Source organism: Pseudomonas sp. K8 (assembly GCF_014889455.1).
GTDB classification, from domain to species: Bacteria; Pseudomonadota; Gammaproteobacteria; order Pseudomonadales; family Pseudomonadaceae; genus Aquipseudomonas; species Aquipseudomonas veronii.
The window spans coordinates 1-55,127 of the sequence record NZ_VJWO01000041.1; the positions used below are offsets into that span (position 1 = coordinate 1).

53 protein-coding genes and 2 pseudogenes are annotated in these 55,127 nt (G+C 58.6%); 17 read left to right on the top strand and 38 right to left on the bottom strand.

Translation table 11 applies throughout. From position 1 onward, the window contains the following. The 20 genes and pseudogenes from INT12_RS22950 to mtnA all read right to left on the bottom strand — a co-directional run. Nucleotides 1-292, bottom strand: a pseudogene (locus tag INT12_RS22950) (oligosaccharide flippase family protein); the annotation flags it as partial. Further along, nucleotides 289-1,416: a DegT/DnrJ/EryC1/StrS family aminotransferase gene (locus tag INT12_RS22955; protein WP_193059028.1), complete on the bottom strand. Its 1,128-nt coding sequence runs from the start codon at nt 1,414-1,416 to the stop codon at nt 289-291. The gene INT12_RS22955 and the pseudogene INT12_RS22950, both read right to left, overlap by 4 nt. Beyond that, a complete protein-coding gene (locus INT12_RS22960; protein WP_102618373.1) occupies nt 1,413-1,877 on the bottom strand; it encodes an acyltransferase in 465 nt (154 codons plus the stop codon). Before INT12_RS22960 ends, INT12_RS22955 begins: the two co-directional genes overlap by 4 nt. Beyond that, nucleotides 1,870-2,274, bottom strand: coding sequence for a sugar 3,4-ketoisomerase (locus INT12_RS22965; protein WP_193059029.1), 405 nt, complete (start codon nt 2,272-2,274; stop codon nt 1,870-1,872). Before INT12_RS22965 ends, INT12_RS22960 begins: the two co-directional genes overlap by 8 nt. Beyond that, nucleotides 2,271-2,837 carry a dTDP-4-dehydrorhamnose 3,5-epimerase gene (gene rfbC / locus INT12_RS22970; RefSeq protein ID WP_193041238.1) on the bottom strand — a complete coding sequence of 189 codons (567 nt, stop codon included), beginning with the start codon at nt 2,835-2,837 and terminating at the stop codon, nt 2,271-2,273. Before rfbC ends, INT12_RS22965 begins: the two co-directional genes overlap by 4 nt. Then, nucleotides 2,834-3,727, bottom strand: coding sequence for a glucose-1-phosphate thymidylyltransferase RfbA (gene rfbA / locus INT12_RS22975; RefSeq protein WP_102618376.1), 894 nt, complete (start codon nt 3,725-3,727; stop codon nt 2,834-2,836). Before rfbA ends, rfbC begins: the two co-directional genes overlap by 4 nt. After that, nucleotides 3,724-4,617, bottom strand: a complete 894-nt coding sequence (gene rfbD / locus INT12_RS22980; RefSeq protein ID WP_193041201.1) for a dTDP-4-dehydrorhamnose reductase — start codon at nt 4,615-4,617, stop codon at nt 3,724-3,726. The genes rfbA and rfbD overlap by 4 nt, the downstream gene beginning before the upstream one ends. A 1-nt stretch (nt 4,618) precedes the next feature. Then, nucleotides 4,619-5,689, bottom strand: coding sequence for a dTDP-glucose 4,6-dehydratase (gene rfbB, locus INT12_RS22985; protein WP_193041202.1), 1,071 nt, complete (start codon nt 5,687-5,689; stop codon nt 4,619-4,621). Nucleotides 5,690-6,774: 1,085 nt separating this feature from the next. After that, nucleotides 6,775-8,121: a Wzz/FepE/Etk N-terminal domain-containing protein gene (locus INT12_RS22990; protein WP_193040896.1), complete on the bottom strand. Its 1,347-nt coding sequence runs from the start codon at nt 8,119-8,121 to the stop codon at nt 6,775-6,777. A gap of 426 nt (nt 8,122-8,547) precedes the next feature. Beyond that, complete coding sequence (locus INT12_RS22995) at nt 8,548-8,790, bottom strand: LapA family protein (RefSeq protein WP_046384278.1); 243 nt, start codon at nt 8,788-8,790, stop codon at nt 8,548-8,550. A gap of 24 nt (nt 8,791-8,814) precedes the next feature. After that, nucleotides 8,815-9,111, bottom strand: coding sequence for an integration host factor subunit beta (gene ihfB / locus INT12_RS23000; protein ID WP_017848846.1), 297 nt, complete (start codon nt 9,109-9,111; stop codon nt 8,815-8,817). Nucleotides 9,112-9,242: 131 nt separating this feature from the next. Next, nucleotides 9,243-9,527, bottom strand: a complete 285-nt coding sequence (locus tag INT12_RS23005) for a hypothetical protein (RefSeq protein WP_104903667.1) — start codon at nt 9,525-9,527, stop codon at nt 9,243-9,245. 162 nt (nt 9,528-9,689) lie between these two features. Further along, a complete protein-coding gene (gene rpsA / locus INT12_RS23010; RefSeq protein WP_003218806.1) occupies nt 9,690-11,384 on the bottom strand; it encodes a 30S ribosomal protein S1 in 1,695 nt (564 codons plus the stop codon). Between the two features lie 119 nt (nt 11,385-11,503). Next, on the bottom strand, nt 11,504-12,193 hold the full coding sequence (gene cmk / locus INT12_RS23015; RefSeq protein ID WP_017848848.1) for a (d)CMP kinase: 690 nt from the start codon (nt 12,191-12,193) through the stop codon (nt 11,504-11,506). Further along, the gene (locus INT12_RS23020; RefSeq protein WP_264294546.1) at nt 12,190-14,400 is read right to left on the bottom strand and encodes a bifunctional prephenate dehydrogenase/3-phosphoshikimate 1-carboxyvinyltransferase; all 2,211 of its coding nucleotides are present in this window, start codon (nt 14,398-14,400) and stop codon (nt 12,190-12,192) included. Before INT12_RS23020 ends, cmk begins: the two co-directional genes overlap by 4 nt. A gap of 28 nt (nt 14,401-14,428) precedes the next feature. After that, entirely contained in the window at nt 14,429-15,541 is a 1,113-nt protein-coding gene (gene hisC, locus INT12_RS23025) for a histidinol-phosphate transaminase (protein ID WP_017848850.1), read from the bottom strand. 9 nt (nt 15,542-15,550) lie between these two features. Further along, nucleotides 15,551-16,645, bottom strand: coding sequence for a prephenate dehydratase (gene pheA, locus INT12_RS23030; protein ID WP_017848851.1), 1,095 nt, complete (start codon nt 16,643-16,645; stop codon nt 15,551-15,553). Further along, nucleotides 16,645-17,730, bottom strand: a complete 1,086-nt coding sequence (gene serC, locus INT12_RS23035; RefSeq protein ID WP_026140261.1) for a 3-phosphoserine/phosphohydroxythreonine transaminase — start codon at nt 17,728-17,730, stop codon at nt 16,645-16,647. Before serC ends, pheA begins: the two co-directional genes overlap by 1 nt. A gap of 237 nt (nt 17,731-17,967) precedes the next feature. Continuing rightward, nucleotides 17,968-20,622 carry a DNA gyrase subunit A gene (gyrA, locus tag INT12_RS23040; protein WP_017848853.1) on the bottom strand — a complete coding sequence of 885 codons (2,655 nt, stop codon included), beginning with the start codon at nt 20,620-20,622 and terminating at the stop codon, nt 17,968-17,970. Nucleotides 20,623-21,045: 423 nt separating this feature from the next. Next, the gene (gene mtnA / locus INT12_RS23045; RefSeq protein WP_193059030.1) at nt 21,046-22,122 is read right to left on the bottom strand and encodes an S-methyl-5-thioribose-1-phosphate isomerase; all 1,077 of its coding nucleotides are present in this window, start codon (nt 22,120-22,122) and stop codon (nt 21,046-21,048) included. Nucleotides 22,123-22,231: 109 nt separating this feature from the next. Here mtnA and INT12_RS23050 point away from each other — a divergent pair, with 109 nt between their 5' ends. The 4 genes from INT12_RS23050 to INT12_RS23065 all read left to right on the top strand — a co-directional run bounded on the left by INT12_RS23050 (nt 22,232) and on the right by INT12_RS23065 (nt 25,928). Beyond that, complete coding sequence (locus tag INT12_RS23050) at nt 22,232-23,563, top strand: TRZ/ATZ family hydrolase (RefSeq protein WP_102618381.1); 1,332 nt, start codon at nt 22,232-22,234, stop codon at nt 23,561-23,563. Between the two features lie 62 nt (nt 23,564-23,625). Beyond that, the gene (gene ubiG / locus INT12_RS23055) at nt 23,626-24,324 is read left to right on the top strand and encodes a bifunctional 2-polyprenyl-6-hydroxyphenol methylase/3-demethylubiquinol 3-O-methyltransferase UbiG (protein WP_017848856.1); all 699 of its coding nucleotides are present in this window, start codon (nt 23,626-23,628) and stop codon (nt 24,322-24,324) included. Between the two features lie 4 nt (nt 24,325-24,328). Further along, a complete protein-coding gene (mupP, locus tag INT12_RS23060) occupies nt 24,329-25,000 on the top strand; it encodes an N-acetylmuramic acid 6-phosphate phosphatase MupP (protein ID WP_026140262.1) in 672 nt (223 codons plus the stop codon). A 187-nt stretch (nt 25,001-25,187) separates the two neighbouring features. After that, nucleotides 25,188-25,928, top strand: a complete 741-nt coding sequence (locus tag INT12_RS23065) for a YciK family oxidoreductase (RefSeq protein ID WP_017848858.1) — start codon at nt 25,188-25,190, stop codon at nt 25,926-25,928. A gap of 118 nt (nt 25,929-26,046) precedes the next feature. On the opposite strand, the gene INT12_RS23070 is transcribed toward INT12_RS23065, so the two are convergent. From INT12_RS23070 to INT12_RS23095, 6 genes are read right to left on the bottom strand one after another with little or no spacing between them, the layout of a single operon-like run. After that, entirely contained in the window at nt 26,047-27,561 is a 1,515-nt protein-coding gene (locus INT12_RS23070) for an ABC transporter substrate-binding protein (protein ID WP_017848859.1), read from the bottom strand. A 48-nt stretch (nt 27,562-27,609) separates the two neighbouring features. Continuing rightward, on the bottom strand, nt 27,610-28,581 hold the full coding sequence (locus tag INT12_RS23075) for an ABC transporter ATP-binding protein (protein ID WP_193059031.1): 972 nt from the start codon (nt 28,579-28,581) through the stop codon (nt 27,610-27,612). Further along, nucleotides 28,578-29,534: an ABC transporter ATP-binding protein gene (locus tag INT12_RS23080; protein WP_079443132.1), complete on the bottom strand. Its 957-nt coding sequence runs from the start codon at nt 29,532-29,534 to the stop codon at nt 28,578-28,580. Before INT12_RS23080 ends, INT12_RS23075 begins: the two co-directional genes overlap by 4 nt. Continuing rightward, a complete protein-coding gene (locus INT12_RS23085; RefSeq protein WP_017848862.1) occupies nt 29,531-30,388 on the bottom strand; it encodes an ABC transporter permease in 858 nt (285 codons plus the stop codon). Before INT12_RS23085 ends, INT12_RS23080 begins: the two co-directional genes overlap by 4 nt. Continuing rightward, nucleotides 30,385-31,332: an ABC transporter permease gene (locus tag INT12_RS23090; protein ID WP_046384288.1), complete on the bottom strand. Its 948-nt coding sequence runs from the start codon at nt 31,330-31,332 to the stop codon at nt 30,385-30,387. Before INT12_RS23090 ends, INT12_RS23085 begins: the two co-directional genes overlap by 4 nt. Nucleotides 31,333-31,335: 3 nt before the next feature. Next, the gene (locus INT12_RS23095) at nt 31,336-32,223 is read right to left on the bottom strand and encodes a proline iminopeptidase-family hydrolase (protein WP_193040511.1); all 888 of its coding nucleotides are present in this window, start codon (nt 32,221-32,223) and stop codon (nt 31,336-31,338) included. A 184-nt stretch (nt 32,224-32,407) separates the two neighbouring features. Here INT12_RS23095 and INT12_RS23100 point away from each other — a divergent pair, with 184 nt between their 5' ends. Both INT12_RS23100 and INT12_RS23105 read left to right on the top strand, forming a co-directional pair. Next, entirely contained in the window at nt 32,408-33,172 is a 765-nt protein-coding gene (locus tag INT12_RS23100; RefSeq protein WP_017848865.1) for a LuxR family transcriptional regulator, read from the top strand. A 94-nt stretch (nt 33,173-33,266) separates the two neighbouring features. Continuing rightward, a complete protein-coding gene (locus INT12_RS23105) occupies nt 33,267-34,199 on the top strand; it encodes a proline iminopeptidase-family hydrolase (RefSeq protein WP_017848866.1) in 933 nt (310 codons plus the stop codon). Between the two features lie 87 nt (nt 34,200-34,286). Here the strand turns inward: INT12_RS23105 and INT12_RS23110 are convergent, their stop codons facing one another. Continuing rightward, the gene (locus tag INT12_RS23110; RefSeq protein ID WP_193040510.1) at nt 34,287-35,789 is read right to left on the bottom strand and encodes a nucleobase:cation symporter-2 family protein; all 1,503 of its coding nucleotides are present in this window, start codon (nt 35,787-35,789) and stop codon (nt 34,287-34,289) included. A gap of 158 nt (nt 35,790-35,947) precedes the next feature. On the opposite strand from INT12_RS23110, the gene INT12_RS23115 reads away from it, so the two are divergent. Next, nucleotides 35,948-36,781, top strand: a complete 834-nt coding sequence (locus tag INT12_RS23115; protein WP_046384292.1) for a hypothetical protein — start codon at nt 35,948-35,950, stop codon at nt 36,779-36,781. A gap of 123 nt (nt 36,782-36,904) precedes the next feature. Here the strand turns inward: INT12_RS23115 and punC are convergent, their stop codons facing one another. Beyond that, nucleotides 36,905-38,089, bottom strand: coding sequence for a purine nucleoside transporter PunC (gene punC / locus INT12_RS23120; protein ID WP_017848869.1), 1,185 nt, complete (start codon nt 38,087-38,089; stop codon nt 36,905-36,907). Between the two features lie 122 nt (nt 38,090-38,211). On the opposite strand from punC, the gene punR reads away from it, so the two are divergent. Beyond that, the gene (punR, locus tag INT12_RS23125) at nt 38,212-39,126 is read left to right on the top strand and encodes a DNA-binding transcriptional activator PunR (RefSeq protein WP_193040509.1); all 915 of its coding nucleotides are present in this window, start codon (nt 38,212-38,214) and stop codon (nt 39,124-39,126) included. A 118-nt stretch (nt 39,127-39,244) separates the two neighbouring features. On the opposite strand, the gene INT12_RS23130 is transcribed toward punR, so the two are convergent. Continuing rightward, nucleotides 39,245-40,414 carry an aspartate aminotransferase family protein gene (locus tag INT12_RS23130; protein WP_193040508.1) on the bottom strand — a complete coding sequence of 390 codons (1,170 nt, stop codon included), beginning with the start codon at nt 40,412-40,414 and terminating at the stop codon, nt 39,245-39,247. Between the two features lie 103 nt (nt 40,415-40,517). On the opposite strand from INT12_RS23130, the gene INT12_RS23135 reads away from it, so the two are divergent. Then, nucleotides 40,518-41,423, top strand: coding sequence for a LysR family transcriptional regulator (locus INT12_RS23135; RefSeq protein ID WP_017848872.1), 906 nt, complete (start codon nt 40,518-40,520; stop codon nt 41,421-41,423). On the opposite strand, the gene INT12_RS23140 is transcribed toward INT12_RS23135, so the two are convergent. Together INT12_RS23140 and fabV are read right to left on the bottom strand one after the other, a co-directional pair. Then, nucleotides 41,420-42,043 (bottom strand): HAD family hydrolase, encoded by a 624-nt coding sequence (locus INT12_RS23140; RefSeq protein ID WP_104903676.1) that lies wholly within the window; start codon nt 42,041-42,043, stop codon nt 41,420-41,422. The two genes, INT12_RS23135 and INT12_RS23140, sit on opposite strands and share 4 nt — an antisense overlap. A gap of 176 nt (nt 42,044-42,219) precedes the next feature. Then, nucleotides 42,220-43,413, bottom strand: coding sequence for an enoyl-ACP reductase FabV (fabV, locus tag INT12_RS23145; protein ID WP_017848874.1), 1,194 nt, complete (start codon nt 43,411-43,413; stop codon nt 42,220-42,222). Between the two features lie 320 nt (nt 43,414-43,733). Here fabV and INT12_RS23150 point away from each other — a divergent pair, with 320 nt between their 5' ends. The 4 genes from INT12_RS23150 to INT12_RS23165 all read left to right on the top strand — a co-directional run bounded on the left by INT12_RS23150 (nt 43,734) and on the right by INT12_RS23165 (nt 46,896). Next, nucleotides 43,734-44,558, top strand: coding sequence for an aspartyl/asparaginyl beta-hydroxylase domain-containing protein (locus INT12_RS23150; protein WP_046490472.1), 825 nt, complete (start codon nt 43,734-43,736; stop codon nt 44,556-44,558). Between the two features lie 149 nt (nt 44,559-44,707). Further along, the gene (ppnN, locus tag INT12_RS23155; protein WP_046490470.1) at nt 44,708-46,081 is read left to right on the top strand and encodes a nucleotide 5'-monophosphate nucleosidase PpnN; all 1,374 of its coding nucleotides are present in this window, start codon (nt 44,708-44,710) and stop codon (nt 46,079-46,081) included. A 165-nt stretch (nt 46,082-46,246) separates the two neighbouring features. Next, nucleotides 46,247-46,504: an AbrB/MazE/SpoVT family DNA-binding domain-containing protein gene (locus tag INT12_RS23160; RefSeq protein ID WP_026140263.1), complete on the top strand. Its 258-nt coding sequence runs from the start codon at nt 46,247-46,249 to the stop codon at nt 46,502-46,504. Continuing rightward, entirely contained in the window at nt 46,501-46,896 is a 396-nt protein-coding gene (locus tag INT12_RS23165) for a PIN domain-containing protein (protein ID WP_017848878.1), read from the top strand. The genes INT12_RS23160 and INT12_RS23165 overlap by 4 nt, the downstream gene beginning before the upstream one ends. 7 nt (nt 46,897-46,903) lie before the next feature. On the opposite strand, the gene INT12_RS23170 is transcribed toward INT12_RS23165, so the two are convergent. Together INT12_RS23170 and INT12_RS23175 are read right to left on the bottom strand one after the other, a co-directional pair. After that, nucleotides 46,904-47,233 carry a YXWGXW repeat-containing protein gene (locus INT12_RS23170; RefSeq protein WP_046490468.1) on the bottom strand — a complete coding sequence of 110 codons (330 nt, stop codon included), beginning with the start codon at nt 47,231-47,233 and terminating at the stop codon, nt 46,904-46,906. A 176-nt stretch (nt 47,234-47,409) separates the two neighbouring features. Next, on the bottom strand, nt 47,410-48,306 hold the full coding sequence (locus INT12_RS23175) for a LysR family transcriptional regulator (protein WP_193040507.1): 897 nt from the start codon (nt 48,304-48,306) through the stop codon (nt 47,410-47,412). Nucleotides 48,307-48,405: 99 nt separating this feature from the next. Here INT12_RS23175 and INT12_RS23180 point away from each other — a divergent pair, with 99 nt between their 5' ends. Then, complete coding sequence (locus INT12_RS23180; RefSeq protein ID WP_046384302.1) at nt 48,406-49,077, top strand: NADPH-dependent F420 reductase; 672 nt, start codon at nt 48,406-48,408, stop codon at nt 49,075-49,077. Nucleotides 49,078-49,161: 84 nt separating this feature from the next. Here INT12_RS23180 and mqo read toward each other — a convergent pair whose 3' ends face one another. The 4 genes from mqo to INT12_RS23200 form a co-directional block, all read right to left on the bottom strand. Next, on the bottom strand, nt 49,162-50,808 hold the full coding sequence (gene mqo / locus INT12_RS23185) for a malate dehydrogenase (quinone) (RefSeq protein ID WP_046490462.1): 1,647 nt from the start codon (nt 50,806-50,808) through the stop codon (nt 49,162-49,164). Between the two features lie 451 nt (nt 50,809-51,259). Beyond that, complete coding sequence (locus INT12_RS23190; protein ID WP_046384304.1) at nt 51,260-51,481, bottom strand: lipoprotein; 222 nt, start codon at nt 51,479-51,481, stop codon at nt 51,260-51,262. Nucleotides 51,482-51,620: 139 nt separating this feature from the next. Beyond that, entirely contained in the window at nt 51,621-51,986 is a 366-nt protein-coding gene (locus INT12_RS23195) for a DUF6124 family protein (protein ID WP_104903680.1), read from the bottom strand. Then, complete coding sequence (locus tag INT12_RS23200; RefSeq protein WP_193040506.1) at nt 51,955-52,188, bottom strand: hypothetical protein; 234 nt, start codon at nt 52,186-52,188, stop codon at nt 51,955-51,957. Before INT12_RS23200 ends, INT12_RS23195 begins: the two co-directional genes overlap by 32 nt. A 286-nt stretch (nt 52,189-52,474) precedes the next feature. On the opposite strand from INT12_RS23200, the gene INT12_RS23205 reads away from it, so the two are divergent. Then, entirely contained in the window at nt 52,475-53,698 is a 1,224-nt protein-coding gene (locus INT12_RS23205; RefSeq protein ID WP_193059032.1) for a hypothetical protein, read from the top strand. Between the two features lie 148 nt (nt 53,699-53,846). On the opposite strand, the pseudogene INT12_RS32075 reads toward INT12_RS23205, so the two are convergent. Continuing rightward, nucleotides 53,847-53,987, bottom strand: a pseudogene (locus INT12_RS32075) (hypothetical protein); the annotation flags it as partial. A gap of 525 nt (nt 53,988-54,512) precedes the next feature. On the opposite strand from INT12_RS32075, the gene INT12_RS23210 reads away from it, so the two are divergent. Together INT12_RS23210 and INT12_RS23215 are read left to right on the top strand one after the other, a co-directional pair. After that, complete coding sequence (locus INT12_RS23210) at nt 54,513-54,755, top strand: CopG family ribbon-helix-helix protein (RefSeq protein ID WP_017848887.1); 243 nt, start codon at nt 54,513-54,515, stop codon at nt 54,753-54,755. Next, complete coding sequence (locus tag INT12_RS23215) at nt 54,745-55,029, top strand: type II toxin-antitoxin system RelE/ParE family toxin (protein WP_017848888.1); 285 nt, start codon at nt 54,745-54,747, stop codon at nt 55,027-55,029. The genes INT12_RS23210 and INT12_RS23215 overlap by 11 nt, the downstream gene beginning before the upstream one ends. Nucleotides 55,030-55,127: the final 98 nt, after the last annotated feature.

A 55,127-nucleotide genomic window follows, 5' to 3' on the forward strand; every position in this document is an offset into this window, starting at 1 on the left:
CTAGTATGGCAACAAGTACGCTACCGAACACTGTTATGGCGCCGGCAGTTTTCCAGAGTTTCAACTGTTGCGTCGGGCTTTCGTGATACTCTGCTGTATATTTTATAACTCCATTACTAATCGCGCCCCCTGTGAAGGTTGTGATCAACTGCAATGCATTTTGAAATTGCCCAATTGCAGCGTACCCAGCCGGCCCCACGTAAATAGCGAGAACCTTGTTAAGTCCCAACAAGGTCAACATTTTGATGCCTACAGCAAGACCATTTAATAGACTAGTCTTTACAAGATTCATATTATGTCTGACTGAAAACTGTTGCAAGCAGCCACAACCGCATCTGCCTGATCAAGCTCCAAGTCTGGTCCCATTGGTAGGCTCAATATTTGGCGATGAATTTGCTCGGATATTGGAAATGAGCGCATTGCCAGCTCTGAGTATGCGGGCTGTTGATGAGGCGGGATAGGATAATGAATTAAAGTTTGTATATTATTAGCGTGCAGATGCCTTTGTAGGGCGTCTCTATCTTTACAAAGAACTGTATATACGTGCCATACATGGCTTAAATCATTTAGGCAATCGAATGCCGCCCCCACCGGCAATGTAATCTGAGAATTGACAATACCCGTTGAGTAAACGTCAGCAATTTTTCTTCTATGAGATGTTTGCTGATCAAGATACTTTAACTTTACGGACAAACAAGCCGCCTGAATCTCATCTAGGCGGCTATTCATCCCACGGTACAAATTTTTGTATTTTTCGTGAGAGCCGTAATTACGTAAAGCCCTTAGCGTCGACGCTAGCACTTCATCATTTGTAGTAATTGCACCTGCATCGCCAAGCGCACCAAGATTCTTTCCAGGATAGAAGCTGAAACCGGAAGCATGACCCCAATTACCGGCCTTCCTTCCATCCGCGCTCGCCCCGTGAGATTGAGCAGAATCTTCCAGCACGAGTAAGCCAGAACGTTCAGCGAGTCTCATGATGGCCGACATGTCCGCAAGACGGCCATATAAATGCACGGGCAGAATCGCTTTGGTTCTGCTAGTAATAGCGTCTTCTGCCTTAAGGGGGCACATATTGAACGTCGCAGGGTCCGGCTCTACTAGAACAGGTACAAGTCCATTCTCTGATATAGCGAGAATACTCGCGATATAGGTATTTGAAGGAACAAGAATCTCATCCCCTTCGCTCAAGTAGCCCAGCTCTTTCCATGCCCGGATGACCAGTACCAGAGCGTCAAGCCCGTTTGCAACGCCAATACAATGCTTCGCTCCGCAATACTCAGCATAGCTCTGTTCAAACTGCTGCAGTTCGCTTCCGCCTATATACCAACCGGAATCGATGACTCGGGTACACGCGTCAATCAGTTCCTGGCGGCACATGTGATTGATTGACTTCAAATCGAGAAAATTTATCATTTGGCTAAGTACCTAATAACTTTAGCTGGATTACCAACAACGACTGCATGATCAGGAATATCGGAAACGACTACAGCGCCCGCACCTACCATCGCGTACTCGCCAATAGTCACTCCTGGCAAGATCGTCGCGTTGGCACCGATGCTGGCACCTCGCTTGATAGTAATCCCTGAAAAAATCTCCGGGTAAACTTTGGAACGGGGCAAAGCGTCATTCGTAAATGTGGCGTTGGGTCCGATGAACACGCCATCAGCAACTACCGTTCCTTCCCAGAGAAATACGCCCGACTTTATCGTTACATTGTTGCCTACCGATACACCGTTTTCTATCAGCGTATGCGCACAAACGTTGCAGTTTTCACCAATGACCGCACCGTCAAAAATCACTGCAAACTGCCACACCCGAGTGTCTTTTCCGATGCTTGTGCTTTTCACATCGGCGAGTGGATGAATTTTAGGCATGCTTTGTCAGCTCCAAAAATGCGTCGTAATTCCGAATATAGTCCTGTTCGTCGTAATAATCACTGGCTAACACTAACAATACACAATCCACGCTAAACTCATGCATTTCGTGCCAAATCATTTTATCAATGAAAATAGCTTTTTCAGATGAATCCAACCAAACTTCTTCTTTATTTACCCCATCGTCCATTTTCATCAGGCAACGTCCTGAAACACAGACAGCGACTTGGGTGAGTTCCTTATGAGCGTGAAACCCACGAGGCACACCGATTTGCGTATCGGCCAAATAATAGACACGCCTTATAGCGAATGGGATATTTTTGTTATTCTCAAGCACAATAAGGTGGCCACGATCATCACCCAATTTCTTGATATCTAAAAAATTTATCAAACTCATTCTACAGCTACCGATAAGCTTTCGACACCGAGGGCTTCATCGTCTTTAGCACTGACAATGTAATCTTCAGCTCCTGGCCATTCGATAGAAAGTCGCGGATCATTCCAATGAAGCGCTCCCTCAGACTCTTTATCGTAGTAATCAGTGGTCTTATAAAGGAAGTGCGTATCATCTTCTAACGCAACGAATCCGTGAGCAAAGCCTTCAGGAATCCACAGCATTAGATTGTTAACTGTGTTTAATTCAACGCCAACCCATTGCAGATAGGTTGGTGAACCGGGGCGGATATCAACTGCAACATCAAAAACCGCTCCCCTTACAACGCGGACCAATTTTCCTTGTGCGTGTGGCGCACGTTGAAAATGAAGTCCACGTAAAACCCCTTTAGCGGAATAAGAGTGATTATCTTGTACGAACACATTCGGGGCAGACAGGCCGAGATTCTTCAGAGCCGCATCAAATTTCGCTTGATTGAAACTTTCCATGAACCAGCCGCGTTCATCAGTGTGAACACCAGGTTCAATTATCACGACGTCCGGAATCGAGGTTTGGATCAATTTCATTTATCACAAGCCTCTTTAAGTAGCTTCTGCAGGTACTGCCCGTACCCTGTTTTTTTGAGTTTCTCAGCTTGTTCACTAAGTTGCTCTGGCGAGATCCAACCGCTGCTGAAGGCGATTTCTTCAAGGCAAGCTACTTTAAGCCCCTGACGGTGTTCGATGGTATGAACGAAGTGGCTCGCTTCAAGCAACGACTCGTGAGTACCTGTGTCAAGCCAGGCGAAGCCTCGACCTAACATTTCCACCGTTAATGATTTGTCGTCCAGGTAAGCCTTGTTTACATCTGTAATCTCGAGCTCACCACGCGGTGAAGGCTTGATGTTCTTTGCAATTTCAACAACACGGTTATCGTAGAAATACAAACCTGTAACTGCATAGTTTGACTTAGGCAGTGCTGGCTTTTCCTCGATGCTGAGCGCGCGGCCGCTGTGGTCAAATTCAACCACCCCAAAACGCTCAGGGTCCGAAACATGATAACCAAACACTGTCGCGCCGGAACTTTGAGACATCGCAGAGCGAAGATTATCGGAGAAATGCTGGCCATAGAAAATGTTGTCGCCCAGAATCAGACAGCAAGGATTATTACCAATAAACTCTTCGCCGATGATGAAAGCTTGTGCCAATCCGTCCGGGCTCGGCTGTTCTGCATAGGTGAGTTCGATACCGTATTGGCTACCGTCGCCCAGCAATTTTTTGAAGCACGGCAGGTCTTCTGGAGTAGAAATAATCAGGATTTCACGCATGCCAGCTAGCATCAGAACGGACAGCGGGTAAAAAATCATCGGCTTGTCAAAGATGGGCAACATCTGTTTGGACACGCCCAACGTCAAGGGGTGCAGGCGCGTACCGGAACCGCCTGCCAGGATAATGCCTTTGCGTTTAATAACCGTCATTTCTCTAAAACTTCCTTTAACATCCGAGTCACACCACCGCGCCATTCAGGCAGGTGGATGGAAAAAGTCTGACGCAGTTTCTCGGTATTGAGCCGTGAATTCAATGGTCGACGGGCAGGCGTTGGGAACCGCGATGTTGGAATAGGGTTTACAACCTTTACCTGCATCGGCAGTGCCATAGATTTGCCGTAATCGATGACCACCTGGGCGTACTCGTGCCAAGAGGTAAACCCTCCGGCCGCCAAATGATAAACCCCAGCTACAGATGGATCTATCAGTGCCTTCCTGACAGCAACTGCGCATACATCGGCGATAAGATCCGCGCCAGTAGGCGCGCCAATCTGGTCCGCAATGACGTTAAGTTCTTCGCGATCCACAGCAAGGCGCAGCATCGTCTTGGCAAAATTATTGCCTTTTACACCGTAAACCCAGCTTGTACGAAAAATCAGGTACATGCAGCCTGAGGCTGCAATGGCTTGCTCGCCCATCAGTTTCGTAGTGCCGTAATAATTGACTGGAGAGACCGCGTCGTTCTCCTGCCATGGCGTGTCGCCTTCGCCGTCAAATACATAATCCGTGGAAAAATGCACAAACCAGCACCCGAGCTTGTTCGCCTCTTCAGCGATTGCCGCCACCGCCGTCGCATTGATTTGCAACGCAAGATCTTTATCGGACTCAGCCTTGTCCACAGCAGTATAAGCGGCTGCATTGACGATTATGTCCGGAGCTATTTGCTGGATGGTGGCGCGCAAGGACTGGTCACTGGCAAGGTCGCCGTACAGACTATTGCTCACGTTGCGATCAAGCGCGACGACAGTGCCCAACGTCGCAAGGGAACGTTGAAGCTCCCAACCCACCTGGCCATTTTTACCTAGCAGCAAAACTTTCATGTCAGGCTTTACGCTCGGTATAGTTTTTTTCGATCCATTGCTGGTAGTTACCGCTTTTCACGTTCTCTACCCAAGCTTGATTGTGCAGATACCACTCAACCGTTTTGCGAATACCCGAATCGAATGTCTCCTCGGGCTTCCAGCCCAGCTCACGCTGAATTTTGCTTGCGTCGATCGCATAGCGCCGGTCGTGTCCTGGACGATCCTGAACGTAAGTAATCAGCTGCGCGTGCGGACGATGAGACGACTCAGGGCAAAGCTCATCCAACAGGGCGCACACGGTGTGTACCACTTCGAGATTCTTCTTCTCGTTGTGACCGCCAATATTGTAGGCCTCGCCGATTTCGCCCTCAGTCACCACTTTATAAAGAGCGCGGGCATGGTCTTCCACGTACAACCAGTCACGAACCTGATCACCCTTGCCATAAATAGGCAGGGGCTTGCCTTCGAGTGCATTCAAGATGACCAGGGGTATCAGCTTTTCAGGGAAGTGGCACGGACCGTAGTTATTCGAGCAGTTCGTTATGATTGCCGGTAAACCATAGGTTCGAGCCCACGCCCGAACCAAGTGGTCGGAACCTGCTTTGCTGGCCGAATAAGGAGAGCTGGGCTGGTAAGGCGTCTGCTCGGTAAACAGGTCTTCCGGACCATCAAGGTCACCATATACCTCATCAGTGGAGATATGATGGAAACGAAAGCGCTGTTTGGCGTCAGGATTCAGACCCATCCAGTAATGACGTACCGCTTCAAGGAGAGTGTAGGTACCGACGATATTAGTCTGAATAAAATCCGATGGGCCACTGATCGAGCGGTCCACATGGGATTCTGCAGCAAGGTGCATGACTGCATCCGGCTGATGCTTTTCAAACACTCGCTTGAGTTGGTCGGCATCGCAAATATCAACGCGCTCAAAGCTATATCGGCTACTCGTGGCGATTTCTCCCAGTGACTCTAGGTTGCCAGCATAGGTCAGTTTATCGAGATTGACCACCGAATCCTTGGTATTGGCGATGATATGGCGGACAACTGCCGAACCAATGAAACCAGCGCCACCGGTCACTAATATTTTCAAAACACTCTCCTTAAACTCAAACAGCGCTAGAAGCGCTCATTCGTCATTAAAGCTTTCGCATTTGACTCTGGAAAAATTATGAACTAGGGGGAAGCACCTTATCATGATGGCTTTTCGCGATCAGCCTCATCTGGCCTCGCTTGGTCGTTAACGCGGTCCCCCTTTGGAAGGTCTGAAGTACACACCATTTTTTACGCCTTTGCCTGAGGCTCAAAAAATGCACGCGCATAAAAAAGGCTTTTTTGCTCTCAATTAATGATTAATTCGTAGACCGCGCCTTTCAGAGCCGTTGGCCTATATCACCTACTCACGCTGCTTATGCCGATCGACGGATTTATAAGCATCTATAAATTCGACAGGACGGTCATCGAATCGCCTCACGTGCGTCAAACTAAGTACAATAGCCGTTTTAAGCATCGATCTCGACGTGTTCTTTCACACAAAAAATATCGTTCTCTTTTTTGATTCGATACATTTCGGAATTCCGTTCGCAGCTCGAGCTCTTGGTAGAGCTCAACGCGTAACGTTGGTTCAAACACGACACCGAAATGCCATGACCTATCACGAACCACCCTCAATCAGTTAATCAGCCGAAAAAATCCACACCAACATTCATGCCTTTCCAGCAAGCCACGGACTGGCACATCATATTCGTTTGATACAGCGACTCTTCCTAGCTGGATCATGCCGCTATGAAACAGTTTCGCGTCAAATGAGCGCGCAACACGACAATGGACCACCGCCCTGCGCGACCTTCTTCAGCTTTTGGATGATACCACTCGATAAAAGCAATCAATCCTAACACCTGCGCCCTCCCGAGCTGGGAGGGTCCGCGGCAAGTTTTTACCACATATACAAATCTTTTTCAGAGCTGCATAGCCGCGTTAAAACCAATTCGAAAGCCGAAAGGTTCAGCGTCGCTTATGGCTGCGGGCTTAGATTCAATACTCAGACTTACCAAAAATTTCACAGACAAGCGGGCACACGCCAGATAGCGGTGCCCTGGGGATCGAGAGCGATAAAAGCCATTCGAATAAAGACAGGTACGATCAATCACACAACGCCGCTCAGCTACTTTTGGACAGCTAAGGTTGAGCACCACTGATCGACTTAGCATCGCTAAGCGCACGAGAGAGCACGGTCGGGGTGCTACCGGTGGTAGAGGCGCCGCCGACGAGAACCATATGCCTGATGAGCGCGATGAAAACCGCCAATACAGCCCCTCCAAACAAACCAAGCACCACGATAAGTAGACGATTTGGGTTAGCCGGCGCTAGCGGCTCGAGGGCCTGCTGATCGATAGTGACTAATTTGATGTCCGCCATATCAGTATTCAAGTGCCTCAAACGGGTCATCTCTGCACGCAACGGCTGAACACCGGCGAGAAAAACATCCTCATTTTTCCGTGCGCTCAGCACTTCAATTTCGCGGTTGGCCGCCAGCAACTGAAGTTCCTTCGCGATCTGGGCGACGCGAGGATCGGTGAAGTCATCCGACCTACGCTGCCCCAACGCGGCAAGCTCAGCCTTAAGCGCCTCCACGCCCATAAAATAAAGAGGGATTTGCTGATTATTTACTTCGGTGCGAATCAAGCTGCCAGCGCCCGCACTGTCAGAATCACCGAATGAAGACGGCGTAGCCGGTTTTTGGATACCTAAGGTTCTGGCGATTCCGACAGCTTCATTCAGTTGAGAAATACGATCGCTGCGCAACGCTTTCAATTGCGAACGTAAGGCCGCCAACTCGTCCTGTAACTGCGCACGCCTTAATGAGTCGACTTCGCGCAGAGAAGCAATTTTGGCTTCTTTCTCAACGTTGTAGTTCGAGCGCGCCGAATCGAGTTTTCCTTTGAGTTCATTGAGCCGGTTTTGGACGATTACACTCACATCCGCACTGATCTGCTCACGCTCACGGCCAATGGCGTAGTCAACCAAACCATTCAGAATGGCAACGCCATCGATACCTCTTGGATAAGTCATTTCAAGCTTGACATAATTGCTCAGTGTATATTTTTTATCTGAATCCGGCAAAATCAAATGAATGGAATTGCGATTGAACGCCTCAAAACTCTGCTCCAGTGTCTCTCCCGGACGAACAAACCTTTCGAATAGATTCTGGTTGGCCCTAAAGAAAGCTAAGCGAGTATCGTAAGATTCCAGCGCCGCGCCAATCTTGAGAAGCGCATTGGCCGGTGGCAGTTGGTAAACCTCAGAGCGATTCAGTGCATCCAAATCATTGATGGCCGCAGGACGCAACACCACACTGACCTGGTATTGTGGAGTTGCCAGAAACGCATAACACGCCGCAATCAAGCCAACTGCCAGTGTTACTAGAAGCAGTAGCTTTTTTTGATGCCAGACAGATTTCAAAAGCTCGACGAGATCTATTTCGCCGGAAGAACGTACTGTGGGGGCACGGAAACTACTACTCACAACAAAAACCTGCCTTCAAAAAGAAACTGCGGGCTCGTTATGCAGACCAAATTGTGTCTTTTTTATTCTAATTAGATGACCGTCAAAACCCAGCGTCTCTGCCAAATTTCGAGCGCACAAAATGCCTGTTATCGAGAACAGATTTCATTTTGCCATCTCTCTGACATATTACAAGTCTTGACATGAGCGGTAGGCTTTTCCTACAGGTGTAGGGGTAGCCCTGATGCAGCACGTCCAAGGAGAGTGAAAACAGAAAGGATTTTCCGAATCTACGAGCTGAAACCCAATGAATCCGCGGATTTTTTACTTGAGGGCGGCCGCATCATTACAAGGCGGCGCTGAAATTGACGGGCTATTTTAGGGCAGTTTTCTGACGAGTGGTTGTCTCAGCATGCATGTGATTTTTGTGGAACGGGAGAGAGCTCCCTAGGCACGCCCTGCAGGAGTCGACTTATGACGCCGACTGCGCACCAATATGCCTAACAACGGCCCTATCAGCATGCCGACAATCAACGCCACGGTCACGAACACCGACACCGGCATCTGCCCGGTCGCCAGGCCAAGGAACGAGAGAGACACGCCCTGCTGGTTTTCGAGCACAAACGCTATAACCACCAGTGCGACCACCAGCACTGTCAGCAACACCACGGCGCGCTTAATCCCACGCATAATCTTCTCCTACCCTAAAGACACTCAGACGTTTTCTTCTTCGTCTTCGTTCACTCGATCACGCAATTCCTTGCCCGGCTTGAAGTGAGGCACGAACTTGCCGTCCAGGCTGACGGATTGCCCGGTCTTAGGGTTACGGCCTACGCGCGGGGCGCGGTAGTGTAGCGAGAAGCTGCCAAACCCTCGAATCTCAATCCGATCGCCGGTCGCCAGACATTGGGACATTTGTTCAAGCATGGTCTTGATGGCCAGCTCCACATCCTTGGATGAGAGCAGCCCTTGATGGGTGACAATTCGTTCGATCAACTCCGACTTCGTCATATTTTTCCCTTCTTTTTCAAGCAGCTAGGAAAAGCGCTTCAAAGGTTTTAGCATGACTTGATGAATTTGAACAGCCCATCCAATAACTTATCTACACGCCAGATCGACTTCACTATCAAGCGCTTACGCGCTCAGTTGCAGATCACCAGCATCGTGCGGGTAACGGCGCCTGCCGGGTTCCAGCCGAACAAGTAATCCCCTTCCTCGTCCTTGGCGTCACTGGACCTTGTGACGACCTTGTACCCCTGCATCTTGCACTCTCGAGCCGCGCGCTTCTCACACTTCTCCCAGTTGGAGCCCAAGCCTGAGCAGTCGATCTCGATGCCACTGACGCCATGCCGTGCGTGAGTCTTGGCATTGGTGGCGGCGCAACCTGCAAGCATGGCCATTGCGAACACTAAGATGAGCCTGTTCATTGAAAATCCTTACTGAATCAGCAGCACGGGAATAGCTTATCCAAAGACTATAATCAGTTCTGACACCGATCAGCTCTACGTGGTTCTAAGTTGTTGATTCAACAAATTTCAGGCACAAAAAAGGGCGACCGAAGTCGCCCTTTTTCTATGGTCTGACAGAACTCAGTTCTGTTTTTCCATTTGTGCACGCAGCAGGTCGCCCAGAGTGGTAGGACCAGCAGAAGGCTCAGAGGTAGCTGGCTTGTCGCGCAGGCTCTGGATGGCTTCTTTCTCTTCAGCATCGTCTTTCGACTTGATGGAGAGCTGGATTACGCGGCTCTTGCGGTCAACGCTGATGATCTTGGCTTCTACTTCTTCGCCTTCTTTCAGAACGTTGCGCGCGTCTTCAACGCGGTCACGGCTGATTTCGGAGGCTTTCAGAGTCGCTTCGATATCGTCGGCCAGGGTGATGATGGCGCCTTTAGCGTCAACTTCTTTCACGATGCCTTTAACGATTGCGCCTTTGTCGTTCTCTTGAACGTACTCGGAGAACGGATCGCTTTCCAGTTGCTTGATGCCCAGGGAGATGCGCTCGCGCTCTGGGTCAACCGACAGGATAACGGTGTCCAGCTCGTCGCCCTTCTTGAAGCGACGAACAGCTTCTTCGCCCACTTCGTTCCAGGAGATGTCGGACAGGTGAACCAGGCCGTCGATGCCGCCGTCCAGACCAATGAAGATACCGAAATCGGTGATCGACTTGATGGTGCCGGAGATTTTATCGCCCTTGTTGAACTGGCCAGAGAAATCTTCCCATGGGTTAGATTTGCACTGCTTGATGCCCAGGGAGATACGACGACGCTCTTCGTCGATGTCCAGAACCATAACTTCCACTTCGTCGCCGACTTGTACGACTTTCGAAGGGTGGATGTTTTTGTTGGTCCAGTCCATTTCGGAAACGTGTACCAGGCCTTCAACGCCTTCTTCCAGCTCAGCGAAGCAGCCGTAGTCGGTCAGGTTGGTAACACGCGCGGTCACGCGGGTGCTTTCTGGGTAACGGGCTTTGATAGCGACCCATGGATCTTCACCCAGTTGCTTCAGGCCCAGGGAAACACGGTTGCGTTCGCGATCGTATTTCAGAACCTTGACATCGATCTCGTCGCCAACGTTGACGATTTCGGAAGGATGCTTGATACGCTTCCAAGCCATGTCGGTAATGTGCAGCAGGCCATCGACGCCACCCAGATCGACGAATGCGCCGTAATCGGTGAGGTTCTTGACGATACCTTTGACTTGTTGGCCTTCCTGCAGGGATTCCAGCAGAGCTTCACGCTCGGCGGAGTTCTCTGCTTCCAGGACGCTGCGACGGGAAACGACAACGTTGTTGCGTTTCTGATCGAGCTTGATGACCTTGAATTCGAGTTCCTTGCCTTCCAGGTGCGTGGTGTCGCGCACTGGACGGACGTCGACCAAAGAACCTGGCAGGAACGCACGGATGCCGTTAACGTCGACAGTGAAGCCGCCTTTAACCTTACCGTTGATAACGCCCTTGACCACTTCTTCAGCTGCGAAGGCTGCTTCGAGAACAATCCAGCATTCAGCGCGCTTGGCTTTTTCACGGGACAGCTTGGTTTCACCGAAACCGTCTTCAACCGAGTCCAGAGCAACGTGAACTTCGTCACCGACATTGATAGTCAGATCGCCAGCGTCGTTGTAGAACTGCTCAAGCGGGATGAGTGCTTCAGACTTCAGACCAGCGTGAACGGTTACCCAGCGAGCTTGGTAATCGATATCAACGATAACACCGGTGATGATGGAGCCTGCCTGAAGGTTCAGGGTTTTTAGGCTTTCTTCAAAGAGTTCCGCAAAGCTTTCGCTCATTTTAATTCCTGTTGATAAGGGCGAAGAATACGCCCATCTCCACGCCCCAGACGGTGTGGGTTAGTTTCAATTAAAAGAAGCACCGCAGGACTATGACTGGTCCCCTGCAGACTTCTTGGTCACCCGGCGATATCGCGAATAGCGATTTCACTCAAGATGCGTTCCAGCACCTGCTCGATGGACAACTCCGTGGAATCCAGCTGTATGGCATCAGCCGCCGGCTTGAGCGGGGCTACTGCGCGCTGGGTATCACGCTCGTCGCGTGCACGGATCTCATCTAGCAGACTCGACAGACTAACACCATCCACTTTGCCCTTCAACTGCAAGTAGCGGCGACGCGCCCGCTCCTCGGCACTGGCGGTCAGGAAAATCTTCAGCGGCGCCTCGGGAAATACCACCGTGCCCATGTCGCGGCCATCGGCTACCAGGCCCGGCGGTTCCTGAAACGCCCGCTGGCGCTGCAGCAGCGCATCACGCACGGCCGGCAGCGCGGCAACCTGGGAGGCCCAGGAACCGACTTGTTCGTTACGCAGGTCATCGGTCACATCGTCCCCTTCCAGGATGATGCGCTGGGGATGACCTTCCGTCGCAGCGACGAACTGCACATCAAGGTGCGCCGCCAGCAGCTTCAGGGATTCTTCGTTGGTGAGGTCGACGCCGTGGTTGCGGGCGGCAAATGCCAGCAGGCGGTACAGCGCGCCGGAATCCAGCAGGCACCAGCCCAGGCGCTTGGCCAGGATGCCGGCGATCGTGCCTTTGCCCGAGCCGCTTGGCCCGTCGATGGTAATCACCGGTGCTTTGATATTCACAATTGAGCCTCTTGGGCAACACGGATGCCGACTTGGGCACACAGTGTAAGAAAGTTCGGAAAAGACGTAGCAACATTGGCGCAGTCACGGATACGAATCGGCGCCGTTGCCCGCAGCGAAGCCACGCTGAACGCCATGGCGATCCGGTGATCGCCATGGGCATGCACTTCGCCACCGCCCATCAGGCCACCGTCAATGATAATCCCATCGGGGGTGGGTTCACACTTCACGCCAAGGGCGAGCAGACCGTCGGCCATGACCTGGATACGGTCGGACTCCTTGACCCGCAATTCTTGAGCACCGCGCAGGACGGTTCGCCCTTCAGCGCAGGCAGCAGCCACAAACAGCACAGGAAATTCATCGATTGCCAACGGCACCAGCGCTTCGGGGATCTCGATCCCTTTCAACGCAGCCGCCCGCACCCGCAGGTCGGCCACCGGTTCGCCGCCCACTTCGCGCGGGTTTTCCAGGCGGATATCCGCGCCCATCAGCCGCAGGATATCGATCACCCCGGTGCGCGTCGGATTGATGCCGACATGCTCCAGCAACAGTTCGGAGCCTTCGGCGATTGACGCCGCCACCAGGAAAAACGCCGACGAGGAAATATCCCCCGGTACTTCAATATGGGTGGCGACCAGCGCATGGCCCGACTCGACCGTTGCCGTTGCGCCCACGACCTCTACCGGATAACCAAAACCGCGCAGCATGCGCTCGGTATGGTCACGGGTCGGTGCCGGCTCGGTGACGGACGTCTTGCCCTCGGCATACAGGCCCGCCAGCAGCAGGCAGGATTTAACCTGCGCACTGGCCATCGGCAGCACATACGTCAGGCCTTTCAACTTCTGGCCGCCACGGATGGTCAGCGGTGGGCGCCCTTCCGGCCCGGTTTCGATCACCGCGCCCATCTTCCGCAGCGGCTCGGCCACGCGGTTCATCGGGCGCTTGGACAACGAAGCATCACCGGTCAGCACGCTGTCGAAGGCCTGTGCGGCGAGCAAACCGGACAGCAGACGCATGGAGGTGCCGGAGTTACCGAGATAAATCGGCCCCGGCGCCGGCTTCAAACCATGAAGCCCGACACCATGAATGGTCACGCGCCCGTGGTGCGGCCCCTCGATCACCACGCCCATGTCGCGAAACGCCTGCAAGGTCGCCAGGGCATCTTCACCCTCAAGGAAACCTTCGACTTCGGTCACGCCCTCGGCCAACGAACCGAGCATGATCGACCGATGGGAGATCGACTTGTCGCCCGGCACCCGAATACGCCCGCTCAAGCGGCCGCCCGGGTTGGCGAGGAAAGTCAGGTCGTCGGCGTTCACTGCGGTTTCCATGTAGGCCCGGCGTGCCAGGATCTTGCTGAAATGTTCACGCGCCACCCGCGCACGGGTAAACACGCCCAATAATTGGTGGCCATCCCCGGCATCGACCGCGTCGCGCAAGGCGTCAAGGTCGCTGCGGAAGGTGTCCAGAGTGCGCAACACGGCCTCGCGGTTGGCGAGGAAGATGTCGTGCCACATCACCGGGTCGCTGCCGGCGATCCGCGTGAAATCGCGAAAGCCACCGGCGGCATAGCGGAAAATCTCGAGGTTTTCGTTGCGTTTGGCCAACGAATCCACCAATCCGAACGCCAGCAGATGGGGCAGATGACTGGTCGCCGCCAGCACTTCGTCGTGGCGCTCGACCTGCATATGCTCGACATCCGCGCCCAGCTCGCGCCACAGACGATCGACCACGGCCAAGGCCGCCGGATCGGTTTGCGCCAGCGGCGTCAGAATCACTTTATGCCGACGGAACAACTGCGCATTGGACGCTTCCACCCCGCTCTGCTCGGAACCGGCAATCGGATGGCCCGGCACAAAACGCGCGGGCATGCCGCCAAAGGCCTGCTGCGCCGCACGCACCACATTGCCCTTGGCGCTACCGACGTCCGTGAGGATCGCCTGGCCGAGGTCCATGCCGGCCAGCACCGTCAGCAACTTCTCCATGGCCAGGATCGGCACGGCGAGCTGGATCACATCGGCGCCCTGGCATGCGAGCGCCAGGTCGGTTTCACAGCGATCGACGACACCCAGCTCAACCGCCAACTTGCACGATTGCGGGTCCAGGTCCACGCCGACCACTTCGCCACACAACCCGCTCTCGCGCAGGCCCTTGGCGAAGGAACCACCGATCAACCCCAGACCGACCACCACCAGGCGACCGATCATAGGCACAGCAGGTTGCAATGCAGTGACATCAACCACGGGCCAGAACCTTGGCCAGCGCCTCCAGGAAGCGGCTGTTCTCAGCCGGCAGACCGACGGTGATGCGCAGGTGGTTCGGCATGCCGTAGTTGGCCACCGGACGCACGATCACGCCTTCGCGCAGCAAGCCCTGGAACACCGGGGCCGCCACTTGGCCGAGATCGACGCAGATGAAGTTGCCCTTGGACGGAATCCAGCCCAGGCCCAGCTCACGAAAGCCTGCCTGCAACTGCAGCATGCCGCTTTCGTTGATGCGACGCCCTTCTTCCAGGTACTCGGCATCCTGCAACGCTGCGCAGGCCGCCGCCAGGGCGAGGCTGTTGACGTTGAACGGCTGACGCACACGGTTGAGCACATCGGCCACCACCGCCGTCGACAGGCCGTAGCCGACGCGCAGCGACGCCAGGCCATAAGCCTTGGAGAATGTGCGCGAGACCAGCAGGTTCGGGTAGGCCGCGAGGAAATCCAGGCCGTCGGGCAGGTCGCTGCCTTCGGCGTACTCGATGTAGGCCTCGTCCAGCACCACCAGCACATGTTCCGGCACATCCTGTAGGAAGTCGTTCAGTGCCTGCGCATCGAACCAGGTGCCGGTCGGGTTGTTCGGGTTGGCGATAAACACGACGCGGGTCTGTGCATCGATCGCCGCCAGCATGGCCGGCAGGTCGTGACCCCAGTCCTTGGCCGGAATCACCCGCGCATCGGCACCGACGGCCTGGGTGACGATCGGGTAGACCGCAAACGCATGCTCGCTGAACACGGCGTTCAGGCCGGGCGCCAGATAGGCACGACCGACCAGTTCAAGAATGTCGTTGGAGCCGTTGCCCAGGGTCACCTGATTCAGCTCGACCCCGCACTTCTGCGCCAGCAGGGACTTGAGGGCAAAACCGTTGCCATCCGGATAACGGGTCAGCTCGGCCAGTTCTTCACGAATCGCCGCCAGCACCTTGGGGCTTGGACCCAGAGGGTTCTCGTTACTGGCCAGCTTGACGATCTTCGCCGGGTCCAGGTTCAACTCACGCGCCAGCTCGTCCACAGGCTTGCCTGGAACGTAAGGCGACAGTTGTTGCACGCCCGGCTGCGCCAGGGCGAGGAAGTTGCCACTCATGTTAACGCCTCACAAAACCGCTTTCGGGTAAGAGCCCAGCACCTTGAGTGCCACGGCTTCCTGACTGATTTTCTCGAGCACGCTTTTGACCAGCGGATCGCGGTGATGGCCGATGAAGTCGATAAAAAACACGTAGGTCCATTTACCGCTGCGCGAAGGACGAGTCTCGATGCGCGTCAGGTCAATCCCGTTGTCGTGGAACGGCACCAGCAGTTCATGCAGCGCGCCGGGCTTGTTGCTCATGGAGACGATAATCGAGGTCTTGTCGTCGCCAGTCGGCGGCACTTCCTGGCTGCCGATCATCAAAAAGCGCGTGGAGTTGTCCGGGCGGTCTTCGATTTTTTCGGCCAGGCGCGTCAGGCCGTACAGGCCCGCCGCCATATCGCCGGCAATCGCCGCCGAGTTCCACTCGCCCTTGACCCGCTTGGCCGCTTCGGCGTTGCTGGACACCGCCACGCGCTCGACATTCGGGTAATGGGCATCCAGCCACTTGCGGCACTGGGCCAGGGACTGGGCGTGGGAGTAGATGCGGCTGATGCTGTCGGTCTTGGTGTTTTCACCCACCAGCAAATGGTGGTGGATGCGCAGCTCGACTTCGCCGCAGATCACCATGTCGTGCTCAAGGAAGCTGTCCAGGGTGTGGTTGACCGCGCCTTCGGTGGAGTTTTCCACCGGCACCACGCCAAAATTCACCGCGCCGGCCGCCACTTCACGGAACACTTCGTCGATCGCTGCCATCGGCTTGCTGATCACCGCGTGGCCGAAGTGCTTCATCGCCGCCGCCTGGGTGAAGGTGCCTTCCGGGCCGAGGTAAGCCACTTTCAGCGGCTGCTCGAGCGCCAGGCAGGAAGACATGATTTCACGGAACAACCGCGCCATCTCTTCGTTACCCAACGGCCCCTTGTTGCGCTCCATCACGCGCTTGAGCACCTGGGCTTCACGTTCCGGACGGTAGAACACCGGCACTTCGCCTTCCGCCAGGGACGCCATCTTCACCCGCGCCACTTCCTGGGCACAGCGCGCGCGCTCGCTGATCAGCTCCAGGACTTTCTCGTCCAGGCTGTCAATGCGTACACGCAGGGCCTTGAGTTCTTGCTCAGACATTAGCCGTGTTCCTTTTCGAACTCTGCCATGTAGGCCACCAACGCGTTGATGGCATTGATATCGACAGCGTTATAGATGGAGGCGCGCATGCCGCCCACCGAACGGTGACCCTTGAGGTTCAGCAGGCCGCGCGCCTCGGCACCGGCCAGGAACGGCTTGTCCAGACGGTCGTCGGCCAGGCGGAACGGAACGTTCATCCACGAGCGGTCGGTCAGGTTGATCGGGTTGCTGTACAAACCGCTGGCGTCGATGAAGTCGTACAGGGTGCGCTTCTTCACTTCGTTGAGCTTGCCCATGGCGGCAACGCCGCCCTGCTCTTTGAGCCACTCGAACACCAGGCCCGAGAGGTACCAGGCAAACGCCGGCGGCGTGTTGTACATCGAGCCGTTGTCGGCCGCGACCTTGTAGTTGAGCATGGTCGGGCACAGCGAGCGGGCGCGACCGAGCAGGTCTTCACGGACGATGTTGACTAGGATGCCGCTCGGGCCGATGTTCTTCTGCGCGCCGGCGTAGATCATGCCGTACTTGGACACATCGATCGGCCGCGAGAGAATGTCCGAGGACATGTCGCACACCAGCGGCACGTCACCCACTTGCGGCACCCAGTCGAATTCCAGGCCGCCGATGGTTTCGTTGGCCACGTAGTGTACGTAGGCCGCGTCCTTCGACAGCTTCCACTCGTTCTGACCTGGAATCGCGAAGTAATCGTAAGGCTTGGCGGTACCGGCGACGTTGACGTTGCCGTAGCGCGCAGCTTCTTCGATGGCTTTCTGCGACCAGATACCGGTATCGATGTAATCGGCCGTGCCGTCTTCGGGCAGCAGGTTCAGCGGCACCTGGGCGAACTGCTGGCTCGCGCCGCCCTGCAGGAACAGCACTTTGTAGTCGGAGGGAATGTCCAGCAAGTCGCGCAGGTCCTGCTCGGCCTTGGTGGCGATGGACACGAACTCATCACTGCGATGGCTCATTTCCATCACAGAGAGGCCTTTTCCATGCCAATCGAGGAGTTCACCCTGCGCGCGCTGCAGGACTGCTTCAGGAAGCGCCGCGGGACCGGCACAGAAGTTATAGGCTCTCTTGCTCACATCCAATCTCACTCTGATCTGGTGGGGGTGGTGCAATAAATCGAATATTAACTGCTAACGCTGCCTGTAGGAGCGGGCTTGCCCGCGAAAAACGTCAACGATAACGCGTGCATCCTGGATAAACGCGGTGATCTTGCGTTTTTCGCGGGCAAGCCCGCTCCTACAGGGGGAGCATTGATATTTCAAAGGTGACAAACAACAAGGGGCGAATCTTCATCCGCCCCCCTGTTTGTCCGCTTATTCCTGCGGTTCTTCTTCGTCTGCGGCAGCGTCGAGGGTCGGCTCGTCGACGCTGTCATCGCCGGTTGCGATCACCTCGCCGTCAAATGCCTCGCCTTCCAGCTCTTCGCCTTCGACTTCCGACGGTTCCTGGACGCGTTCCAAGCCAACCAGCGTTTCGTCGTTGGCCAGCTTGATCAGCGTCACGCCCTGGGTGTTACGGCCCAGGCTCGATACTTCGGCGACACGGGTACGCACCAGGGTGCCCTGGTCGGAAATCAGCATGATCTCCTCGCCATCGAGCACCTGTACCGCGCCGACCAGACGGCCGTTGCGGTCGTTGCTGACCATGGCGATAACGCCCTGGCCGCCACGCTTGTACTCCGGGAACTCGCTGATGGCGGTGCGCTTGCCATAACCACGCGCCGAAGCGGTGAGGATCTGGCTGCCTTCTTCCGGGATCAACATGGAAATCAGCTTCTGCCCTTCCGGCAGGCGCATCCCACGCACACCGCGGGCGGTACGGCCCATGGCACGCACGTCGGATTCTTTGAAGCGCGTCACTTTGCCGCCATCGGAGAACAGCATGACTTCACGCTCGCCATCGGTGATGGCTGCGGAGATCAACACGTCGCCTTCATCCAGCTCCAGGGCGATCAGGCCCACGCTGCGTTGACGGCTGAAGGATTCCAGCGGGGTCTTCTTCACGGTGCCCTTGGCGGTGGCCATGAAGATGAAGTGACCTTCGGTGTATTCATCGACCGGCAGCATGGTGGTGATGTACTCATCACTGTCCAGCGGCAGCAGGTTGACCAGCGGACGCCCACGGGCGGCACGGGAGGCTTCCGGGATTTCGTAGGTTTTCAGCCAGTACACCTTGCCCTTGCTGGAGAACAGCAGCAGCGTGGTGTGGCTGTTGGCGACCAGCAGGTGAGCGATGTAGTCCTCATCCTTGACGCCGGTAGCCGATTTGCCTTTACCGCCACGACGCTGGGCCTGGTACGCAGCCAATGGCTGGGTCTTGGCATAGCCACCGTGGGAGATGGTCACGACGCGCTCTTCTTCCGGGATCATGTCACCCAGGGTCAGGTCGAGACGCGCATCGAGGATTTCGGTGCGGCGCACGTCGCCGTATTCGGCGCGGATCACTTCCAGTTCTTCGCGGATCACTTCCATCAGGCGCACGGCGCTGTTGAGAATGCGGATCAGCTCGCCGATCTGGTTGAGGATCTCCTGGTACTCGGCCAGCAGCTTCTCGTGCTCCAGACCGGTCAGGCGGTGCAGGCGCAGTTCGAGGATCGCCTGGGCCTGTTCCGGCGACAGGAAGTACTTGCCGTCGCGCAGACCGTATTGCGGGTCGAGGGTCTCGGGACGGCAGGAATCGGCGCCGGCGCGTTCAACCATCGCCACCACGGCGCTGGATTCCCACGGCATCTTGATCAGCGCTTCCTTGGCTTCCGACGGGGTCGGCGAAGCCTTGATCAGGGCGATGACCGGGTCGATGTTCGACAGCGCAACCGCCTGGCCTTCCAGGATGTGGCCGCGCTCGCGGGCCTTGCGCAGTTCGAACACGGTGCGGCGGGTCACGACTTCGCGACGGTGACGGACGAAGGCTTCCAGCAGATCCTTGAGGTTCAGGATGCGCGGGCGACCGTCGATCAGGGCCACGACGTTGATACCGAACACGCTTTGCAACTGGGTCTGGGCGTAGAGGTTGTTGAGGATCACCTCAGGCACTTCGCCACGACGCAGCTCGATCACGACGCGCATACCGTCCTTGTCGGACTCGTCGCGCAGCTCGGTGATGCCTTCGAGCTTCTTCTCCTTGACCAGCTCGGCGATCTTCTCGATCAGACGCGCCTTGTTCAACTGGTAAGGCAGCTCGGTGATGACGATCTGCTGGCGGCCACCGACCTTGTCGATGTCTTCGATGATCGAGCGGGCGCGCATGTAAATGCGGCCACGGCCGGTGCGATAGGCTTCGATGATGCCGGCGCGACCGTTGATGATCGCGGCGGTCGGGAAGTCCGGGCCCGGGATGTATTGCATCAGCTCATCGACGGTCAGCTCGGGGTTGTCGATGAGGGCCAGGCAACCGTCGATGACTTCACCGAGGTTGTGCGGCGGGATGTTGGTGGCCATGCCCACGGCGATACCGCTGGAGCCGTTGACCAGCAGGTTGGGAATACGGGTTGGCATGACCGCCGGGATCATTTCGGTGCCGTCGTAGTTCGGCACCCAGTCCACGGTTTCTTTGTGCAGGTCGGCCAGCAGCTCGTGCGCCAGCTTGGTCATGCGGACTTCGGTGTATCGCATGGCCGCGGCGTTGTCGCCGTCGACCGAACCGAAGTTGCCCTGGCCGTCTACCAGCAGGTAGCGCAGGGAAAACGGCTGGGCCATCCGAACGATGGTGTCGTACACCGCAGTGTCGCCGTGAGGGTGATACTTACCGATCACGTCACCGACAACACGGGCAGATTTCTTGTACGGCTTGTTCCAGTCGTTACCCAGCTCGCTCATCGCGAACAGCACACGCCGGTGCACGGGCTTCAAGCCATCGCGCGCATCAGGCAGTGCCCGACCGACAATTACGCTCATCGCGTAGTCGAGGTAGGACTGTTTCAGCTCGTCTTCGATATTGACCGGGAGGATTTCTTTGGCCAGTTCGCCCATGAGAAGCCTGATTCCTTTTTCGGGTGAAACCTCGTCACATCCATATGGGACGAACGAAGCTCGCCGCTGCCGGCATGGTGCCTGGCAACGACTTACGACAAATCAACGAGTTATGACACGGATCTGCACGTTAAAGGCAGCCCCTCGGGGCGACCCTGGAAACCGCCGGATGTTATCACAATCGCCGCCACGCACCTATCCCCCTGACGGGCATGGAGCATAGTAAGTTGACGGATGACAGGCTTGAGGGCGACGAGAGGGGCTTAGAGCCGGGGTGGTGCTGTTTTTGCGCGGCAGATCCGAAGAAACCATGGCCTTTCAAGGCCAATCGGGAGCAAGCCCCCTGCCACACTCAAATTGTGAACACAGTCAAATGTGGGAGGGAGCTTGCTCCCGATGGCAATCTAACAACCACCAAAGCCCTCAATGCAGGCGTTTACGGCACATCAACTTGGCGAGCTTGGCCGTGTCAGGCCGTTCGACAACACCCTTTTCGGTCACGATCACGTCGATCAAGTCGGCCGGGGTCACATCAAACACCGGATTGAAGGCATTCACATCCGCAGCAAAACGCTGCCCGGCGACGTCCAGCAACTCGCCCGCAGCGCGCTCTTCCAGGGCCACGTCGTCGCCGGAGGCCATCATCAGGTCCAGGGTCGAACTCGGCGCCACCACCATAAAACGCACGCCATGGTGCATGGCGCACACCGCCAATTGATAAGTGCCGATCTTGCCGATCACATCACCGTTGGCCGCAATGCAGTCGGCACCGACGATCACCCAGGTCACGCCTTTGGTCTTGAGGATATGCGCGCCCGCCGAGTCGGCATTGACCGTGACGGGCAGCCCCTCGCCAGCCAATTCCCACGCCGTCAGCCGCGAACCTTGCAACCATGGCCGGGTTTCGTTGACATAGACCTGCTCGACCAGACCCTCCAGGAAGGCCGCGCGGATCACGCCGAGGACCGTGCCGACGCCTCCCGTGGCCAGGGCGCCTGCGTTGCCATGGGTCAGGATCGCCTGGGCGTTGCCCTGGTGCTTGCGAATCCGCTCGACGCCCAACTGGGCCATGACGACGTTGGCTTCGCGGTCGCTCTCATGGATCGCGATGGCTTCGGCCTCCAGCACCGCCAGCGGGTCGGCGTGCTGTTTGAGACGGTCCAGGCGGTCGCGCATGCGTTTGAGGGCCCAGAGCAGGTTTGCGCCGGTCGGGCGGGTATCGGCCAAAAGTGCGTAGTCTTCTTCCCATCCAGCCTGCCAGTCATCGCCCTCGGCGATCCGTTCGCGGGCGGCGAGTACCAGGCCGTAGGCGGCACTGATGCCGATGGCTGCCGCGCCGCGCACGACCATCGAGCGTATGGCCGCGGCCACTTCATCGACCGTGGAGCAGGTCACCCAGCTTTCCCGGGACGGCAAAACACGCTGGTCGAGCAGGTGCAGTGCGCCATCGCGCCAATCGATGGCCTTCACTTTCTCCGCAGCCAACAGTCGATCGCGCATCCCTCACCCCGCACTCATGAACAAAAGCCGCCGATTATAGCGATCCGCCAGCCAGGACGCTCGGGTATACTTCGCCCTTCTTTTATTGCTGCCCGGGAAGAAGCCTGCGATGACCTCCACTGCCGCCCCGCTCGACTTATTGCTACTGCCGACGTGGCTGGTACCTGTCGAACCCGCCGGCGTGGTGCTCAAGGAGCATGGCCTGGGCATCCGCGACGGGCGCATTGCCTTTATCGGCCCGCGGGCCGCGGCACTGAAACTTTCCGCCAGTGAAGTGCGCGAGCTGCCGGGCATGCTGCTCAGCCCCGGCCTGATCAACGCCCACGGCCACGCGGCGATGACCCTGTTTCGCGGCCTGGCCGATGACCTGCCGCTGATGACCTGGCTGGAAAAACACATCTGGCCCGCCGAGACCAAGTGGGTCGATGAAGCCTTCGTGCGCGACGGCACCGACCTGGCCATCGCCGAACAGCTCAAGGGTGGCATTACTTGCTTCTCGGACATGTACTTCTTTCCCAAGGTCGCCAGTGATTGCGTCCACAACAGCGGGATGCGCGCGCAGATCGCGATTCCGATCCTCGACTTCCCGATTCCCGGCGCCAGCAGCGCCGACGAGGCGATTCGCCAGGGCATCGAGTTGTTCGGCGACCTCAAGCATCACCCGCGCATCAAGATCACCTTCGGCCCCCACGCGCCCTACACCGTAAGCGACGCCAACCTGGAAAAGATCCGGGTGATCGCCGAGGAGCTGGACGCGGCGATCCATATGCATGTGCACGAGAGCGCGTTCGAGGTACAACAGTCTGTCGAGCAGACCGGCGAACGCCCATTGGCGCGCCTCGGCCGGCTTGGCCTGCTGGGCCCGCGCTTTCAGGCCGTTCACATGACCCAAATCAGCGAGGACGACCTGGCTTTGCTGGTAGAAAGCAACACCAGCGTCATCCATTGCCCGGAATCGAACCTGAAACTGGCCAGCGGCTTCTGCCCGGTGGAGCGTCTGTGGCAGGCTGGCGTCAATGTGGCCATCGGTACCGACGGCGCCGCCAGCAACAATGACCTCGACCTGCTGGGCGAAACCCGTACCGCTGCGATGCTGGCCAAGGCCGTCTCCGGTTCGGTGACCGCCCTGGATGCCCATCGCGCCTTGCGCATGGCGACCCTCAACGGCGCCCGCGCCATGGGCCTGGAGGGCGAGATTGGCTCGCTGGAGGTCGGCAAGGCGGCGGATATCGTCGCCTTTGATCTTTCGGGGCTGGCGCAACAACCGATCTACGATCCGGTCTCACAGCTTATATATGCCACCGGACGCGATAGCGTGAAACACCTTTGGGTCGCCGGCAAGCAGTTGCTCGACAACCGGCAATTGACCCGCATGGATGAACCACAGTTGATCGCCATGGCCATTGCCTGGGGCCAGCGCATCAGCGGGCACCGCGAATAACGCCGGTCCTGAACCCGGGTTCAGGGCTGACAAACCGATTTATCCGATTTAGAGGAACCACCATGAGCAACGTCGACCACGCCGAAATCGCCAAATTCGAAGCCCTGGCCCACCGCTGGTGGGACCGCGAAAGCGAGTTCAAACCCCTGCACGACATCAACCCGCTGCGGGTCAACTGGATTGACGAACGCATCAACCTGGCCGGCAAGAAGGTGCTGGACGTCGGTTGCGGCGGCGGCATCCTCAGCGAAGCCATGGCCCAGCGCGGCGCCACCGTGCTGGGGATCGACATGGGCGAAGCGCCGTTGGCCGTGGCCCAGTTGCATCAGCTGGAATCCGGGGTGAACGTCGAATACCGCCAGATCACCGCCGAAGCCCTGGCCGAGGAAATGCCCGAGCAGTTCGACGTGATCACCTGCCTGGAAATGCTCGAACACGTACCGGACCCCTCCTCGGTGATCCGCGCCTGCTTCCGCATGGTCAAGCCCGGCGGCCAGGTGTTTTTCTCCACGATCAACCGCAACCCCAAGGCCTACCTGTTCGCGATCATCGGCGCCGAATACATCATGAAGCTGCTGCCGCGCGGCACCCACGACTTCAAGAAATTCATCCGCCCTTCCGAGCTGGGCGCCTGGAGCCGTCAGGCCGGGCTGAGCGTCAAAGACATCATCGGCCTGACCTACAACCCGCTGACCAAGCACTACAAGCTGGCCAGCGACGTCGACGTCAACTACATGATCCAGACCCTGCGCGAGGAGTAAGCCTGTGAAGTTGCGAGCGGTTCTCTTCGATATGGACGGTACCCTGCTGGACACTGCGCCGGACTTTATCGCCATCTGCCAGGCGATGCGCGCCGACCGTGACCTGGCGCCGATCAACGACCAGCATATCCGCGATGAAATCTCCGGCGGCGCGCGGGCGATGGTCGCCGTGACCTTCTCGATGGACCCGGAATCCCCGGGCTTTGAAGAACTGCGCCTGGAGTTCCTCGAGCGCTACCTCAAGGGCTGCGCGATCCACAGCGCGTTGTTCGACGGGATGGCCGAGCTGCTGGCAGACATCGAAAAGTCCAAGCTGATCTGGGGCGTGGTCACCAACAAACCGTTGCGGTTTGCCGAGCCGATCATGCAGCAACTGGGCCTGGCCGAGCGCTCGGCGCTGCTGATCTGCCCAGACCACGTGACGAACAGCAAGCCACACCCGGAGCCGTTGATCCTGGCGTGCCAGATGCTCAACCTGGACCCGGCCAGCGTGCTGTTCGTCGGCGATGACCTGCGCGACATCGAGTCCGGCCGCGACGCCGGCACCCGCACGGCGGCGGTCACCTATGGCTACATCCACCCGGACGACAACCCGCGCCACTGGGGCGCAGATGTGGTGGTGGATCACCCGCTGGAATTGCGCAAGGTGCTGGATAACGCGCTGTGCAGTTGCTGATGGTCTACCGGTCTTGCTGACCTATGAAGATCCAATGTGGGAGGGAGCTTGCTCCCGATTGCGGTGGTTCAGTCAATGAATGTGTTGAATGACACACTGCAATCGGGGGCAAGCCCCCTCCCACAGGGGATCTTCAGTGTTTTCCAGCTCGGTGTTGGTCACCTAGTGAATTTTGTCGAGGCTATTTATGTTTGATTACTCTGCACGTCCCGAACTGCTCAAAGGCCGCGTCATCCTGGTGACCGGTGCCGGTCGCGGGATTGGCGCGGCGGCGGCGAAAACCTATGCCGCCCATGGCGCGACCGTGCTGTTGCTGGGCAAGACCGAAGCCAACCTGGCCCAGGTGTACGACGAGATCGAAGCCGCCGGCCACCCGCAACCGGTGGTGATCCCGTTCAACCTGGAGACCGCCCTGCCCCATCAATACGATGAGCTGGCGGCGATGATCGAAAAGGAATTTGGCCACCTCGACGGCCTGCTGCACAACGCCTCGATCATCGGCCCACGCACGCCGATCGAGCAGTTGTCCGGTGAGAACTTCATGCGGGTGATGCACATCAACGTCAACGCGATGTTCATGCTGACCAGCACGCTGTTGCCGCTGCTCAAGCTGTCCCAGGACGCCTCGGTGGTGTTCACCTCCAGCAGCGTCGGGCGCAAGGGCCGGGCGTATTGGGGTGCCTATGGCGTATCGAAATTCGCCACCGAAGGCCTGATGCAAACCCTGGCCGACGAGCTCGACACCGTTGCGCCAGTACGGGCCAACAGCATCAACCCCGGCGCCACGCGCACCAGCATGCGGGCCCAGGCGTACCCGGGGGAAAACCCGGCCGACAACCCGGCGCCGGAAGACATCATGCCGGTGTACCTGTACCTGATGGGGCCGGACAGCAGCGGGATCAACGGGCAAGCGTTCGACGCGCAGTAACGGCCGACACATGTGGGAGGGGGCTTGCCCCCGATAGCGGTGGGTCAGTCACAGATGCAGTGACTGACACCCTGCTATCGGGGGCAAGCCCCCTCCCACATTTATTTAGCGGTGTTCTTTAGTTTTTCACGACTTCCTCGAGGGTGAAGCGACCCAGTGGGTTTTGCAGGAAGTTGCTCACATTCTTGCGTGAGATGTTGATGTACGGGCTGTAATACAGGTCGATCCAGTTCACATCCTGTTTCGCCAGTTTCTGCAGGTCGACATACATCTGCTCACGCTTGGCCGGGTCGGCCTCGATGCGTGCGGCGGCGACCAGTTCCTTGACCTTGTCGTTCCTGTAACGGGTCATGTAGTTCTGGTTGGTGTCGTGGCCCAGCACGAAGGTGGTCTTCTGGTCCGGGTCGAGGATGTCGTTGGTCCAGTACATCACCGAAATATCGTACTCACCGTCCACCAGCATCTGCCAGCTTTGGGTCGGGTCGACTTTCTGCAGGTTGGCCGTCACGCCGACCTTGGCCAACTGGTCCTTGATGATCACCGCGATCTGCTCGTCGGCTTCGTTGCCGGCGTTGACCACGTAGTTCAACTTCAAGTCCTTGGCACCGGCGTCGGCCAGCAGTTTCTTCGCCGCGGTAGGGTCATACGGGCGCTGCAGGTTGTTGGCGTAGTGGTACAGCGAACCTTTGGGGATGTAGGAATAAGCCACAGTGCCTTGACCGTAAGTGGCCGTCTTCACCAGCGATTGTTTATCGATGGCCATGTCCAGCGCCTGGCGTACTTCCGGCTTGGCCAGCAGGCCGTGCTCGTGGTTGATCAGCAGGTGATCTTCACGGGTGGACGGGTCGGAATGGATCACCACGTTTTTGTCTTTCTTCAGTTCTTCAACCCGGGAGAACGGTACGAAGATCGCCGTGTCCAGCTCGTTGTTCTGCACCATACGCATGCGCGTGTTGTCGTCGGTCACCGAGACCCACTCCACGCCATCCAGGCTGACGTTCCCGGCCTGCCAGAAGTTAGGGTTTTTCTTCAGGATCACCCGATCGCCCTTGCGCCACTCGCCCACGGTAAACGCGCCGGAGGTCACCGGGTTTTCCGCGTAGGCGTCTTCGCCCATTTTGCTCATGGCCTTTTCTGACAGGATCGACACCGTCGGCGACGCCAGTTGCGAGAGGAACGCGACCGCCGGGGTCTTCAGCGTCACCACCAGGGTTTGCGGGCCGGCGGCCTTGGCCGTGTCGATCAGGCTGAATGGGTCGCTCCACAGCGAAGCCTTGTTGTCGCGGATGCGCAACAGGCTGAACGCCGCATCCTCTGCGGTGATCGGCGAGCCATCCGAGAACTTCGCCGCACGCAGCTTGAACGTGTAGGTCAGACCGTCCTTGGAAATCTCCCAGCTTTCAGCCAGCCCCGGCTCCATCTTGGTGCCCAGGTTGTCCACGCGCACCAGGGTGTCGTAGACGTTGGCAAAGACCCAGGTGTCGCGGTTTTGCGCGCTTTTGATCGGATCAAACGTGGTGCTGTCTTCCCGGCAACCGATGGTGAGAACACCGGCGGCCTGGGCAAGACCGGCGGTCAGCGACCAGGCGGTCAATGTGGCGGCGGCGAGCAACTTCAAGTGGCGCGATTGCATGTCATAACTCCTTGTTTATAACGGCGGTTGTTCAAGAATGGCAGGGGGTCAAAGCAAAGGTTCTTCAAGCACGCAACTGTACCGATGCTCGTGCAGGAAATGGGTCGGCGGCAACACCACGGAACACATGGCCTGGGCATACCGGCAACGCGGGTGAAAAGCACAACCTGTAGGCAAATTCAGCGGGCTCGGCGGCTCGCCGGGCAAGGGTTCCGTGGGCAACGGCCGATGCGGATCGATCTCGGGAATCGCCTGGATCAACGCCGCCGTATACGGGTGACGCGGTGAAGTGAAGACCGCTTCCACCGGCCCCTCCTCGACGATCTGGCCCAGGTACATCACCGCCACGCGGTCGCACAGGCGGCGCACGATGGCCAGGTCATGGGCGATGAACAGGATCGCCAGGTTTATGCGCCGTTGCAGTTCCAGCAACAGGTTGATGATCTGCCCCTGGATCGAGACATCCAGTGCCGCCACGCATTCATCGGCAACGATCAAGCGCGGCTCCACCGCCAGCGCCCGGGCGATGCCCACCCGCTGGCACTGGCCGCCGCTGAGGGAGCCGGGCTTGCGAGCGGCCAATTCAGGGCGCAGGCCGACCAGCTCGAGCAATTCGTCGACACGCCGCGCGATCTGCTGCGGCGCGACTTTGCGCTGCACCCGCAACACTTCGGCAAGGGTTTCGCCGATGGTGTGGCGTGGGGTCAGCGCGGCATACGGGTCTTGGAAGATCATCGCGGTTTCATGGCGCAGGCGGGCGATATCGACGGCGCTGCCGTGGGCCATGTCGATGCCGTCGAACAACACCTGCCCGGCGCTGATCGGGTTGAGGTGCAGAATCGCCCGGCCGAGGGTACTTTTGCCGCTGCCGGATTCGCCCACCAGGCCCAGGGTCTCGCCCGCCGCCAGGTTCAGCGACACACCGTTGACCGCCCTCACCCACTGTTTGTGCAGGCCGAACATCCCGCTGCCGGACGCGGCAAACCGCACCTCCAGGTCCTTGATCTGCAACAGGCTCATGGGCGATCTCCCAACGGATAGTGACAGGCCACCCGCGCACCTTCCGGCAAGCGTTCGCGACACAGGCTGCCGACTTGCGGGCAACGCGGGTGGAAGCGGCACCCGACGGGCAACGCATCGAGCAACGGCGGCTGGCCAGCAATGGTGCGCAGCAAGGCGTGGCCGCTGCTGTGGGCCGGCTGGCAATCGATCAGCCCCGCGGTGTACGGGTGTCGGGGATGGGCGAGCAACTCGTATTTGCTGGCGTGCTCGCACAGGCGCCCGGCGTACATCACCGCGATGGTGTCGCAGGTTTGCGCCACCACGCCGAGGTCGTGAGTGATCATGATGATCGACAAGCCACGCTGGTCGCGCAGCTCCAGCAACAGCCGCAGGATTTGCGCCTGCACGGTCACATCGAGGGCCGTGGTGGGTTCGTCGGCAATCAGCACTGTCGGGTTGCAGCCCAATGCCACGGCGATCATGGCGCGCTGGCGCATGCCGCCGGAAAACTCGTGGGGGTAGTTGTCGACCCGTGCCTGGGGATCGGGAATGCCCACTTGGCGCAACACCTCGATGGCCTGCCGGCGCGCGTCTTTTTTCGACGCGCCTTGATGCAGGCGGATGCCCTCGGCGATCTGTTCGCCGATACGCATCAGCGGGTCGAGGTGGCTGCTGGGGTTCTGGAAGATCATGCCCAATTGCCCGCCACGGATTGCGCGCATGCCTGCGTCGTCCAGTGGCAGCAAGTCCTGGCCGGCCAGGCGCACCGCGCCGCCCTGCACGCGCAGGTTGGGCGACGGCAACAGGCGGATCAGCCCGCGACAGGCCATGGTCTTGCCCGAGCCGCTTTCGCCTACCAGGCCGAGGATCTCGCCTTCGGCCAGGTCGAAGGAGACGCGGTCGACCAGGGTCACGTCGCGCCCGGCATTGTTGGCGATCACGCTCAGGTCGCGCACTTGCAGCAGGCTCATGGGCGCTCTCCCAACACTTGCGCCACGCCATCGGCCAGCAGGCTGAAGCCCATGGCCAGGGTCACGATGGCCAGCCCCGGAAAGGTGCAGATCCACCAGGCGGTGGTAATGAAGGCCTGCCCTTCGGCGACCATCGTCCCCCACTCGGCGGTCGGCGGTTGCACGCCCAGGCCCAGGTAACTCACCGCTGCGCCGTTGAGCAGCACCAGTACCGCGTCAGACATGGAAAACACAATCGAGCCAAACATCGCATTCGGCAGCAAGTGCCGGAACAGAATGCGCCCATGGCCAAAGCCGAGGCTTTTGGCCGCCAGGGCGAAGTCACTTTCCTTGAGCACCAGGATCTGCGAGCGGATCAACCGCGCATACGACACCCAGCCCACCAGCGCCATGGCGATATAGAAACTCTTCAAGCCCGGACCGAGGATGGCCATGATTGCCAGCATCAACACCAGGAACGGGAACGCCAGGATCACGTCGATGACGCGCATGCAGACGCTGTCGAAACGCCCGCCGATATAGCCGGAGACTGCGCCGATAAAGGTACCGATCATGAACGGGAAGATCACCCCGACAATCGCCAATTGCAGGTCGATGCGTGCGCCCCAGATCACCCGCGAGAGAATATCGCGGCCATAATTATCCGTACCGAAGGGATGGCCCAGGCTCGGCCCGAGCAAGCTGAGATCGGTGTTCTGCGCGATCGGGTCGAACGGCGCGAGCCACGGCGCAAACAACGCCAGGCCCAGCCACGTCAACAGAATCAGCAAACCCCACGCGGCGGTCAGCCGCCCGTCGCGCAAGCCAAAGCGCAGGCGCAAGCGCCATGGCGCGATCAGTGGACGAGTGCTCATTGCATCTTCACCCGTGGGTCGAGGGCGACGGTCACCACATCCGCGACGAAGTTGACCACCACCGTCGCACAGGCCAGCACCATGGCCACGCCCTGCACCACCATGTAGTCACGGGTAAAGATGCCGCGCACCAGTAACTGGCCGATGCCGGGAATGGCGAACAGGCTTTCGATGACCACCGTGCCGCTGATCAGCCAACCAATATTCACCGCCAGCAGGTTGACCGTCGGCACCAGGGAATTGGGTAGCACATGCCGGCGAAACACCGCCGCTTCCGACAACCCGCGCGCCCGGGCGGCGGTGACATGGTCCGCCTGCAATTCCATCAACATGCTCGCCCGCAGGTTGCGCACCAGCACCGCCGACAGGGCCAGGGCGATGGTCAGGCACGGCAGGACCATATGGTGCGCCTTGTCCAGCCAGGTGCGACCGTAGCCGGACACCGGAAACAGGCCCCATTGCACGCTAAGCAGCAGGATCAGCATCAACCCCAGCCAAAATGCCGGCATGCCCAGGCCGACGGTGGTGAACACGCGGATCAGGTTGTCCGCCCAGCCGCCTTTGCGCCGCGCCGCGACGGTGGCCAGCGGCACTGCGATCAGCAGCGCCAGCAGCACACTGCCAAGCACCAGCACCAGGGTCGGCTCGATACGGGTGACGATCAGCTTCAACGCGTCGACCTTGTACAACAGCGATTGGCCGAGGTCGCCCTTGAGCAGGTTTTTCAAGAAGTAAAAATATTGCAGCCACAGCGGCTGGTCGAGCCCGAACTGTGCGCGGATCTTCAGCAACGCATCCGGCGTGCTGCGCGAGCCGAGCAGCGCGCGCGCCGGGTCACCGGGAATCGAGCGCACCAGCACGAAGGTGATCAGGCTGATGCCGAACAGCACCGGCAGCAATTGCAGCGGCCGGGTCAGCACGAAGCGGTAGCGCGCCAGGTTCATCCGTCAGCCTCGGTGACGAGCGAGGAAGTCCAGCAGTACCGGGAAGTACGCCTGGGGCTCTTCGTAAAATGGCATATGGCTGCTGTTGCGGAACACATGCAATTCGGCGTGCCGGGCGGCCAGTTTCATGCGCAGGGCGCAGGCCGGGGTGAGCTCGTCGTGCTGGCCGGTGGTGATCAGCATCGGCATGTTGAAATCGGCCATCTCGGCGATGCGGTTCCAGTCCTTGAGGTTGCCGATATACAGAAATTCGTTGGGGCCCTGCATGGTTGCGTAGGGCCCCATGTTCCAGTCGTCAAGGGAGCGCCGGAGCGGCGCCGGCCATTCGTCCAGGCGGCACACATGGCGATAATTGAGCAAGGTGATCGCGGCCTGGTACTGCGGATGATCCAGCGTCCCCATGGCTTCATGGCGCTGCATCATCGCCACGGTTTCACTGCCGAGGGCGCCGCGCAGGCGTTCGAGTTCCTGGGAGAGGTGCGGAATGTCGCCGACGGTGTTTTCCAGGATCAGGCTTTTCAGCGCATAGGGGTAATGGATGGCGTATTCGATGCCCAGCCAGCCGCCCCAGGAATGCCCGAGCAAATGCACACGACCCAGGCCCAGGGTTTGGCGCACGGTTTCGACTTCTTCGACATAACGGCCGATTTCCCACAGGGAAACATCGGTCGGTCTGGCTGAAGCACCGGTGCCAAGCTGGTCGAATGCAACCACTCGCAGGTCATGCTCTTTGAGCCAGCCATGGGCGTCGCGCAAATAGTCACACGGTAGCCCCGGCCCGCCGTTGAGGCACAACAGCACCTCATCGCCTTCGCCAAAGCTGTAGACCGCGAGGTCATGGCCATCGACTTGCACGGTGTACTGCTGGTCGGGGGCTATTTCACGCCACATGCATACGTTCCTTGTGTGGTATCGGCCTGGCGGGTTGCGGCGGCTTATGAGGCCATAAGCTACCGAGGATGCCGTGCATCCATAACCTAGTATTTCTTATAGGTTTGGCCTGGCAGTCCTTCGCCGGGGCGTGGCATTCTACTTGCAGTAAGTCGAGATTCATATGAATTCGGGAGCAGAACGGATGCTGGCCAAGCTAACTGCCTTCAATCACCGTCTCATGCCGGGCAGGAGCCTGGACGAGCAGATGGACAACGCGTTTATCCTAGCCCAACAGTTGGGTTTCGATGCACTGGTGTATGACTACTCGCCGGTGCCCATCGACCTCAACGGCACGTTGATCACACCTTCGGTGCTGCAACTGCGCAACACGCCTTCCGATTGGCATGCCTTGTGGTGCAGCGAAGGGTTCTACCAGATCGATCCGGTGCAGCACCTGGCCTTGAATACGGTGTCGCCGTTTGTCTGGTCCTACGAGGCCAAGGCGCAGACGGCGCTGCAGAAGATCATCGACCCGTGCCACGCCCCCGTCTCGTCTTACCTGCATGACCAGCAACTGACCTGCGGCGTCAGCGTGCCGATTCATCTGCCCCGGGGCGGCTTCGCATCGTTGACCGGCTTGCGCACCGGCAAGGCGCATACGGTGCTGGAGGACGCGCAACAGAGCTTGTCGGATTTCGGCCTGATTTCCCATGCGCTGCAGGAAGCGGCCTACCCACTGTTCAGCAATGAACTACGCACCTACCCGCATATCCGTCTGACCAAACGCGAGCGCGAGTGCCTGAAATGGGCCGCCGACGGCCTGACCGCCGCCGAAATCGCCACGCAGCTGAGCCGCTCGCTGGCGGTCGTTACCCTGCATCTTGCCTCGGCAATGCACAAACTGGGGGCGAAAAATCGCGTACAGGCCGTGGTGCGCGCCACTCATTACCGCCTGCTGGAAGATTGACCCTTCGGCAAAACCTAGCTGTTTTGCTAGTTACCTAAACGTCGCGCGCCGATTATCGTGTCCCTGATACTTTTTTTTCAAAGCAGGATACGAAATGGAATTCATCGAAAAAGTCCGCGAAGGGTTTGCGCCCTTCGGCCCCTATCAGACCTGGTATCGCGTCACCGGCGACCTGGCCTCGGGCCGTACACCGCTGGTGATCATCCACGGCGGTCCCGGCTGCACCCATGATTACGTCGATGCCTTCAAGGACGTCGCCGCCAGCGGTCACGCCGTCATCCACTACGACCAACTGGGCAACGGCCGCTCCACGCACTTGCCCGACAAAGCCCCGTCCTTCTGGACTGTCAGCCTGTTCCTCGACGAACTGAACAACCTGCTGGACCACCTGCAAATCAGCCAGGACTACGCGATTCTCGGGCAATCCTGGGGCGGCATGCTCGGCAGCGAACACGCGATTCTGCAACCCAAGGGCCTGCGTGCGTTTATCCCGGCCAACTCGCCCACCTGCATGCGTACCTGGGTCAGCGAAGCCAACCGCCTGCGTCAGCTGCTGCCCGAAGGCGTGCATGAAACCCTGCTCAAGCATGAAGCCGCCGGCACCTACCAGGACCCGGAATACCTCGCCGCCTCGCGGATTTTCTACGACCAGCACGTCTGCCGGGTCAACCCATGGCCGGACGAGGTTGCGCGCACGTTCGCCCAGGTCGATGCAGACCCGACCGTGTACCACGCCATGAGCGGCCCGACCGAGTTCCATGTGATCGGCAGTTTGAAGGACTGGAACGTGATTGGCCGTCTGTCGGCAATCAAGGTGCCGACCCTGGTGATCTCCGGCCGGCATGACGAAGCCACACCGTTGGTGGTCAAGCCGTTCCTGGATGAAATCGCGGATGTGCGCTGGGCGCTGTTTGAAGACTCCAGCCACATGCCCCATGTCGAAGAGCGCCAGGCGTGCATGGGGACAGTGGTGAAGTTTTTGGATGAGGCCTGTTCAGTGCCGCACAAGGCCCTCAAAGCAAGCTGACGAGCAATGTGGCAGCGGGCTTGCTCATGATGGCGGTGGTTCAGTCAGCGCCTGACCGCCATCGCGAGCAAACCCGCTGCCACCGTTTTAAACCTCGCTGGTCTCGGCCTTCGCGGTTTTTCTCGGCACCTCGGCCACCAGTGGAATCTCCTTGCCTTCGGCATCGAACAGCTTGCCGCCCCTGAAGTAATCGCCTTCGCGCAAGACGGCCACATCCTGGAAACACAGGCTGCGCTCAGTCCCGGCCACAAACACCGACTGCTGGTCCGAATTGCCGGCGGTGAAGTGGTTGAACGCCAGGTTCAGCAAGATCGCCATGATCGCCGACGAACTGATGCCCGAATGGAAAATGGTCGCGAACCAGTTGGGAAAATGATCGTAGAAGCTCGGCGCGGCAATCGGGATCATGCCGAAACCGATGGACGTGGCCACGATGATCAGGTTCATGTTGTTGCGATAATCCACCTTGGACAGTGTGCGAATACCGCTGGCCGCCACGGTGCCGAACAACACGATCCCGGCACCACCCAACACCGAGGTCGGCACTGCCGCAATCACCCGCCCCATGAACGGCAGCAGGCCGAGGACGACCAGGAACAACCCGCCTGTCGCGACCACAAAACGACTTTTCACCCCGGTGACCGCCACCAGGCCGACGTTCTGGGCGAACGCGCTCTGGATAAACGAACCAAAGATCGGCGCGAACAGGCTCGACAGCATGTCGGCACGCAAGCCATTGCCCAGGCGTTTGGAGTCGACTTTGGTGTCGATGATCTCACCCACGGCCAGGATGTCCGCCGAAGTCTCCACCAGCGTCACCATCACCACAATGCACATGGAAATGATCGCGGCCACATGGAAGGTCGGCATGCCGAAATGGAACGGCGTGGGGAAGCCGAACATCGGCCCCTGGGTCACGCCGGAAAAGTCCGCCATGCCCAGGAACACCGCAATCACGGTGCCGATCACCATCGCCAGCAGGATCGATAACCGCGAGATCGTCGCGCTGCCGATCTTGCTCAGCAACAACACCAGCAACAGGGTCAACGCGGCCAGGCCGACGTTCGCCATGCTGCCGAAATCCGCCGCACGGCTGTTGCCGCCCATGGCCCAGCGTGCGGCTACCGGCATCAGCGTCAGGCCGATGGTGGTGATCACAATGCCGGTCACCAACGGCGGGAAAAACTGGGTGATCCGCGAGAACACCGGCGTGATCAGCAGCCCGATAAACGACGCAGCCATCACCGCCCCGAGAATCGCCGGCACCCCACCGGCGCCATCACTGCCGACAATCGCCACCATCGTCGCCACGCCGGCAAACGACACGCCCTGCACCAGCGGCAACTGACAACCAAAGAACGGCAGGCCAAGGGTTTGCAACAACGTGGCCAGGCCGCCGGCAAACAGCGACGCGGCGATCAACAGGCCGATATCCGCCGGCGACAACCCGGCCGCCTGGCCGACGATCAACGGTACGGCAACGATGCCGCCGTACATGGTGAGCACATGCTGCAGGCCGTAAGCCATGTTGGCGGCGACGCCGAGATTCTCATCTTCGGGTCGTTGCGATGACGCCTTCGGGATAGTCATGGTGAGGGGTTCTCTATTTTTGTTGTGGCGCCACTGTATGCAATACAGAGACTAGATGTCCATAGAGTTGTATACAATCATTCGGACAAGATACCCTCCACCGGCGTTACAAAAACAATCCGGCCGTCATGAGCCAGAACGCCATAGGACCTAAAACAATGAAAAAGGCATTACAGGGCGCAACCGTTGCATTGACCCTCCTCGGCGGCGGGGAGGCTGTCGCGCTGGAATGGATGAACAACAGCGTAGGATTTCGCTACGGCCAGCAATTCACCAACCCGAACAACCCCGACGCATTCAGCAAGCGCATCTACAGCGTCACCCACGCCAGTGGCTACCAGTACGGCAGCAACTTTCTGAACCTCGATGTGTTTTTGTCCGACAGCCGCGACCCGCGCAAGGGCACCGACCACGGCGGCAGTGAGGTGTATGCGGTATACCGACACCAGTTGTATGCCTCTCGCGTTTTCGATACGCCGCTGGGCACCGGGCTGATCAAGGACTACGCCCTGACCCTGGGCTTCGATGCCAACCGCAACAACAACTTTGCCTCGGCGAAAAAACGCGCGCTGGTGCTCGGCCCGACCTTGAAGTTCAACACCGTCGGCGTGCTGGACCTGAGCCTGATGTATTACAAAGAACGCAATCACAGCGGGATTCCCGGCGCGAAAGAGTCGGACCATACCTTCGACGACACCTACATGCTCAACCTGACGTGGATGCGTCCGTTCGAGATCGGCAGCCACGCGGCCAAGTTCCAGGGGTTTATCAACCATGTCGGCAACAAGGGCGAGGACTTCCACGGCCGCGATACCGCAGCGGAAACGCTGATGCGTAGCGCGCTGATGGTCGCGGTGCGACCCGGCAAGCGCGTAACGCCGAACCTGTACCTCGGAGTGGGCTACGAGTACTGGCATAACAAGTTCGGTGTGGACGGCGGTCGGGGCAGTCGCACGTCGACACCCACGCTGAACATGGAAGTGACGTTCTAAGATTTACCGCTCAAGACACTGAAAAGGCCGCAATCAAGTGTGGGGGTTGGCTTGCCTGCGATCGCATCGGCTCGGTAAACCTGATGCAGCGCAGCGCAGGCAATCCAGCACCCACCTGTCAGATCAAGCATTCGCCAACTGCGAATCATCGGTTTTCGGCCGCGCCAACCAGTAACCCAGCACCGCCAGCGGCGCGGTCGCCAGCATCACGATCACGGTGATCAGCAGCGGCTGCTCGAGCATCGACGACACCAACAGGCTGCTGAGAAAACACAGGCCCAGTTGCAGGGTGTTTTGCAGCGCCGCTGCCTTGCCGGAGTTTTCCGCAAACGGCATCAGCGCATTCGCCACCACGATGGGATAACTGGCGCCGTTGACCAGCGCCATCAGGCAGAACGGGATCAGCAAGGTGGTCAGGGTCGGCACGCTCAAGGTGGCGACCAGGTACAACGCCAGCATGCTGATGCAGTAGGCCACCAGCAGCCAGGGCAACAGCGTCTTGCCCTGGAAACGCTGCAACGCGCTGCGGCAGCTGTAGCCTCCGATCAGGAACGCGAGGGTCGGCAGCACATAACTCAGACCAATGTCATTCGGGCTGTAGCCCATATCGCCGAGGATGAACGGCGAGGCGGTCAACCAGGCGAAGAAACTGGCGGAGCAGGCAGCAAAGATCATGACGTTGCCGGTGAACACGCGGGAGCCGAGCAATTGTCCATAACCGAGGCGCGTCGGTTCGCCTTCCTCCGCCAGCCGTTTCGGCGCGGTGCGCAGGAACAGAGTCGGCAGCAGCAACAGCAGCGACACGCCCAGCAACACCGCGAAAATCGCCTGCCAGCCGAAGTGATTCAGCACCATGGCCCCCAACAGCGGCGCCAGGGCCGGCGACAACGACATCAGCGGCATGATGCTGGCGAACACGCGGTGAGCCTTGTCGGCCGGGTAGCGGTCAATCACCAGTGCCTGCCAGCTCACGGCGGCGGAACACACGCCAATCGCCTGGATAAAACGCAGTGCCAGCAGTTGCGTGGCGGTCTCGACCCAGAACATGCCGACGCAACCCAGCACGAACAGGCTCAGGCCCGTGAGCAGGATCGGTTTGCGCCCCAATCGGTCAGACAACGGCCCCCACAACAACTGCCCCACGGCAAAGCCCGCGAGGAAAATACTCAAGCTGGCGCCCACCGCGCCCGCGCCGATGTGTAATTGCTCGCCCATGGCACCGAACGCCGGCAAGTACATGTCCATGGCGAGATAACCGAGCATGCTCAGCCCCGCCAGGTACCAGGTGAAACCAAAAGAATTTTTCATTGAAGCCTTGTTGAACCTGCCATCAAACTATTTGCTGACTGCTGCCCATTATGAAGCTGGCAGCCTCTCTGTGAAGCGATAATAATTGGATACTTCTATCAATTAATTTGAAGGCAACCACCATGTGGTCCGAATACTCCCTGGATGTGGTCGATGCCGTCGCACGCCATGGCAGCTTCAGCGCCGCCGCCCAGGAATTGCACCGTGTGCCGTCGGCCATCAGCTACACGGTGCGTCAGTTGGAAGAGTGGCTGGCCGTGCCCTTGTTCGTGCGGCGCCATCGCGACGTCGAGCTCACCGCGGCCGGCCGTCTATTTATAGACGAAGCCCGCGGCGTGATGAAAACCATGCTCGGTACACGGCGCCTGTGCCAGCAAGTGGCCAATGGCTGGAGCGGCCAGTTGAAGGTCGCGGTGGACTCCATCGTCAAACCCCAGCGCTGCCGGCAACTGGTGCTGGATTTCTATCGGCAGTTCCCTGACGTGGAATTGCTGCTGGAGTACGAGGTGTACAACGGCGTGTGGGACGCCCTCGCCGATGAGCGCACCGACATCGTGATCGGCGCCACCAGCGCGGTGCCGGTGGCGAGTCACTTCACATTTCGCGATATGGGCCTGTTGAACTGGTTGTGCGTGGTCAGCGCGAAACATCCGCTGGCGGCGCAGGATGGTTTGCTCAGTGACGATCAACTGCGCCCGTTCGCGTCCCTGTGCATGACCGACACCTCGCGCAACCTGCCCAAGCGCGATACCTGGACCCTGGATAACCAGCGTCGGCTGGTGGTACCGAACTGGGCCTCGGCCATTGACTGCCTGCGCGACGGCCTGTGCGTCGGCATGGCGCCGGCGCATCAGGTGTTGCCGTGGATCGAACGCGGTGAGCTGGTCGCGCTGCAACTACGCCGGCCGTTCCCGGCCAGCCCGTCATGCGTGGCCTGGGCACAGAACAAACTGTCCCCGCCGATGAGTTGGTTGCTGGACTACCTGGGGGATAGCGAGACGATGAACCAAGAGTGGTTGAATGGGAGTGACCACTGAAGATCACCGGAATCCCTTGTAGGAGGGGGCTTGCCCCCGATGGCGGTGTGTCAGTTGCAGATTGCTCGACTGATACACCGCCATCGGGAGCAAGCACCCTCCCACAGGGGATCTCATTTCAATCCAGCAAGCGGGTGATGGCCCGCACGATCATCTCGACCTCCTTGGCCTCCAGGGTCAGCGGCGGCAGCAGGCGAATCACCTTGCCCCGCGTCACGTTGATCAACAACCCATGTTCCTCGGCGGCGCGCAGGGCCAGCTCGCGACACGGGTCTGCCAGCTCGATGCCGATCATCAAGCCCTTGCCGCGAATCGCCAGGACCTGCGGGTGCTCATCCAACTCCACCCGTAAGCGGGCCAACAAGCGCTCGCCCTGTTGCGCGGCGTTCTGCAGCAGGCCTTGTTCTTCAATGATCTCCAGCACGGTGCAACCCACCCGGCAGGCCAATGGGTTACCGCCGAACGTGCTGCCGTGGCTGCCCGGGGTGAACAAGTCGGCCGCCACGTTCCTGGCCAGGCAGGCACCGATGGGCACGCCGTTGCCGAGGCCTTTGGCCAGGGTCATCACGTCCGGCACGATGCCCTCGTGCTGGAAGGCAAACCAGGCGCCGGTGCGGCCGATGCCGGTCTGGATTTCATCGAGCATCATCAGCCAGCCGTGGCGCGTGCAGTGAGCGCGCAGGGCTTTCAGGTAACCCGGCGGCGCCACTTGCACCCCGCTTTCGCCCTGGATCGGTTCCAGCAAGACCGCTGCGATGCGCGTGCCGAACGTTTGCGTGATCGCCTCCAGCGCCGCCAGGTCGCCGAAGCCGACCTTGAGAAAATCCCCCGGCAAGCGCTGGAACCCCAAGCGTACCGAAGGCCCGTCGCTGGCCGCCATGGTGCCCAGCGTGCGGCCGTGGAAGGCGTTTTCCATCACCACCACCAACGGCGCCTCGATGCCTTTTTTCCAGCCGTGCAGCCGCGCCAGTTTTAGCGCGGTCTCGTTGGCTTCGGCGCCGGAGTTGTTGAAAAACGCACGATCGAGGCCCGACAGTTGGGTCAGACGCAGGGCCAAGCGTTGTTGCCAATCGATGCTGTAGAGGTTGGAGGTGTGCAACAGCAACCCGGCCTGTTCGCTGATGGCTGTCACCAGTTTCGGATGGGAGTGTCCGACGTTGGTCACGGCCACGCCTGCCACGGCGTCCAGGTATTCGCGCCCCTGCTGGTCCCACAGGCGCGTGCCCAGGCCACGCGCAAAGCTCAAGGCCAAGGGTTGGTAAGTGGTCATCAGGCAAGCGGCGGTCATGGTGGCAAGCTCCAGTGCTGGGTTGGGATGGGTCCAGTATCGTTAGCCACCCAAGCTGGATAAACTGTGCTTTTCTGCAATGACTTTAAACCAGGGCTTGATAATGGATCTGTTCCAGGCGATGTCGGTGTATGTGAAAGTGGTCGAGACCGGCAGCATGACCGCCGCGGCCCATGCCAGTGGGATGTCGACCACCATGGTCGGCAACCACTTGCGCGCCCTGGAGCAACGCCTGGGGGTCAGCCTGCTCAAGCGCACCACGCGCAAGCAAAGCCTCACGGAATTCGGCGGGCAGTATTACCAGCGCTGCCTGGAAGTGCTGGGGCTGGTGGCCGACTCCGAGCAATTGGCCGAACAGGCCCACAGCGACGTGCCCAAGGGCACCCTGCGCATCACCGCCCCGCCCGCCTTCGGCACCGAACGCCTGGCGCCGGCCTTGAGCGAATTTTCCCAACGTTACCCGCTGATCAAGCTGTACGTGGTGCTCAGCAATCAACGCATGGACCTGGTCGACAGCGGCTTCGACGTGGCCATCCGCCTGGGCGAGCTGGAACCCTCAAGCCTGATCGCCCGGCCCCTGCAGGACTACACCATCACCCTGTGCGCCGCGCCGGATTACCTGGCGCGACGCGGCACGCCGCAAACGCCCGAGGATCTGCAACAACACGACTGCCTGGCCTTCGCCTACCCATCCGGCGACGATTGGCGTAACGCCGACAAACTGTGGCGCATGAGCGACGCGGACGGCGAAGTGGAGATTCCGGTGTCCGGCTCGCTGACCATCAACAGCTCGCAAGCCCTGCGCCAGGCGGCGGTGCAAGGCATGGGCATCGTCATGCTGCCCGATGCCCTGGTGCAGCCCGACCTGCAGAGCGGGAAGCTGGTGGCCTTGCTGACCGCCTATCAACTGCCCCGCCGCCCCATGCATTTGCTGTACGGCCAGGATCGTTACCGCCTGCCTAAACTGCGGGCGTTCGTGGATTTTGCCCTGGAGAAATGGGCGCGCTAAAAGCCCACGCCCAATTCACGCAGACGCTCAGCGGTGCGCTCGGCGCAAACGTGGTGAATGCCTTGCCAGCCCAGCGCGATAGCCGCGTCGATATTGCCCGCGACATCATCGATGAACACCACTTCGGCAGGCTGGATATCCGGCAGATGAGCGCGCACCTGGCCGAGGCTGGCGTGATAGATCGCGGCATCGGGCTTGATCAGCTTCAACTCGCCGGAGACCACGATATCGCGAAAACACTGCAGGAACGGGTAGTTGGCCCGCGCATAGGGGAACGTCTCGGCCGACCAATTGGTGAGCCCGAACAGCGGCACGTCGGCCTGATGCAGCGCCTTGAGAATGGCCACGCCCTCGGGCAACGGCCCGCGCAGCATTTCATGCCAGCGGTCGTAGTAGGCCGTGATCAAGGGTTCGTGCTGGGGATATTGCGCGACCAGGCTGCGCGTCGCCTCGGCCAGGGTGCGACCGGCGTCTTGCTCGGTGTTCCAGGCCTGGGTGCAGATGTTGTCGAGGAACCATTGCCGCTCCTCATCATCGGCGATCAGCTGGCGGTACAGGTGCTGCGGGCTCCAATCGAACAGGACACCGCCAAAATCAAAAACGACTGCACGAATCGTCATCAGATCCTCCGTTAGCGTGAGTTGATAGCGGATGGAGTCTGGCAGATCGCAATGGCTTTACACACAACGAATGTGGGAGCGGGCTTGCTCGCGATGGCGGTTTGTCAGTGCCGGAGGTTTCGGCTGACCCACTGCAATCGCGGGCAAGCCCGCTCCCACATGTTTTTCGAGGGTGTTTAGGCTTGGACCAGACCGTTGATCTTCACGGTCGGATTCACATCAGCCTCGTAGTCCACGCCGTCGATCTCAAAGCCGAACAAGCGCAGGAACTCAGCCTTGTAGCCGGCAAAATCGCTGATCTCGTTGACGTTGTCGTCGGTGACCTGATTCCACAGCGCAGCCACGGCGTCCTGGACTTTCGGTTGCAGCTCGGCCAGGTCGGCACGCAGGCGGCCGTCGGCGTCGAGCTTCGGCTCGCGGCCGTACAGGCTGTCCTTGAACAGGCCATAGACCTGCTCGATGCAACCTTCGTGAGTGCCCTGCTCTTTCATCACTTTGAACAGCAACGACAGGTACAGCGGCATGATCGGGATCGCCGAGCTGGCCTGGGTGACCACAGCCTTGAGCACCGACACGCGGGCGTCGCCCTTCAGTGCGGCCAGGTTGTTGCGCAGGGTCAGGACTTTCTTGTCCAGGTCCTTCTTGGCTTCGCCGATGGAGCCGTTCCAGTAGATATCCTGGGTCAGCTTCTCGCCGAGGTAGGTGAACGCTGTGGTCTTGGCGCCTTCGGCCAGCACGTCCGCTTCACGCAGGGCGTCGATCCACAGCTGCCAGTCTTCGCCGCCCATGACTTTCACGGTGCCGTCGATTTCTTCCTGGGTGGCCGGCTCAAGGGTGGTGTCGACGACAACGCCCTTGTCGGTGTTGATCCCGCGCAGGGTCACGGCCTTGCCGATCGGCTTGAGCGTGGAGTTGTGCACCACGCCCTGCGGGTCGGTGCGGCGTGGCGCGGCCAGGCTGTAGACCACCAGGTCGATCTTGCCCAGGTCTTTCTTGATGGTCTCGATGGTCAGGCGCTTGATCTCGTCAGAGAACGCGTCGCCGTTGATGCTCTTGGCGTACAGGCCTTTTTCGACGGCAAACTTCTCGAACGCGGCGCTGTTGTACCAGCCAGCGGAGCTCAGCTTGCCTTCTTCGCCTTCTTTCTCAAAAAACACGCCCAGGGTATCGGCGCCGCAGCCAAACGCAGCACTGATGCGCGCGGCCAGGCCGTAACCGGTGGAAGCACCGAGGACCAGCACCTTTTTCGGGCCGCCTTCGATGACGCCGTGTTGGGTGACGTAGTCGATCTGTTCCTTGACGTTCGCTTCACAGCCAACAGGGTGAGCGGTCACACAGATAAAGCCACGAACCCGCGGTTTGATGATCATAAAATTTCTGCCTCTTCCAAGGTGCCGAAGGCCAATGGTGGCCATTCAACGTAATCGTACCGGTCTATGACGTCCAAAAAACCGAAGCGTCACGATAGTCGCAAATCTTCTGTTTACAAAATCCAATCCAAAACGCGCCGCGCAAGCCGCGCCGAGGGTTAAAAACTGTGTCAGCTCTTCACAATTTCGTAATATTTAAAACGCCCATCGACCTGAGAACGCCTTATCATGACGAGGTTGTTTCAATATGTTTCGCAACCCCACCACTCGCAGCCACGCATATAGACCTGTCGAATGGCGTCCAGCTGGAGCTGAGTTTCATGAGTCAATCTGCGTTACGCAAAAAAGCCGTGTCGTTCGCCTGGGCATTCGGCATCCTGCTGATTATTTACCTCTTTCCCCTGACCACCGTGGTGTTCCTCGGCCTCGTGCTGGTCTGCGGTATTTATGATTTCCTGCGTAACGGCCTGTATGACCGCGACACCTTCAAGAAATACTTCATCGGCAGCGGCCGCAATACCTGGCTGCTGGCACCGTTCAACACCCTGTTCGACCTGCTGAGCAGCCGCAACCGCCACGTCTACACGATGCGCGACCTGCCGCCCGCCTGGCGTGAAGACCTGCAACAGGTGATCGACGACGCCATGGCCCACAAGGATGAAATCATCGGCTACCTGGACGAACGCATGGCCGAGAAGAAACGCGGCATGCTGTTTTTCCAATGGTACGGCCGGCCGATCGAAACCACCCTGGACATCCCGGAACTGCGCAAGAAATTGCCGTTCGTGAAGACCATCGGCGTGTCGGTGTTCAACGAAAACCGTTCGACCTCCTTCCACTTCGGCCCCCTGCGCATGATGTTCCGGGTGCTCTATAACATGGCGCCGGCGCCCCACCACGAGGGCGTTTACATCCAGGTGGGCAAGCACAAGCATTACTGGCACGATGACCCACTGTTTATCTTCGATGACACGCTGATGCATGCGTCCTTCAACAAGAACGATGCCAAGCGCTACTGCCTGTTCATTGATATCGTGCGGCCGACCGCGTTGCCCGCCGTCCTCAATGCCGTGATCACAGGGTTTGCCGGCCTGGTGTTCACGCTGCGTCGGGTTTTCTACAAAAACTGGAAGCTGATCCAGTAGGTTCTGCGGCATGATGGGGCTGGACAGTATTTGCGTAGCGCCTGCGGGCCAGCGAAAATAGCCGTCTCGTGCGACCGTATCCGGCGCCCATTCTTCTCAAGCCATCGCCCCCATGACGGGCGCGGTGGCTGTGCTTTCAAGGAATCAGAATGCCCCAACGTCAAGTCATCAATGCCTCCGTCAGCCCCAAGGGCAGCCTCGAAACACTCTCCCAGCGTGAAGTCCAGCAACTGAGCGAAGCCGGCTCCGGCAGCATCTATACCCTGTTCCGCCAGTGCGCCCTGGCCATCCTCAACACCGGCGCGCACATCGACAACGCCAAGACCATCCTCGACGCCTATAAAGACTTTGAAGTGCGTATCCACCAGCAGGATCGCGGCGTGCGCCTGGAACTGCTGAACGCCCCGGCCGACGCCTTCGTCGATGGCGAAATGATCGCCAGTACCCGCGAAATGCTGTTCAGCGCCCTGCGCGACATCGTCTACACCGAGAACGAACTGGACAGCCAGCGCATCGACCTGAGCAACTCCCAGGGCATCACCGACTACGTGTTCCACCTGTTGCGCAACGCGCGCACGCTGCGCCCGGGTGTCGAGCCGAAGATCGTGGTGTGCTGGGGCGGGCACTCGATCAACACCGAAGAATACAAATACACCAAGAAAGTCGGCCACGAACTGGGCCTGCGCAGCCTCGACGTCTGCACCGGTTGCGGCCCCGGCGTGATGAAAGGCCCGATGAAGGGCGCGACCATTTCCCACGCCAAGCAACGCATCAACGGCGGGCGCTACCTGGGCCTGACCGAGCCGGGCATCATCGCTGCGGAAGCACCGAACCCGATCGTCAATGAGCTGGTGATCCTGCCGGACATCGAGAAGCGCCTGGAAGCCTTCGTGCGCGTCGGCCACGGCATCATCATCTTCCCGGGCGGCGCCGGCACGGCGGAAGAGTTCCTCTACCTGCTGGGCATCCTGATGCACCCGGACAACCGCGGCCTGCCGTTCCCGGTCATCCTCACCGGGCCAAAGCACGCCGCACCGTACCTGCAACAGTTGCACGCATTCGTCGGCGCCACCCTCGGCGAGGCCGCGCAGGCGCACTACCAGATCATCATCGACGATCCGGCCGAAGTGGCCCGCCAGATGACCGCCGGGCTCAAGGCCGTCAAGCAGTTCCGCCGCGAGCGTAACGATGCGTTCCACTTCAACTGGCTGTTGAAGATCGACGAAGGCTTCCAGCGCCCGTTCGACCCGACCCACGAAAACATGGCCAGCCTGCAACTGAGCCACGCGCTGCCACCCCATGAACTGGCGGCCAACCTGCGTCGCGCGTTCTCGGGGATTGTGGCGGGCAACGTCAAGGACAAGGGCATTCGCCTGATCGAGCAGAACGGCCCTTACCAGATCCATGGCGACCCGGCCATCATGAAGCCGCTGGATGAACTGCTGCAGGCGTTCGTCGCCCAGCACCGCATGAAGTTGCCGGGTGGCGCGGCATATGTGCCGTGTTACCGCGTGGTGCAATAAGTCAGCACACATGCTGTAGCGCTTTAACCTTGTGTTCAGGCTTGTCGGCGGGAGACGTCGGGCTATCGTTTTTACGAAGCCCGACTGACCCACACCGAGGAGCGACCTATGGACCAACGGATCTTGTTCTCCCAGACGCCTTACCCTAATGTAAGGAGCATCTCGATGGAGACCTTCAATATGGCGACCGCCACGCTGACTTCAAAAGGACAAATCACCATCCCCGTCCAGGTCAGGACAGCCCTGGGCCTGGAAACGGGAGACCGGGTTGAATTCGTCGAAATGGAAGACGGCAAATTTTCCATTATTGCCGCGAGCAAAACCGTTCACGACCTCAAGGGGCTGATCCGCAAGCCTGCCCAGGCCATTTCCATTGAGGACATGAACCGCGCGATTGCGGCACAGGGAGCGAAAGCCCGATGATCGGCCTGGATACCAATGTGCTGGTGCGCTATGTCACCCAGGATGATCCGGTCCAATCTGCCAAGGCATCCGAGCTGATCGAATCCCTCACCACCCTGTCGCCAGGCTTTGTCAGCCTGGTGTCGGTGGTGGAGTTGGTATGGGTGCTACAAAGTTGCTACCAGTCAGCCAAGAGCGATGTGGTGGCGGTGCTGGAAACGCTGCTGCGAACCCGTGAATTGATCGTCGAGCATGCCGAGATCATCTGGCAGGCGCTCCGGCGGTTTTCGGCGAACAAAGCCGATTTCGCCGACTGTTTGATAGCGCGCTGCGCCCACGCAGCCGGCTGCGAGTACACCGCCACCTTTGACCTCGATGCGGCCAAGAGCGCGGGCATGAAGCGACTGGCCTGAGCGGGGTTCAGCGAACCCAGCCACCATGCTGCCAGTGGTAACCGTCATTTCGTTGCACCCAATGCGGATGCACATAACGGTAGCCCTCGCGCACCGGCTCCCAATGGCCGTGTACCGCCACATAACGTCCACCGTCCCAACGCCAGTACCCGCGTGACCATACATAACCTTCACGCACCGCCGGCTCGACTTCGATCACTTGCATCGGCGGCGGTTGTGGCGCGACCACTTCCACATACTCACGTTCTACCGGTCGACGCTCATGCACGACACGCTCTTGCACACACCCGGACGCCGCGACGACCATGGCCGCCAATGCTGCATAACGTAGCAACATACAAACCCCTCGGGCGCTAACGCCCCACACCTGCCTCAGTAAAAAATGCCCCCTTGTTCCAGCCGCGCTCCTGCAAGGCCTGGGTACTTTTTAACAGGTGGTGTCTGTCGGGTTGCTGAACCTGCCGACAGTGCATCCCGAGGAACAGACGGAAGGCCGGGTCGCGATTTGAACGCTCAAACCGGGCCAAAGCACTCCAGCACAGCCTCGACAAAACGCCGCAACTTGGCGGTACGCTGGCGGTTGGCGGTGTAGACCAAATGCATGGGCCGGCTCGGCGCGTCAAAGTCCGGCAGCACTCGCACCAACTCGCCCCTGGCCAGGGCCGGGCGCAGAAAATCTTCCGGGCCGAGCACAATGCCAAACCCATCCAGCGCGGCCGACATCAAGGCCCTGCTTTCGTTGATCTGCAAACGGCTGGCAACCTGCACGGTGTGCGGGACCGAGCCCTGGTAGAACACCCATTCGCGATCCGCCGGGCGTGACCAGAAGGCGTAGCCCAGGCATTCATGCTGTTGAAGGTCCGCCGGCCACAGCGGTGTGCCTCGTGCCGCCAGGTAGGCCGGCGCCGCACAGACCACCAGACGGTACGGCGCCAATGGCCTGGCGGTCAGCCCCGTGATCGCCGGGGGGCCAATGCGGAAGGCGGCTTCGTAACCTTCCTCCACCAGGTCGACGAAACGATCGGTGAGGTGCAGGTCGATGTTCACATCGGGGTTGTCACGCAAAAACGCGGTCACCAAGGGCATCAGGCTGTAGGAGCCGAAGGTCACCGGGGCGGTGATTTTCAGCGTGCCGCGTGGGGTGTCATTCATGATCTGCGCCAGGGAATCGGCGGCCTCAGCCTCCGTCAGGATATGCTTGCAGCGCTCGTAGTACGCGCTACCCAACTCCGTCAGGCTTTGTCGGCGCGTGGTGCGATTGAGCAAGCGCGCGCCCAGGCGCTGCTCCAGCGCCGTGACATGCTTGGCCACCATCTGCGCCGACATATTCAAACGCTCGGCGGCTCGCGCATACGAGCCCAACTCGGCGGCGACCACAAAGGCATTCATGCTCGAAAGACGGTCCATCATTCTCAACTCCCAGTAACGACACTCACGCCAACACGCTCGTTTATCACCCCGTGATTGTTAATCATCATAACCGCTCCCCTACTTTGCAGGAGCAAGGCCATGAAGATTGGCGTGATTGGAGCAGGTTTCATCGGACGCGCGGTGGCCCAACTGGCGCTGGCGGCCGGTCACGAAGTGATGTTGAGCAACTCCCGCGGCCCGCAGTCCATGAGCAGCGTACTCAGCGGCATCTGGGGCGTTAAAGTGGGCAGCGCGCAAGACGCAGCCAGATTTGGCGACGTGGTCCTCGTGGCGATCCCCCTGGAACATTACCGCAGCGTGCCCGCGCAGTGGCTGGAAGGCAAAACAGTGATGGACGCCAACAATTACTACCCCGAGCGCGATGGGCATATCCCTGAGTTGGACCGTTTTGAAACCACCACCAGCCGGCTGCTCGCCGAGCATTTGCCGCATTCCCATGTGGTGAAGGTATTCAACGCGATCTTTGCACCGGACCTGACGCGGGACGCCCGCCCTCACGGCGCCCCCGACCGCCGCGCACTGCCGGTGGCGGCAGATGACGCCGCGGCGAAAGCGCAAGTGATCGAGTTACTCGACGAACTCGGTTTCGACGCCGTGGATGCCGGTGGGCTGGATGAAAGCTGGCGCTTCGAGCGGGCCAAACCGGCCTATTGCGTTGTGCTGGACCGAGCCGGCTTGACGGCGGCGCTGGCGGCAGCCGAACGAACGGTTGAACTGCCTGCGGTGGAGCGCACCCACCCCCGCGCATAAACATGCGCCCACAAAAAGCCCGCTGAGCGTTATCGGCTCAGCGGGCTTTTTTTGACCGATCGGCCCCAGTCTCAGGGCCTGGTCTTACAGCGCCAGATCAGACGCCGGCTTGCTCGGCTCAGCCGCAGGCTTGGCAGCCTCGGTGGCCTTGGGAGCGGTCATCTGCGGAATTGCAGGTGGTGGAGTCAGTTGCAGGATACCGGCGGTGTAGGCCCATTCCTTGGCAACAGCCTCAGGATTGTCGTTCAGCTTGGTGCCGTAGCTTGGCACGATCTGATGCAGTTTTTCCTGCCAGGCCGGGGTCGCGACCTTGTCCTTGAACACTTTCTGCAGCACGGTCAGCATGATCGGCGCCGCGGTCGACGCGCCTGGCGATGCACCCAACAGGCCGGCGATGGTGTTGTCGGCGGAGCTGACCACTTCGGTGCCGAGTTTCAGCACGCCGCCCTGCTCTTCGTCACGCTTGATGATCTGCACACGCTGGCCGGCTTGCCACAGGCGCCAGTCGGACTGCTTGGCGTTCGGGAAGTACTCTTGCAGTGCCTTGAAGCGGTCGTCATCCGACAGCATCAGTTGGCCCGCGAGGTACTCGACCAGCGGGTATTCGCGAATACCGACTTTGGTCATCGGCCAGATGTTGTGGGTAGTGGTGCTGGTCAGCAGGTCCAGGTACGAGCCTTCTTTCAGGAACTTGGTGGAGAAGGTCGCGAACGGGCCAAACAGAATCACGCGCTTGCCATCCAGCACGCGGGTGTCCAGGTGCGGCACCGACATCGGCGGCGCGCCCACCGAAGCTTTACCGTAGGCCTTGGCCAGGTGTTGCTCGGCGATGGTTGGGTTATCGGTCACCAGGAACGAACCACCCACCGGGAAGCCCGCGTATTCCTTGGCTTCAGGAATGCCCGACTTTTGCAGCAGGTGCAGGGCACCGCCGCCGGCGCCGATGAACACGAACTTGGCGTCGGTTTCGGTCTTGCTGCCATCTTTCAGGTTTTTGTAGCTGACACGCCACGAACCGTCAGCGTTCTTGGTGATGTCCTGCACTTCGCTCGACAGTTTCAGGTCGAACTTAGGCGTGGTTTGCAGGTGAGCGACGAACTGGCGGGTGATCTCGCCGAAGTTCATGTCCGTACCCAGCGGGCTCCAGGTGGCCGCGATTTTCTGGTTCGGGTCACGCCCTTCCATCATCAGCGGAACCCACTTGGCGATCTGCGCCGGGTCTTCGGAATACTGCATGCCAGCGAACAGCGGGCTCGCTTGCAAGGCTTCGTAACGCTTTTTCAGGAACTTGATGTTGTCATCGCCCCACACAAAGCTCATGTGCGGAGTGGAGTTGATGAACGAACGCGGGTTCTTCAGCACGCCCTGCTGGACCTGCCAGGACCAGAACTGGCGGGAGATCTGGAACGCTTCGTTGATTTCGACCGCTTTCGGGATCTCAACGTTGCCGTTCTTGTCTTCCGGGGTGTAGTTCAGCTCGGCGAGGGCCGAGTGACCGGTACCGGCGTTGTTCCAGCCGTTGGAGCTTTCTTCGGCGACGCCGTCGAGGCGCTCGACCATTTCCATCGACCAGCCCGGCTCCAGCTCGTTGAGCCAGACACCCAGGGTCGCACTCATGATGCCGCCGCCGATCAGCAGTACATCGACTTTCTTTGTCTCTTCCGCATGAACGGACGTGATCCCCATCGACAAAGCCAGCCCCAGCAGGGCCGTGTTTACTTTCTTAAACATCAGTAGCACCTATGATAAAACGCCATCCGCCCCACTGCCCCTGAGCCCGGGCAACCCTCGATCACGCGGCGTCAAGCAACGCAGCGCCGGGTTTGCACATTCACTCAAGGACCGCAGGGTGGGCACACAAGGCCGACGTATCGACCTCACTTTTATGTCCCTTCTGCGCTGACTTCTTATCATTATTGGCTTCAGCTACCTGGGCGACAGCCAGCCGCCGGGACGTATACGGGTGTACGTTCCGGAGAAAGACTAGACCGAGATGGCGCGCAGAATATCACGCCAACCGGCGATCATGCGCTGTTTGGCTAATTGACAGCTCTAAAATAGGCGTTTTGGCAAGGCTGATCGGGGTGAGTGTCAAGCCTGACAGACGCGACGTGACGTCACAGACATGGCTATTTGATAGCGGCGGTTCAATCAACACATCCCTGACTGCCCCACCACCCCATCAGTCATCCTGCAACAACCCAGAACCATACTCACCATAACTACTACCCAGCCCACTGCCGCCAAAATTCATCTTGGCGGCCTTGTTGGGGCTGTGGTCACCAAACGCCTGGCATCCCCCTGCAAAACAAGGGTCGCGACTCACGCCCGACGAATCCGACGAACAAGCGCTCAACAGCAACGCGCCGGCGATCATCACGACTTTGACAAGGTTCGAGATCATTTTTTCAGTTCCCTGTGGGTTCGGGGGTTTCCCATAGAGATGATCGTAGGCCTCAACGGCACAGGGAATGATGAAACTTCGCCGGAAGACAGAATGGGTTCAGGTTGCCGCCTTGGGCTAAGGCGGCGGAGGTCGATTGTCAGGCTGTAGCCGGGCTGATGACACGAGCGACTTGGTCATGGGCCCGGTCAACGAGTAGAGCGCTCAGGTCGATCAGTTGTTGAATGCCCAAGACAATGGAGCGCTGGGACTCGTCGAGGTTGAAAGCCACGGTAGCGGCCATTTCGCTGGCGGACGCAAGGTTTTCGGAAGCGTTGGCCAGGAGGGTTTCGGTGTCTATGTCGGGGCTGACGAGGAATAGGTTGTGGGTTGGGTGTTCGTCAGGCGCATTGTCGGTGGATTGAGGCAAGTCACGAGCAATGGCACGTTGAGCTGTGGCGTGAAGCTTGGTATCGACGGGCGAAGGGTCGCGATCAATAGAGAGACTGGGCGTGTTGCTGTGCATGGGCGAAGCTCCAAATAGTGACGGGAGTTAAAACGCCTTTAGCGATACGGACTTCCACCTCCGGCCGCTGGATTGGCAGCGGCTTGAGGAGGTTAGCGGCGGGAGGTTTGAGGAGCAAGTCGAGAAGAATGCGGGATATTTCACCGACATTCCCGGCATATTCCACACATGGCAACGCCCCGCTCGAAGTGGTGAAGAGCACGGTATACACCTCCCCGACACCTAAGAAACATCCCCGATAAACTACGCCATTCGCCTCGTTGACTCAGATTGCCAATGTCCCTACAGACAGGTCCACTTTCCCGCCGTTTCTCTGTCGCGCCGATGATGGATTGGAACTGCTAAACCCCAGAGCCTTTAAAACCGAGACCTGCAGCATTCCTTGGTGCCGCCTGTACCAATTATGTACCACTGAGATCTGTCAGGAACGAGCTGCAATCGACCAGCGATATGTATAATTGATGTTTTAACTAACCTCAGGCAGAAGAATGGACGAATCAACCGTAAATAAATTGCTTTCTGCCATTCCAGGAGCTAAACGCGCTGCACAAGGTGTGATCGTCCCAGGTGACGACGGGATGTTTTTTCATATATTTGATGTAATTGATGAGAAATCGCTTGAGGGGCTTACCCAGGATGAATCATTTTTTATTGCATTCTGCTCCAAGAGTGAAATTTTACGACTCAGAGAGCTTCGCGGAGCGCATGATTATTTGCTGCGATTAAGAGCAATGGCAATTGTTGACGCCCCCAGAGCTATACGCGTGATGAGGTCAAGAAGAAAAAAATTCGAAAGCACCGGGCGACCGTGGTCTCTAACTCACTACTACCACTCAAAAGATAGTTATCACAAATCCTACATAAGCCTACTCAATCGATCTGATGCAAAAGCCGTTAAAAACATTCCTGCTGGCCTGGCATTCGTTCCCGAAGTCAATGCCTTGTGCATTCGTTCTATTGCAGGAGACGTTGTTATTACCTCGGAAAGCCTAGAATATCTCTACTACTTCATGACCATCGCTTTCTATGGAGAACAACTCGGAATCAAAATTATCGATCAAGTGGATGCTCTAGTAATTGCCATTAGAATCATGAATGGCTCAGAGGCCTTGGATTTTGACATTGATCCTCGCGGCAACCTTGGACATGAACTTGAGCGCACACTAGTCAACCTTGTGAAAGCCCAAATGCAGTTTACTTTTGGACACGAATACGCACACCTACTTTGCGGTCATCTGTCCACAGATAATACTCCAAATGAAGCAAAATTAACTGACAACAGCTCTGGTTTGCTACGAGATCTGAAAATTTACAATCACGAGTTGGAGTATCAGGCTGACCTCTTTGCACTGAAGAACATTGAGCGCAATCAAGACGCCTTCCTTACAATTTCTCAGGGGGCATTCTCAGTTCTGCTTTACTTACATTTCCTAGAAACAGTTCGCAAGTCATGTGGTTTGAAAGAGCTTTCCGTTTCCAGTACGCACCCAACATCGCTAGACAGAATCACCAACCTTCACAAAAACCTTGGCAAGCGTTCCCCCATCACAGAAAAAAAACTTGACAGCCAGTTAGCGAAATCGGACGAACTATCGGAACTGCTTGACCTGCGGCTAAAGGGTGCCGACAGAACAGATCTTCTTACGTTTTACGGCTCGATCTACCTATCGAGTTATATATCCAGAGCAAAACTCGATCGCTATGAGTTCTAGGTTCTGTAAGAAAAGTGCATGCGCTCGATCATACTGCGTTAAAAACAGACTCGGAATGCTCATTTACAACTCGTAAACTCTGCTTCCTCACATGTTTTTGCCTTGCCTGATCATCGCTCGGCGACTTTTCGCACAGAACCTAGGTCGCTTACTGCTGCGATGGATTGGAAGCATTAAATTCCAGAGCCCCTCCGACAGAGGCTTGCAGGAGCCATTTTTTTCCGCGTACCATTTTCGTACCACCAAGGAAACTCCAATAGCAAAAATACTTTCGCTCGCAACTTCGGTACTTTGGTGTGGCTCACAGTAGCTGACTTCCACTGCTATACTTGTTTTCCGATCAAAGGAATTCACTCAATGCCAAACTTATCTGCTGAAGAAATAGAAAAGCTTTGCGATAAATGGTGTACCACATCTGTCCACCCCGAAGGAGGTTTAGTGGTCGGAGAAACGGAAAAATACCGATTACTGTCAAACGGGGTCAGGTTCCATGAACTAGACCTGCAGGGGATTTTCGCGGCATTGATAGGTCTTTCTAAAGTCCTTCTTCACCCAGGACTCAACACAGTAGTGAGGGCGAAAAGAGGACAGATTTATTTATAACATCGCTGAAAAAAAGCTAATCACCAGACAGCAAAAAGCCGCCTCATCACCTGCTAATTATTTTGCCGATATCGAAGTCAGACTACGATACCCGGCACCCGGCTTCGAGCTGGCAGAGTAAAAGCCCAGCCACACCTCACGACGACCTGCTGATTCAACCCAGCGTTCCACGGTGTAAGATGCTCCATAACCTTCCACCTTCGAGGCTGTCATGACCGGGATATCCCTAAACCTGCCGGAAGACCTGTCCAACTCTCTTGCCGACCTGGCCAAAACCAACGGCCAGACTGCGACCTACCTGGCGATGGACGTCCTCCGCGACTACATCGAGCACGAAAAAACGCTAACCGCTCAAATCGAGCTGGCGGTGAAAGAAGCCGACCAGGGCAAATTTGCCACCGATGACCAGGTAGCAGCCATGCGCGCCAGGCGCTGGAGCCGGAATGCGGGTTGAGTGGCTTGAAAAAGCACTCAAAAATCTGGAAGACGAAGCAAACTATATAGCTCTCGAAAACCCAAAAGCAGCTGACGACTTCTCCGATGCCATTTTCGCCAGCGTCGACAAACTGGCGCAGTTTCCCTCTATGGGCCGTGAAGGTCGGGTCACAAACACGCGCGAATGGGCAGTACCCAATTGGTCTTATCTGATCCCCTATCGCATACGCGGTGATCGTCTGCAGATCCTCGGCGTATTCCACACACGGCAACGTCCCCGTTCGAAGTGGTGAATGCCGCGGAACACACCTCCAGCACACCCAAGATCCATCCCTGATAAACTACGCCCCATTCGCCCCGCAAACTCAGATCCCCCCATGCCCCTACAAAC

What these genes read in the sequence shown, in the direction of transcription:
- ubiG (WP_017848856.1), top strand. Translation starts at nt 23,626, where the DNA reads ATGAGCAACGTCGACCACGCCGAAATCGCCAAATTCGAAGCCCTGGCC.
- INT12_RS23135 (WP_017848872.1), top strand. Translation starts at nt 40,518, where the DNA reads ATGGATCTGTTCCAGGCGATGTCGGTGTATGTGAAAGTGGTCGAGACC.
- INT12_RS22960 (WP_102618373.1), bottom strand. Translation starts at nt 1,877, where the DNA reads ATGCCTAAAATTCATCCACTCGCCGATGTGAAAAGCACAAGCATCGGA.
- INT12_RS23175 (WP_193040507.1), bottom strand. Translation starts at nt 48,306, where the DNA reads ATGATGGACCGTCTTTCGAGCATGAATGCCTTTGTGGTCGCCGCCGAG.
- rpsA (WP_003218806.1), bottom strand. Translation starts at nt 11,384, where the DNA reads ATGAGCGAAAGCTTTGCGGAACTCTTTGAAGAAAGCCTAAAAACCCTG.
- INT12_RS23070 (WP_017848859.1), bottom strand. Translation starts at nt 27,561, where the DNA reads ATGCAATCGCGCCACTTGAAGTTGCTCGCCGCCGCCACATTGACCGCC.
- INT12_RS23075 (WP_193059031.1), bottom strand. Translation starts at nt 28,581, where the DNA reads ATGAGCCTGTTGCAGATCAAGGACCTGGAGGTGCGGTTTGCCGCGTCC.
- INT12_RS23215 (WP_017848888.1), top strand. Translation starts at nt 54,745, where the DNA reads ATGCGGGTTGAGTGGCTTGAAAAAGCACTCAAAAATCTGGAAGACGAA.
- punR (WP_193040509.1), top strand. Translation starts at nt 38,212, where the DNA reads ATGTGGTCCGAATACTCCCTGGATGTGGTCGATGCCGTCGCACGCCAT.
- INT12_RS23115 (WP_046384292.1), top strand. Translation starts at nt 35,948, where the DNA reads ATGAAAAAGGCATTACAGGGCGCAACCGTTGCATTGACCCTCCTCGGC.
- gyrA (WP_017848853.1), bottom strand. Translation starts at nt 20,622, where the DNA reads ATGGGCGAACTGGCCAAAGAAATCCTCCCGGTCAATATCGAAGACGAG.
- INT12_RS23150 (WP_046490472.1), top strand. Translation starts at nt 43,734, where the DNA reads ATGAGTCAATCTGCGTTACGCAAAAAAGCCGTGTCGTTCGCCTGGGCA.
- fabV (WP_017848874.1), bottom strand. Translation starts at nt 43,413, where the DNA reads ATGATCATCAAACCGCGGGTTCGTGGCTTTATCTGTGTGACCGCTCAC.
- INT12_RS23065 (WP_017848858.1), top strand. Translation starts at nt 25,188, where the DNA reads ATGTTTGATTACTCTGCACGTCCCGAACTGCTCAAAGGCCGCGTCATC.
- INT12_RS23090 (WP_046384288.1), bottom strand. Translation starts at nt 31,332, where the DNA reads ATGAACCTGGCGCGCTACCGCTTCGTGCTGACCCGGCCGCTGCAATTG.
- ihfB (WP_017848846.1), bottom strand. Translation starts at nt 9,111, where the DNA reads ATGACGAAGTCGGAGTTGATCGAACGAATTGTCACCCATCAAGGGCTG.
- INT12_RS22995 (WP_046384278.1), bottom strand. Translation starts at nt 8,790, where the DNA reads ATGCGTGGGATTAAGCGCGCCGTGGTGTTGCTGACAGTGCTGGTGGTC.
- INT12_RS22965 (WP_193059029.1), bottom strand. Translation starts at nt 2,274, where the DNA reads ATGAGTTTGATAAATTTTTTAGATATCAAGAAATTGGGTGATGATCGT.
- mqo (WP_046490462.1), bottom strand. Translation starts at nt 50,808, where the DNA reads ATGTTTAAGAAAGTAAACACGGCCCTGCTGGGGCTGGCTTTGTCGATG.
- INT12_RS23195 (WP_104903680.1), bottom strand. Translation starts at nt 51,986, where the DNA reads ATGCACAGCAACACGCCCAGTCTCTCTATTGATCGCGACCCTTCGCCC.
- rfbA (WP_102618376.1), bottom strand. Translation starts at nt 3,727, where the DNA reads ATGACGGTTATTAAACGCAAAGGCATTATCCTGGCAGGCGGTTCCGGT.
- hisC (WP_017848850.1), bottom strand. Translation starts at nt 15,541, where the DNA reads ATGAGTGGCAACTTCCTCGCCCTGGCGCAGCCGGGCGTGCAACAACTG.
- INT12_RS23165 (WP_017848878.1), top strand. Translation starts at nt 46,501, where the DNA reads ATGATCGGCCTGGATACCAATGTGCTGGTGCGCTATGTCACCCAGGAT.
- INT12_RS23105 (WP_017848866.1), top strand. Translation starts at nt 33,267, where the DNA reads ATGGAATTCATCGAAAAAGTCCGCGAAGGGTTTGCGCCCTTCGGCCCC.
- INT12_RS23190 (WP_046384304.1), bottom strand. Translation starts at nt 51,481, where the DNA reads ATGATCTCGAACCTTGTCAAAGTCGTGATGATCGCCGGCGCGTTGCTG.
- INT12_RS23180 (WP_046384302.1), top strand. Translation starts at nt 48,406, where the DNA reads ATGAAGATTGGCGTGATTGGAGCAGGTTTCATCGGACGCGCGGTGGCC.
- INT12_RS23005 (WP_104903667.1), bottom strand. Translation starts at nt 9,527, where the DNA reads ATGAACAGGCTCATCTTAGTGTTCGCAATGGCCATGCTTGCAGGTTGC.
- pheA (WP_017848851.1), bottom strand. Translation starts at nt 16,645, where the DNA reads ATGTCTGAGCAAGAACTCAAGGCCCTGCGTGTACGCATTGACAGCCTG.
- INT12_RS23110 (WP_193040510.1), bottom strand. Translation starts at nt 35,789, where the DNA reads ATGACTATCCCGAAGGCGTCATCGCAACGACCCGAAGATGAGAATCTC.
- INT12_RS23085 (WP_017848862.1), bottom strand. Translation starts at nt 30,388, where the DNA reads ATGAGCACTCGTCCACTGATCGCGCCATGGCGCTTGCGCCTGCGCTTT.
- INT12_RS23080 (WP_079443132.1), bottom strand. Translation starts at nt 29,534, where the DNA reads ATGAGCCTGCTGCAAGTGCGCGACCTGAGCGTGATCGCCAACAATGCC.
- mtnA (WP_193059030.1), bottom strand. Translation starts at nt 22,122, where the DNA reads ATGCGCGATCGACTGTTGGCTGCGGAGAAAGTGAAGGCCATCGATTGG.
- INT12_RS22955 (WP_193059028.1), bottom strand. Translation starts at nt 1,416, where the DNA reads ATGATAAATTTTCTCGATTTGAAGTCAATCAATCACATGTGCCGCCAG.
- INT12_RS23095 (WP_193040511.1), bottom strand. Translation starts at nt 32,223, where the DNA reads ATGTGGCGTGAAATAGCCCCCGACCAGCAGTACACCGTGCAAGTCGAT.
- INT12_RS23205 (WP_193059032.1), top strand. Translation starts at nt 52,475, where the DNA reads ATGGACGAATCAACCGTAAATAAATTGCTTTCTGCCATTCCAGGAGCT.
- INT12_RS23050 (WP_102618381.1), top strand. Translation starts at nt 22,232, where the DNA reads ATGACCTCCACTGCCGCCCCGCTCGACTTATTGCTACTGCCGACGTGG.
- rfbD (WP_193041201.1), bottom strand. Translation starts at nt 4,617, where the DNA reads ATGAAAGTTTTGCTGCTAGGTAAAAATGGCCAGGTGGGTTGGGAGCTT.
- ppnN (WP_046490470.1), top strand. Translation starts at nt 44,708, where the DNA reads ATGCCCCAACGTCAAGTCATCAATGCCTCCGTCAGCCCCAAGGGCAGC.
- INT12_RS23210 (WP_017848887.1), top strand. Translation starts at nt 54,513, where the DNA reads ATGACCGGGATATCCCTAAACCTGCCGGAAGACCTGTCCAACTCTCTT.
- INT12_RS23170 (WP_046490468.1), bottom strand. Translation starts at nt 47,233, where the DNA reads ATGTTGCTACGTTATGCAGCATTGGCGGCCATGGTCGTCGCGGCGTCC.
- INT12_RS23160 (WP_026140263.1), top strand. Translation starts at nt 46,247, where the DNA reads ATGGAGACCTTCAATATGGCGACCGCCACGCTGACTTCAAAAGGACAA.
- rfbC (WP_193041238.1), bottom strand. Translation starts at nt 2,837, where the DNA reads ATGAAATTGATCCAAACCTCGATTCCGGACGTCGTGATAATTGAACCT.
- INT12_RS23140 (WP_104903676.1), bottom strand. Translation starts at nt 42,043, where the DNA reads ATGACGATTCGTGCAGTCGTTTTTGATTTTGGCGGTGTCCTGTTCGAT.
- INT12_RS23020 (WP_264294546.1), bottom strand. Translation starts at nt 14,400, where the DNA reads ATGATCGGTCGCCTGGTGGTGGTCGGTCTGGGGTTGATCGGTGGTTCC.
- INT12_RS23130 (WP_193040508.1), bottom strand. Translation starts at nt 40,414, where the DNA reads ATGACCGCCGCTTGCCTGATGACCACTTACCAACCCTTGGCCTTGAGC.
- INT12_RS23100 (WP_017848865.1), top strand. Translation starts at nt 32,408, where the DNA reads ATGCTGGCCAAGCTAACTGCCTTCAATCACCGTCTCATGCCGGGCAGG.
- punC (WP_017848869.1), bottom strand. Translation starts at nt 38,089, where the DNA reads ATGAAAAATTCTTTTGGTTTCACCTGGTACCTGGCGGGGCTGAGCATG.